This is a genomic window from Streptomyces sp. NPDC056987 (genome assembly GCF_042673865.1).
Classification (GTDB): Bacteria; Actinomycetota; Actinomycetes; order Streptomycetales; family Streptomycetaceae; genus Streptomyces.
This window is the reverse complement of the sequence record NZ_JBHURV010000006.1, coordinates 1-56177: the sequence shown is the minus strand read 5'-3', so window position 1 is coordinate 56177 and position 56177 is coordinate 1. Positions and strand designations below refer to the sequence as shown.

At 71.4% G+C, this 56177-nt stretch carries 51 protein-coding genes and 1 pseudogene (1 of these 52 running past the window's edge); 25 read left to right on the top strand and 27 right to left on the bottom strand.

What is annotated here, in order from left to right:
* The 3 genes from ACFTZC_RS09300 to ACFTZC_RS09290 form a co-directional block, all read right to left on the bottom strand.
* Positions 1 to 514, bottom strand: the 5' portion of a protein-coding gene (locus tag ACFTZC_RS09300; protein WP_382888164.1) for a hypothetical protein. The gene continues 152 nt to the left of window position 1, outside the view; only the first 514 of its 666 coding nucleotides appear in the window; it begins with the start codon at positions 512 to 514; the stop codon falls past the left edge of the window.
* 57 nt (positions 515 to 571) lie between these two features.
* Positions 572 to 2506, bottom strand: coding sequence for a cellulase family glycosylhydrolase (locus ACFTZC_RS09295; protein ID WP_382888163.1), 1935 nt, complete (start codon positions 2504 to 2506; stop codon positions 572 to 574).
* 200 nt (positions 2507 to 2706) lie between these two features.
* Positions 2707 to 3729 carry a LacI family DNA-binding transcriptional regulator gene (locus tag ACFTZC_RS09290; protein ID WP_382888162.1) on the bottom strand — a complete coding sequence of 341 codons (1023 nt, stop codon included), beginning with the start codon at positions 3727 to 3729 and terminating at the stop codon, positions 2707 to 2709.
* Between the two features lie 269 nt (positions 3730 to 3998).
* On the opposite strand from ACFTZC_RS09290, the gene ACFTZC_RS09285 reads away from it, so the two are divergent.
* The 3 genes from ACFTZC_RS09285 to ACFTZC_RS09275 are packed head-to-tail and all read left to right on the top strand — an operon-like array spanning position 3999 to position 7059.
* On the top strand, positions 3999 to 5360 hold the full coding sequence (locus ACFTZC_RS09285) for an ABC transporter substrate-binding protein (RefSeq protein WP_382888161.1): 1362 nt from the start codon (positions 3999 to 4001) through the stop codon (positions 5358 to 5360).
* Positions 5357 to 6229: a carbohydrate ABC transporter permease gene (locus ACFTZC_RS09280; RefSeq protein ID WP_382888159.1), complete on the top strand. Its 873-nt coding sequence runs from the start codon at positions 5357 to 5359 to the stop codon at positions 6227 to 6229. Before ACFTZC_RS09285 ends, ACFTZC_RS09280 begins: the two co-directional genes overlap by 4 nt.
* Positions 6226 to 7059 carry a carbohydrate ABC transporter permease gene (locus ACFTZC_RS09275; protein WP_382888158.1) on the top strand — a complete coding sequence of 278 codons (834 nt, stop codon included), beginning with the start codon at positions 6226 to 6228 and terminating at the stop codon, positions 7057 to 7059. Before ACFTZC_RS09280 ends, ACFTZC_RS09275 begins: the two co-directional genes overlap by 4 nt.
* On the opposite strand, the gene ACFTZC_RS09270 is transcribed toward ACFTZC_RS09275, so the two are convergent.
* A complete protein-coding gene (locus ACFTZC_RS09270; protein ID WP_382888157.1) occupies positions 7037 to 7531 on the bottom strand; it encodes an NUDIX domain-containing protein in 495 nt (164 codons plus the stop codon). The two genes, ACFTZC_RS09275 and ACFTZC_RS09270, sit on opposite strands and share 23 nt — an antisense overlap.
* Before the next feature lie 30 nt (positions 7532 to 7561).
* A complete protein-coding gene (lnt, locus tag ACFTZC_RS09265; protein WP_382888156.1) occupies positions 7562 to 9169 on the bottom strand; it encodes an apolipoprotein N-acyltransferase in 1608 nt (535 codons plus the stop codon).
* Positions 9170 to 9432: 263 nt separating this feature from the next.
* Between lnt and ACFTZC_RS09260 the strand changes: the two genes are divergently transcribed.
* The gene (locus ACFTZC_RS09260; RefSeq protein ID WP_382888155.1) at positions 9433 to 10509 is read left to right on the top strand and encodes an O-antigen ligase family protein; all 1077 of its coding nucleotides are present in this window, start codon (positions 9433 to 9435) and stop codon (positions 10507 to 10509) included.
* Positions 10510 to 10557: 48 nt separating this feature from the next.
* Here ACFTZC_RS09260 and ACFTZC_RS09255 read toward each other — a convergent pair whose 3' ends face one another.
* Together ACFTZC_RS09255 and ACFTZC_RS09250 are read right to left on the bottom strand one after the other, a co-directional pair.
* A complete protein-coding gene (locus ACFTZC_RS09255; RefSeq protein WP_382888154.1) occupies positions 10558 to 11124 on the bottom strand; it encodes a hypothetical protein in 567 nt (188 codons plus the stop codon).
* A 73-nt stretch (positions 11125 to 11197) separates the two neighbouring features.
* Positions 11198 to 11980 (bottom strand): glutamate racemase, encoded by a 783-nt coding sequence (locus ACFTZC_RS09250; protein ID WP_382888153.1) that lies wholly within the window; start codon positions 11978 to 11980, stop codon positions 11198 to 11200.
* Between the two features lie 58 nt (positions 11981 to 12038).
* Here ACFTZC_RS09250 and ACFTZC_RS09245 point away from each other — a divergent pair, with 58 nt between their 5' ends.
* Positions 12039 to 13247, top strand: coding sequence for a glycosyltransferase (locus ACFTZC_RS09245; protein ID WP_382888152.1), 1209 nt, complete (start codon positions 12039 to 12041; stop codon positions 13245 to 13247).
* Positions 13248 to 13278: 31 nt separating this feature from the next.
* Here ACFTZC_RS09245 and ACFTZC_RS09240 read toward each other — a convergent pair whose 3' ends face one another.
* Entirely contained in the window at positions 13279 to 14649 is a 1371-nt protein-coding gene (locus tag ACFTZC_RS09240) for a TerD family protein (protein WP_382888363.1), read from the bottom strand.
* A 277-nt stretch (positions 14650 to 14926) separates the two neighbouring features.
* Here ACFTZC_RS09240 and ACFTZC_RS09235 point away from each other — a divergent pair, with 277 nt between their 5' ends.
* From ACFTZC_RS09235 to ACFTZC_RS09220, 4 genes are all read left to right on the top strand, one after another.
* Positions 14927 to 15421, top strand: a complete 495-nt coding sequence (locus ACFTZC_RS09235) for a DUF6643 family protein (protein WP_382888151.1) — start codon at positions 14927 to 14929, stop codon at positions 15419 to 15421.
* A 156-nt stretch (positions 15422 to 15577) separates the two neighbouring features.
* Positions 15578 to 16441: an MOSC domain-containing protein gene (locus ACFTZC_RS09230; protein ID WP_382888150.1), complete on the top strand. Its 864-nt coding sequence runs from the start codon at positions 15578 to 15580 to the stop codon at positions 16439 to 16441.
* Positions 16442 to 16660: 219 nt separating this feature from the next.
* A complete protein-coding gene (locus ACFTZC_RS09225) occupies positions 16661 to 17260 on the top strand; it encodes a hypothetical protein (RefSeq protein WP_382888362.1) in 600 nt (199 codons plus the stop codon).
* A gap of 298 nt (positions 17261 to 17558) precedes the next feature.
* Entirely contained in the window at positions 17559 to 19991 is a 2433-nt protein-coding gene (locus ACFTZC_RS09220) for a right-handed parallel beta-helix repeat-containing protein (RefSeq protein ID WP_382888149.1), read from the top strand.
* Here ACFTZC_RS09220 and ACFTZC_RS09215 read toward each other — a convergent pair.
* Positions 19943 to 22423 (bottom strand): hypothetical protein, encoded by a 2481-nt coding sequence (locus tag ACFTZC_RS09215; protein ID WP_382888148.1) that lies wholly within the window; start codon positions 22421 to 22423, stop codon positions 19943 to 19945. The genes ACFTZC_RS09220 and ACFTZC_RS09215 overlap by 49 nt on opposite strands.
* Positions 22424 to 22720: 297 nt before the next feature.
* On the opposite strand from ACFTZC_RS09215, the gene ACFTZC_RS09210 reads away from it, so the two are divergent.
* Both ACFTZC_RS09210 and ACFTZC_RS09205 read left to right on the top strand, forming a co-directional pair.
* Positions 22721 to 23572: a DeoR/GlpR family DNA-binding transcription regulator gene (locus tag ACFTZC_RS09210; RefSeq protein ID WP_382888147.1), complete on the top strand. Its 852-nt coding sequence runs from the start codon at positions 22721 to 22723 to the stop codon at positions 23570 to 23572.
* 25 nt (positions 23573 to 23597) lie between these two features.
* Positions 23598 to 24062 carry an SRPBCC family protein gene (locus tag ACFTZC_RS09205; RefSeq protein WP_382888146.1) on the top strand — a complete coding sequence of 155 codons (465 nt, stop codon included), beginning with the start codon at positions 23598 to 23600 and terminating at the stop codon, positions 24060 to 24062.
* An 18-nt stretch (positions 24063 to 24080) separates the two neighbouring features.
* Here the strand turns inward: ACFTZC_RS09205 and ACFTZC_RS09200 are convergent, their stop codons facing one another.
* Positions 24081 to 25178, bottom strand: coding sequence for a PLP-dependent cysteine synthase family protein (locus tag ACFTZC_RS09200; protein ID WP_382888361.1), 1098 nt, complete (start codon positions 25176 to 25178; stop codon positions 24081 to 24083).
* Between the two features lie 315 nt (positions 25179 to 25493).
* Between ACFTZC_RS09200 and ACFTZC_RS09195 the strand changes: the two genes are divergently transcribed.
* Both ACFTZC_RS09195 and ACFTZC_RS09190 read left to right on the top strand, forming a co-directional pair.
* On the top strand, positions 25494 to 25811 hold the full coding sequence (locus tag ACFTZC_RS09195; protein ID WP_382888145.1) for a hypothetical protein: 318 nt from the start codon (positions 25494 to 25496) through the stop codon (positions 25809 to 25811).
* Between the two features lie 200 nt (positions 25812 to 26011).
* Positions 26012 to 26536, top strand: coding sequence for an ATP-binding protein (locus tag ACFTZC_RS09190; RefSeq protein WP_382888144.1), 525 nt, complete (start codon positions 26012 to 26014; stop codon positions 26534 to 26536).
* Between the two features lie 19 nt (positions 26537 to 26555).
* Here ACFTZC_RS09190 and ACFTZC_RS09185 read toward each other — a convergent pair whose 3' ends face one another.
* Both ACFTZC_RS09185 and ACFTZC_RS09180 read right to left on the bottom strand, forming a co-directional pair.
* Positions 26556 to 27773: an ROK family protein gene (locus ACFTZC_RS09185; RefSeq protein WP_382888143.1), complete on the bottom strand. Its 1218-nt coding sequence runs from the start codon at positions 27771 to 27773 to the stop codon at positions 26556 to 26558.
* 147 nt (positions 27774 to 27920) lie between these two features.
* Entirely contained in the window at positions 27921 to 29456 is a 1536-nt protein-coding gene (locus ACFTZC_RS09180) for a GMC family oxidoreductase (protein WP_382888142.1), read from the bottom strand.
* Between the two features lie 162 nt (positions 29457 to 29618).
* Here ACFTZC_RS09180 and ACFTZC_RS09175 point away from each other — a divergent pair, with 162 nt between their 5' ends.
* The 4 genes from ACFTZC_RS09175 (at position 29619) to ACFTZC_RS09160 (ending at position 32713) form a co-directional block, all read left to right on the top strand.
* On the top strand, positions 29619 to 31052 hold the full coding sequence (locus tag ACFTZC_RS09175; protein ID WP_382888141.1) for an MFS transporter: 1434 nt from the start codon (positions 29619 to 29621) through the stop codon (positions 31050 to 31052).
* Positions 31053 to 31133: 81 nt separating this feature from the next.
* Positions 31134 to 31508, top strand: a complete 375-nt coding sequence (locus tag ACFTZC_RS09170; RefSeq protein ID WP_382888140.1) for an SCO4225 family membrane protein — start codon at positions 31134 to 31136, stop codon at positions 31506 to 31508.
* Positions 31509 to 31569: 61 nt separating this feature from the next.
* Positions 31570 to 32370 carry a maleylpyruvate isomerase family mycothiol-dependent enzyme gene (locus ACFTZC_RS09165; protein WP_382888139.1) on the top strand — a complete coding sequence of 267 codons (801 nt, stop codon included), beginning with the start codon at positions 31570 to 31572 and terminating at the stop codon, positions 32368 to 32370.
* Between the two features lie 64 nt (positions 32371 to 32434).
* Positions 32435 to 32713: a DUF6332 family protein gene (locus tag ACFTZC_RS09160; RefSeq protein WP_382888138.1), complete on the top strand. Its 279-nt coding sequence runs from the start codon at positions 32435 to 32437 to the stop codon at positions 32711 to 32713.
* Here ACFTZC_RS09160 and ACFTZC_RS09155 read toward each other — a convergent pair.
* The 3 genes from ACFTZC_RS09155 to ACFTZC_RS09145 form a co-directional block, all read right to left on the bottom strand.
* The gene (locus ACFTZC_RS09155) at positions 32674 to 33339 is read right to left on the bottom strand and encodes a response regulator (RefSeq protein ID WP_382888137.1); all 666 of its coding nucleotides are present in this window, start codon (positions 33337 to 33339) and stop codon (positions 32674 to 32676) included. The two genes, ACFTZC_RS09160 and ACFTZC_RS09155, sit on opposite strands and share 40 nt — an antisense overlap.
* The gene (locus tag ACFTZC_RS09150; RefSeq protein ID WP_382888136.1) at positions 33336 to 34643 is read right to left on the bottom strand and encodes a sensor histidine kinase; all 1308 of its coding nucleotides are present in this window, start codon (positions 34641 to 34643) and stop codon (positions 33336 to 33338) included. Before ACFTZC_RS09150 ends, ACFTZC_RS09155 begins: the two co-directional genes overlap by 4 nt.
* Positions 34644 to 35058: 415 nt before the next feature.
* Positions 35059 to 36366: a geranylgeranyl reductase family protein gene (locus ACFTZC_RS09145; RefSeq protein ID WP_382888135.1), complete on the bottom strand. Its 1308-nt coding sequence runs from the start codon at positions 36364 to 36366 to the stop codon at positions 35059 to 35061.
* Between the two features lie 201 nt (positions 36367 to 36567).
* On the opposite strand from ACFTZC_RS09145, the gene ACFTZC_RS09140 reads away from it, so the two are divergent.
* On the top strand, positions 36568 to 37932 hold the full coding sequence (locus tag ACFTZC_RS09140; RefSeq protein ID WP_382888134.1) for a dipeptidase: 1365 nt from the start codon (positions 36568 to 36570) through the stop codon (positions 37930 to 37932).
* A 41-nt stretch (positions 37933 to 37973) separates the two neighbouring features.
* Here the strand turns inward: ACFTZC_RS09140 and ACFTZC_RS09135 are convergent, their stop codons facing one another.
* Complete coding sequence (locus tag ACFTZC_RS09135; RefSeq protein WP_382888133.1) at positions 37974 to 39011, bottom strand: NUDIX domain-containing protein; 1038 nt, start codon at positions 39009 to 39011, stop codon at positions 37974 to 37976.
* A gap of 199 nt (positions 39012 to 39210) precedes the next feature.
* On the opposite strand from ACFTZC_RS09135, the gene ACFTZC_RS09130 reads away from it, so the two are divergent.
* Together ACFTZC_RS09130 and ACFTZC_RS09125 are read left to right on the top strand one after the other, a co-directional pair.
* Entirely contained in the window at positions 39211 to 39393 is a 183-nt protein-coding gene (locus ACFTZC_RS09130; RefSeq protein WP_382888132.1) for a hypothetical protein, read from the top strand.
* A 185-nt stretch (positions 39394 to 39578) separates the two neighbouring features.
* Positions 39579 to 39950, top strand: coding sequence for a hypothetical protein (locus ACFTZC_RS09125; RefSeq protein ID WP_382888131.1), 372 nt, complete (start codon positions 39579 to 39581; stop codon positions 39948 to 39950).
* Between the two features lie 73 nt (positions 39951 to 40023).
* Here ACFTZC_RS09125 and ACFTZC_RS09120 read toward each other — a convergent pair whose 3' ends face one another.
* Complete coding sequence (locus ACFTZC_RS09120; protein ID WP_382888130.1) at positions 40024 to 40980, bottom strand: ROK family protein; 957 nt, start codon at positions 40978 to 40980, stop codon at positions 40024 to 40026.
* A gap of 188 nt (positions 40981 to 41168) precedes the next feature.
* Between ACFTZC_RS09120 and ACFTZC_RS09115 the strand changes: the two genes are divergently transcribed.
* Positions 41169 to 42212 (top strand): LacI family DNA-binding transcriptional regulator, encoded by a 1044-nt coding sequence (locus tag ACFTZC_RS09115; RefSeq protein WP_382888129.1) that lies wholly within the window; start codon positions 41169 to 41171, stop codon positions 42210 to 42212.
* A 12-nt stretch (positions 42213 to 42224) separates the two neighbouring features.
* Here the strand turns inward: ACFTZC_RS09115 and ACFTZC_RS09110 are convergent, their stop codons facing one another.
* From ACFTZC_RS09110 to ACFTZC_RS09090, 5 genes are all read right to left on the bottom strand, one after another.
* Positions 42225 to 43532, bottom strand: a complete 1308-nt coding sequence (locus ACFTZC_RS09110) for a DUF6986 family protein (RefSeq protein WP_382888128.1) — start codon at positions 43530 to 43532, stop codon at positions 42225 to 42227.
* A gap of 165 nt (positions 43533 to 43697) precedes the next feature.
* Positions 43698 to 44660, bottom strand: coding sequence for an electron transfer flavoprotein subunit alpha/FixB family protein (locus ACFTZC_RS09105; protein WP_382888127.1), 963 nt, complete (start codon positions 44658 to 44660; stop codon positions 43698 to 43700).
* 107 nt (positions 44661 to 44767) lie between these two features.
* A complete protein-coding gene (locus ACFTZC_RS09100; protein ID WP_382888126.1) occupies positions 44768 to 45571 on the bottom strand; it encodes an electron transfer flavoprotein subunit beta/FixA family protein in 804 nt (267 codons plus the stop codon).
* 223 nt (positions 45572 to 45794) lie between these two features.
* Entirely contained in the window at positions 45795 to 46325 is a 531-nt protein-coding gene (locus tag ACFTZC_RS09095) for a flavin reductase family protein (protein ID WP_382888125.1), read from the bottom strand.
* Positions 46326 to 46520: 195 nt separating this feature from the next.
* Complete coding sequence (locus ACFTZC_RS09090; protein WP_382888360.1) at positions 46521 to 46853, bottom strand: TlpA family protein disulfide reductase; 333 nt, start codon at positions 46851 to 46853, stop codon at positions 46521 to 46523.
* Between the two features lie 363 nt (positions 46854 to 47216).
* On the opposite strand from ACFTZC_RS09090, the gene ACFTZC_RS09085 reads away from it, so the two are divergent.
* From ACFTZC_RS09085 to ACFTZC_RS09075, 3 genes are all read left to right on the top strand, one after another.
* Positions 47217 to 47945, top strand: a complete 729-nt coding sequence (locus tag ACFTZC_RS09085) for a lysophospholipid acyltransferase family protein (RefSeq protein ID WP_382888124.1) — start codon at positions 47217 to 47219, stop codon at positions 47943 to 47945.
* A 336-nt stretch (positions 47946 to 48281) separates the two neighbouring features.
* Positions 48282 to 52004 carry an HPC2 multi-domain protein gene (locus ACFTZC_RS09080; RefSeq protein ID WP_382888123.1) on the top strand — a complete coding sequence of 1241 codons (3723 nt, stop codon included), beginning with the start codon at positions 48282 to 48284 and terminating at the stop codon, positions 52002 to 52004.
* Positions 51965 to 53008: a pentapeptide repeat-containing protein gene (locus ACFTZC_RS09075; RefSeq protein WP_382888122.1), complete on the top strand. Its 1044-nt coding sequence runs from the start codon at positions 51965 to 51967 to the stop codon at positions 53006 to 53008. The genes ACFTZC_RS09080 and ACFTZC_RS09075 overlap by 40 nt, the downstream gene beginning before the upstream one ends.
* 83 nt (positions 53009 to 53091) lie before the next feature.
* Here ACFTZC_RS09075 and ACFTZC_RS09070 read toward each other — a convergent pair.
* The 4 genes and pseudogenes from ACFTZC_RS09070 to ACFTZC_RS09055 all read right to left on the bottom strand — a co-directional run.
* Positions 53092 to 53223 (bottom strand): annotated as a pseudogene (locus ACFTZC_RS09070) (DUF6596 domain-containing protein); the annotation flags it as partial.
* Between the two features lie 527 nt (positions 53224 to 53750).
* Positions 53751 to 53993 (bottom strand): DUF397 domain-containing protein, encoded by a 243-nt coding sequence (locus ACFTZC_RS09065; RefSeq protein WP_382888121.1) that lies wholly within the window; start codon positions 53991 to 53993, stop codon positions 53751 to 53753.
* Positions 53994 to 54060: 67 nt separating this feature from the next.
* Positions 54061 to 54570, bottom strand: coding sequence for a DUF5753 domain-containing protein (locus ACFTZC_RS09060; protein WP_382888359.1), 510 nt, complete (start codon positions 54568 to 54570; stop codon positions 54061 to 54063).
* A 15-nt stretch (positions 54571 to 54585) separates the two neighbouring features.
* On the bottom strand, positions 54586 to 54876 hold the full coding sequence (locus ACFTZC_RS09055; protein ID WP_382888120.1) for a helix-turn-helix domain-containing protein: 291 nt from the start codon (positions 54874 to 54876) through the stop codon (positions 54586 to 54588).
* A 129-nt stretch (positions 54877 to 55005) separates the two neighbouring features.
* Here ACFTZC_RS09055 and ACFTZC_RS09050 point away from each other — a divergent pair, with 129 nt between their 5' ends.
* On the top strand, positions 55006 to 55266 hold the full coding sequence (locus tag ACFTZC_RS09050) for a hypothetical protein (protein ID WP_382888119.1): 261 nt from the start codon (positions 55006 to 55008) through the stop codon (positions 55264 to 55266).
* 497 nt (positions 55267 to 55763) lie between these two features.
* On the opposite strand, the gene ACFTZC_RS09045 is transcribed toward ACFTZC_RS09050, so the two are convergent.
* Positions 55764 to 55973: a hypothetical protein gene (locus ACFTZC_RS09045; protein WP_382888118.1), complete on the bottom strand. Its 210-nt coding sequence runs from the start codon at positions 55971 to 55973 to the stop codon at positions 55764 to 55766.
* Between the last annotated feature and the right edge of the window lie 204 nt (positions 55974 to 56177).

The window sequence follows — 56177 nt, the reverse complement described above, 5'->3', positions numbered from 1 at the left end:
TCTTGACCTCGACCGCGCCGATCTCGTCCCAGTCGAACTCGGCCTCCTGGTCGTCCAGCCGGAACCGGACGCCCTCCCGGTCCGCGGTGATCGAACCGCGGCGGTCGCTGACCTCGAAGACGGGGCCGTCCTCAAGGCCGGCCTCGGTACCGTCCTCGGGGCCGTCCTCCGCCGGCTCCTTCTCCGCCGCCGGATCCCGCTCGCCGTCCTCGTCCCGCCCGCCCGGCGCGTCGCGCTCTTCCGGCCCGTCCCGTCCGTCGCGCTTTCCGTGCCCGTCGTGCCCGTCGTGTTCGTCAGGTCGTTGCTCCGCCTCCGGCTGCTCCTCTCCCTTCTCCGCCGTCGCAGGAGCGGCCGCCTCGTCGGCGGCGGCCGGCTCCTCGGTCTCGTCCCCGGCCCGCCCGGGCTCCTTCCCCGCCGGCTTCGGCGGGGCGGGGGCCACGAGACCGGGGATGTACGCCGGGTCTGTCCCCGCGGCGAACTCGGTCTGGATTTTCGGATCTATGCGCTGCTCCACGGCAGGAAGTATGGACGACGAAGCTGTATGAGCCCAGTGAGCCCTCCGCCGCCCCGCTCAGCCTGCCCCGACCAGCCGCAGCACCCGTACCCCGTACGGCTCCAGGGTGACCTCGTCCGCGGCGGAACCGTCCAGCCCTGTCAGCCGCAGTCCGGCCTCGACAACGGGTTTGACCACCAGTTCCTCCCGGCCCTGGCTCACCAGCCAGACATAGCGGCGGCCGTCCTCGTGGTCCAGGAGATCGACCGCCACCCTGAGGTCGGCCACGGTCACCGGACGGCGTACCCCCGCGTACGCGGCGAGCGCGTCGTACAGCCGCACCGTCTGTTCCGGGTTGACGCGCGGTGTGACCGAGGCCATGTGCTCCAGCGGGTAGGTGCACAGCACCACGGCGCCCGCGCCGGTCTCGCGCAGCAGCAGGGCGGGGCGCCCCCGGCCGTCGGTGGCCAGCACCTCGGCTCCGTACGGCTCCACGGGCAGGAAGACCCGGCTGCTCGGCGTGCCGGCGGCGCGGAAGGAGAGGGTGTCGCCCTCGGCGAGGGTGCCGAAGGGGCGGGTGAGGGTGAGTTCGACGGTGTCGTCCTCGATCGGGTCGACCAGGCCGTACTCCAGGGTGTGCCGGACCCCGAAGAGCCGGTCGAGATGGGCGTACCAAGGGCCGCGCTGCTCCTCGTGGGCGCCGGGTGAGTAGGAGACGTAGACGGTCGCGCCGCCCCGGGCCAGTTCCTCCAGCCGGTACCAGCTCGGGGAGAGCAACTGCTTGGTGGAGGGCAGCAGATAGAGCCGGTGGCCGTCCGTGATGCCGTCGCTCTCCCGTACGACGGTGGCGGGGGCGTCGGCCAGCCGGGAGCTGATCCAGGCCTGCCGCCCGGTCCGCTCCACGTACGAGCGGTCCTCCTCCCGGGTGAAGGGGTAGAGGGTGTCCAGGTACGAGGAGACCACCAGCGCGGTGTCGGTGCCGGGCCGGACGCAGTGGCCGAAGTCGATGCGCTCCAGCAGTTCCGCGAACGCCCGGACCTCCTTGAGCTGGGGTTTGGGGGTGCCCGCGCTGTCGGTGAGCCCGAAGTGCATCTCGAAGGCGTGGTGCGAGTAGGGCGGTTGCTCACGCAGGGTGTCGTAGTCGGTGTTGTTCCAGGCGATCCAGCCGGTGGCGCCGGCCAGCAGGCTGTTGTGGAGCGCCTGGCGGTAGTAGCGGGCGGCGTGCGGTCCTGACGCGAAGTCGGAGGTGAGCCCGAACTCCTCCAGGACGACGGGGAGTCCGAAGCCGCCGGTCAGTTCGCACACCCACGCGGCCGCGTAGTGCTGGCGGACCGGGTCGTCCTCCATGCGGTAGACGTGCGGGCCGAGCCAGTCGGTGAGGGCGGCGCAGTCCCGTAGCCGGAAACCGTTGTCGTGGCCGGAGTTCTCCAGGCCCCAGGCGCCGTCACCGAGCGAGACCGGCTGCCGGGCGCCGGAGGCCCGTACGCCGTCCACCACGAGCTGGGCCCAGGCGGCCACCTCCTCCCGCGTGGCGCCCGCCCGCCCGTAGATCGGCATCTCGTTGGAGACCAGCCACCCGGCCACGGCCGGATGGTCCTTGAAGCGGGCCGCCATCTCCCGCGCGAACCACGCCTGCCGGGAGACCAGCCAGACATCGGTGTAGAGGTCCCGGCCGCCGCGCCAGGCCGGGTCCCAGTTCTCGCCGGACATGTGGCCCACGAGGAAGGTGGGGACCGTGGTCATGCCGAGGGCGTGGTGCCGGTCCAGGAAGTCCGCGTAGTGGGCGCAGAGCCGCTCGTCGATCCGGTCGGGCTCCGGCATGAAGTCCGGCCAGTAGAAGAACGACCGGGTCATGTTGAGCCCGTGGTCGCGCAGCACCCGCAGCTCCTCGTCGACCACCTCGCCGCGGTACGAGCGCCACATGAGCGGCCCTCCGGTACGCGACCAGAAATTGGCGCCGATCCAGGTGACGGGGTGCTCGCCGACGGAAATCCGGGCAGCGGGACGCGGCATCTTCGTACTCCCTAGAACGGGGGACTGATGAAATACCTGCGTGTGTCGTCCGTGCGTGTGTCGGTGTGCGCGGGAAGTGCCTCGGGTGCGCGTGGAGATCGTGTGCGGCCCCGGTGCGGACGGGGTCGGTGCCACATCTTTTCCAGTGAATCGCTGTACCGGTTTAGCGTCAACCCCGCACGGCATTACCGTAAACCGGTTTAGGTGTTTGCCGCGGGCGGCGGCGCGACGCTGCCGCGCGGGGTGAGACGGGGCGCCGGGTCCTGGCGGTCCGGTACCGCGAGCCCGCCGGCCGCCTCGCGCAGCATCCGCGCCGCACGCGCGCCGTGGGCCACGATGTCCCTGCTCAGCGCGGTCAGCGGCGGGTCCACCAGCTCGCACAGGGCGGAGTCGTCCCAGGCGACGACGGAGAGGTCGGCGGGCACCCGTACGCCCAGGGAGCGCGCGGCGGTCAGACCCGACACGGCCATCACGTCGTTGTCGTAGAGGATCGCGGTGGGCGGGCGGTCCGCGCCGAGGAGGGCGCGGGTGGCCGCCGCGCCGCCCTCCCCGCTGTAGTCGGCCTCGACGGTCCTGCCGGTGAGCCCCCGGTCCCGTACGGCCGCGTCGAAGGCCGCCGTACGGATCGCCGTGTGGCGCAGCGGAGCCGGGCCGCCGACCCGGGCGAGTCGGCGATGGCCCAGGCCGGCGAGGTGGTCGACGACGGTGGTGACGGCCGCGGCGTCGTCGCTCCACACGGCGGGCAGCCCGCCGGTGCCGATGGGCGCGCCGATCACCACGGCGGGCAGGCCCAGCTCCTCCAGCACGGGGACGCGGGCGTCGTCGACCTTCAGGTCCACCAGGAAGACGCCGTCCACCCGGCGCCGGGCCGACCAGGAGCGGTAGAGCGCGATCTCGGTGGCCCGGTCCTCGGCCATGGTGAAGAGGAGGGGGGTGGCGTCGGCGATCAGTTCGGCCTGGATCCCGGAGATGAGCTGCATGAAGAAGGGTTCGAGGCCGAGGGTGTGCGCCGGGCGGTCGATGACCAGGCCGAACGCCCCCGCCGTGCCCCCGGAGAGCGCCCGCGCCGCGCTGTTGGGCTGCCAGCCCAGTTCCTGGGCGATGGCCCGGATGCGCCGCCGGGTGGGTTCCGAGACGCCGGGGCGGTCGTTGAGGGCGAACGAGACGGCGGCCTTGGTGACGCCGGCCCGATCGGCGATATCGGCCATGGTGGGGCGCTTCACGGTGGGGTTCCTCGCTTTTCTCCGCAGGTACGGACAGCGGCCCGGGACGGGGCCCGGCGATGAATATGGCCGAATCGGTCCGGGAGGAAATCCCGGCCCTCGCACATCGTTCACCGGGGAAGTTGAGAAAAGCAATGCACCGGCATTGACACTCGCTTTCCGGCGCCTTTAATTTCACGGCGCCGGAAGGTGTGCGGACCACCCCCATCGGACCATCCCCCATCGGACCACCCCCACCCACCCTCGTACAGCCGAGCCAAGGGGCCGACATGACCGTACCGACCGTGATCACCGCGCGCGCGGGCCGCAGGACGCCGCCCTCCGTGACCCTGCTCGCCAGCGCCGTCGCCGGCGCGCTGCTGGTGGCCGGCTGCACCGGCGGCGGGGCCGCCTCCCGGGGCGAGGAGGCGAAGGCGGCCGAGGACCCGTCGAAGGTCTCCGGGACCATCACCGTGCTGACCCACCGCACGGACTGGGTGCAGGACGGCACGATGAAGAAGTACGCCGACGCGTTCCGGAAGGTCTACCCCAAGGTGACCGTCGAGTTCGACGGGATCACCGACTACGAGGGGGAGGTCAAGATCCGGATGAACACCGAGAACTACGGCGACGTCCTCATGATCCCGGCCGCGATCAAGCGGAACGACTACCCGAAGTTCTTCGCCTCCCTGGGCAGTCGGACGGAGCGGGAGAAGAAGTACCGGTTCACCGCCTTCACCACGGTGGACGACAAGGTCTACGGGCAGAGCCCGATCGGGGTGGCGCCCGGCTTCCTCTACAACAGGAAGGTGTGGGAACGGGCCGGGGTCACCGAGTGGCCCACGACGCCCGCCGCCTTCCTCGACGGTCTGAAGGCGATCAAGTCACGGACGGACGCGGTGCCGTACTACACCAACTTCAAGGACATGTGGCCGCTCACCTCGTGGACCAACGCACTGGGTTCGGTGAGCTGCGACGCCCAGGCGAACAACCTGCTGGCGACGACCGACCCGTGGGCCGAGGGGTCCGAACTGCGCGCCATCGACACCCTGCTGTACGACATGGTGCGCGGCAAGCTGGTCGAGAAGGACCCGTCGACCACCAACTGGGAAGGTTCGAAGCCCCGGTTGGCGAAAGGTGAGATCGCCACGATGTGGCTGGGTTCCTGGGCCATCAGCCAGTTCCGGGCCGCCGCGGGGCAGGCCGGCACGGACCCCGACGACATCGGCTTCATGCCCTACCCCGCCCAGGTGGACGGCGCGTTCTGCGCGGTCGCGTCGCCGGACTACGCGCAGGCGGTGAACGTCCACTCGCAGCGGAAGGAGGCGGCGCGCGCCTGGATCGACTGGTTCACCGAGAAGTCCGGGTACGCGGCCGACAACCTGGCGCTCTCACCGCTGAAGGGCGACCCGCTGCCGGAGGTGCTGAAGCCGTACACGGACCGGGGCGTGAAGTTCATCGAGCTGGACCAGAAGGACGCGGCGCGGGTCAACGAGATCGACAACGCGGCCGAGGTCGGCCTCCAGAAGCCGGACTACCGCCAGGACCTGGTCGACGTGGCGCGCGGCGCCGCCCGGGGCGATCTCGACGGGTTCCTCGCCGGCCTTTCCCGGCGCTGGACCGAGGCGGAGAAGAGCGCGGGCGCGCGATGACGCGCCGGCTGTGGCGGGAGCTGACGCCCTGGCTCTTCCTGCTCGTACCGCTGGCGCTGCTGGTGGTCTTCACGTACGCCCCGGTCGTCAACATGATCGTGTACAGCTTCACGGACTGGGACGGGGTCAGCCCGGACCTCGCGTTCACCGGGATCGGCAACTACGTGGAGCTGTTCACCCGGCCCGAGCTGTTCCAGGTCTTCTTCGTCAGCGGCTACTACCTGGCGGCGTCGGTGGTGCAGATCGCCGCCGCGCTCTACTTCGCGACGGTGCTGAGCTTCCGCACCCGGTTCCGCAATTTCTTCAAGGGCGTGCTGTTCTTCCCGTATCTGATCAACGGGGTCGCGATCGGCTTCGTCTTCCTCTACTTCTTCCAGGACGGCGGCACGCTCGACTCGGTGCTGCGGCTGTTCGGGGTCGCAGGTGACCACGCCTGGCTCTCCTCCGCCACCTCGGCCAACGTCTCCCTGGCCGGGGTCTCGGTCTGGCGGTTCATGGGGCTGAACTTCGTGCTGTTCCTCGGCGCGATCCAGTCGATCCCCGGTGAGCTGTACGAGGCGTCCGAACTGGACGGGGCGAACCGATGGCAGCAGTTCCGGCACATCATCGCGCCCGGCATCCGGCCGGTGCTGAGCCTCAGTGTGATCCTCGCGGTCTCCGGTTCGCTCTCGGTCTTCGAGATCCCGTACATCATGACCGGCGGGGCCACCGGCACCGAGACCTTCGTGATCCAGACCGTGAAGCTGGCGTTCCAGTTCAACAAGACAGGGCTGGCCTCGGCGGCGGCGGTCGTCCTGCTGCTGATCATTCTGGCGGTGACCTGGGTGCAGCGCCGTCTCGTCCCGGACGACAAGGTGGATCTCGTATGAGCGCCCGCGCCCGGCTGGCCGGCTCGCTGAAGTACCTCTCCCTGGTGGTGGCGGCCGTGGTGGTGCTGCTGCCCCTCACGGTGGTCTTCCTGACCTCGCTGAAGACCGGGAAGGAGATGGCCGACGGCAGCGGCGCGCTGGCGCTGCCGGAGAACCCGCTCAACTTCGGGAACTACGCGACGGCGTTCTCCGACGGCAAAATGCTCGGCGCCTTCGGGAACACCGCGTTCATCCTGCTCTTCGCGATCACCGGGACGGTGGTCATCGGCTCCATGACGGCGTACGCCGTCGACCGCTTCGACTTCCGGTTCCGGCGGCTGGTGGTCGCGCTCTTCCTGGTCGCGACGCTGGTGCCCGGGGTGACGACGCAGGTGGCGACCTTCCAGATCGTCAACAGCTTCGGTCTCTACGACTCGATCTGGGCGCCGATCGTGCTCTACATGGGCACCGACATCGTCTCGATCTACATCTTCCTCCAGTTCATCCGGGGGATCCCGGTCTCGCTCGACGAATCGGCGCGGCTGGACGGCGCGAACTCCCTCACGGTCTTCTGGAGGATCATCTTCCCGCTGCTCAAGCCGGCCGTCGCCACGGTGGTCATCATCAAGGGCATCACGGTCTACAACGACTTCTACATCCCGTTCCTCTACATGCCGTCCGAGGAACTGGGCACCATCTCCACGTCGTTGTTCCGCTTCAAGGGCCCTTTCGGGGCGCACTGGGAGAACATCTCGGCGGGGGCGGTGCTGGTCATCGTGCCGACGCTGGTCGCGTTCCTCTTCCTCCAGCGCTACATCTACAACGGCTTCACGCGGGGTGCGACCCGCTGAGACCGCCGGGGGCGAACCAGGTGGGCGCGTCGTTGAGCGCCTGCTTGATCCGGAAGCGCGCGAACTCGGGCAGCTCCGGCAGGGCGTCCACGGAGAACCACGCGACGTCCAGCGACTCGTCGTCGTTGACCCGCGCCTCGCCCCCGACGGCCCGGCAGCGGAAGGTGATGTCCATGTACTGGCACGTGTCGCCGTTGGGATAGACGACCGGCTTCAGCGTCTGGACGAGCACGACCCGCTCCGCCTCGCACCGTACGGCGGTTTCCTCGTACACCTCGCGCACCGCCGCGACGGCGGGCTGCTCCCCCGGCTCGGGGATGCCGCCGATGACCGACCACCCGCCCGTGTCGGCGCGCCGCCCGAGCAGGACGCGCCCCTCGTCGTCGAAGACGATGGCGCTCACGCCCGGAAGGAAGAGCAGCTGGTGGCCGGCGTCGGCCCGGATCTCACGGATGAAGTCAGGGGTTCCCATGCCACCGACCCTAACCGGCGGCTCCGGTGCTCAAGCCGCCTTCCGCGCACGCCGGTCGCGTGCGGCGCCGACCGCCACCCAGCCCAGTCCGGCCACCGCGACGGCCACCAGCAGCGCCTCGGGCAGCGGGCCGAGCCGGGTCGCGGGCGTCAGCGAGGAGCGCAGCGGGACCTTCGCGACCAGCGCGTCCGGGGTGAACATCCCGCTCCGCTCGGTGATCCGGCCGTCGGGCTGGATGATGGCGCTGACCCCGCTGGTGACCGGGACGACCACGGTCCTGCTGTGCTCGACGGCCCGCACCCGTGACATCGCGAGCTGCTGGTACGTCATCTCGCTGCGGTCGAACGTGGCGTTGTTGCTGGGTACGGAGATGAGCTGGGCGCCGTGCGTGACGGCGTCCCTTACGGTCCAGTCGAACGCCGCCTCGTAGCAGGTGGCGAGGCCGACCTCGGTGCCGGCCATGTCGAAAACACCGGTTCTGTCGCCGCGGCCGAAGTCCCTGCGGACCATCTCCGCGTAGCCGGGGCTGACCCACCGCACCACGGAGCGCAGCGGAAGGTACTCGCCGAACGGCTGGATCTCCCGCTTGTCGTACGTGGCGGTCGGGCCGCGCTCGGGGTCCCAGAGGATCTGCCGGTTGTACAGCGGGCCGCTGTCGGGCGTGACGACGGCACCGACGGAGATCGGGGCGCCGATCGCCTTGGCCGCCTGGTCGATCACGTCGTACGCGTCGGCGTTGCGGTACGGGTCGATGTCGGAGGAGTTCTCCGGCCACAGCACGACGTCGGGCCGCGGCTCCTTGCCCGCCTTCACGTCGGCCGCGAGCTGAAGCGTCCTGCGCACATGGTTGTCGAGGACGGCCCGGCGCTGGGCGTTGAACTCCAGGCCGGCGCGCGGCACGTTGCCCTGGATCGCGGCGACGGTCGCGGTCCCGTCCTGCGCCGAGTCGCTGACGAGCGGCAGTGCGGCGAGCGCCGCGACGACCGGGACGAGGACGGTGGCCGCCGCCGCGGCGACCGCTCCCCGCGGGACCGTGCGGGTCGCGCGGTACGCGAGGACCTGGCGGACGCCCTCGTACAGCCCGAAGCCGCAGAGCACTACGGCGAAGCCGAGCACGGGGGTGCCGCCGACCGCGGCGAGCGGCAGGAAGACGCCGTCCGCCTGGCCGAAGGCGATCTTGCCCCAGGGGAACCCGCCGAACGGCAACCGGGCGCGCGCCGCCTCGCCGAGGATCCAGACCGCCGCGGCCCAGACCGGCCACAGCGGCAGCTTGCTGACGGCGGCGATCCCGAGCCCGGTGAACGCGATGAACACGGCTTCCAGCGCCACGAGACCGAGCCAGGGGCCCGGTCCCACCTCGGTGCCGGTCCAGTACAGCAGCGGCAGCAGGAAGCCGAGCCCCGCGAGATAGCCGAGGCCGAGCGCCGCCCGCGGCCGGCGCCCGTACAGGCTCCAGGCGAGCAGGGCGAAGCCGGGCAGGGCCAGCCACCACAGGGTGCGGGGCGGGAAGCTCGCGTAGAGCAGCAGACCGGCCGCCGCGGCTCCGGCCGGTCGGGCGAACCGCCGGAACAGGGACGGCCCGGGGCCGGTCGGGGCGGCGGGCTGCGGGGGTTCGACGGTGGTCATGGTGGCGCTCACCTGCCGGAGTCTACGGTGACACCGCCGGTGCCGGGAGCGAGACCGGTGCCCTTCCGCCGGCGCCCGCGCCGGGGCGCGGAAGCCGCGGTCCCGGCGGGGGCGTCGGCCGGGACCCGAGGGAATCCTTCTCCGCAATCCCTCCACAAACGCCCGTCCCTGCCGTTAACGTGTGCGCCAGTCCGTGACGTACGGGCTGGATCCGGCCATGCGCGCGGAGAGAGACCCGGCACAGTTCGAGCGACAGGCCCTGGGGGGTCGGCACCATGTCCGCACCGGCGGAACGGACCGCGGCGGGGCGGCGCGGCAGAGCACCCGACGCGGTCGGCGCCGCGCTGCTCGCCGGCTGCGCCGTATGGGCGCTGATCAGCACGGCCGGGCGGGAGGCCAGGCCCGAGGGGGTGCTGCTCGCGGTACTCGCCGTCACCACGGGGTACGTCGTCGGCCGGATCAGCGGATCGCTCGTACCGGTCGCGGCCGCGTCCGCCATGGCGCTCCTCTGGCTCGCCGGAGCGATCGCATCAAGCCAGGAGACGTTCGGCACGGCGGTGAGCGCGGCCGCCCCTCCCGGCGACTCCGGCGCGGTGGCCGCGCTGCTGGTACTGGGCGGCGGGGCCGCCTGCTGCGCCGGTACGGGGGCCCGCCGGGCGTCCGGGCGGCTGGCGCTGCGGCTGCTGGCCCTGGTGATCGCGGGCTGCGCGCTGCTGCTCGGCTCGGTCGTGGGGTTCCTCGCCACCGTCGGCGTGCTGCTGTGTTCGCTGGCCGCGGCCCGGCTGCGCGGGCGCGTCCTGTGGCTCGCGGGGTACGCGCTGATCACGGCACTGATCGTCGGGACGTCCTGGGCGGTGGCGGAGCGCGCGCTCCCCGAGGGGCTCACGGTCTCCCTGGAGGGACAGCTCACCCAGCACCGGGTGGAGCTGTGGCACGACGCCGCCGAGCTGGCGAGGGAGCGTCCGGGGCGCGGGATCGGCCCGGACCGGTTCGGTGATCTCAGCCCGTCGGTGTCCCGCTCGCTGGACGACGACGGCAAGCCGCATTCGGCACCGCTCCAGCAGGCGGCCGAGCAGGGTGTGGTGGGGGTGGTGCTGCTGGGGGCGCTGTTCGGCTGGTTGCTGTACGTACTGGGGCGCTCGCCCTGCTCCACTCCGGTGATTCTGACGGCGGGGGCCACGCTGACGGCGCTGGCCGCGGTGGCGACCGTGGGGAACGCGCTGAGCTTCACGCAGGTGACGGCGGGCGCGGGACTGCTGGCCGGGCTGGCGACGGCCCGGCCGGCGGCGGGCACCGGCGCGCCGCCCGAACCGGCCGCCAGCGCGCGGACCGGGACCCCGGCGGAGGTCTAGGCGCAGGTGTACGGGCATGGCCGCCCGGGAGAACAGCCGCGCGGGGGCTCAGGCGCCTGCCGCGCCGGTGCCGGGCGCGGGCAGCAGGGCCAGCCGGTGGCGGATGATCCGTACCGCCGACTCGGCGTCGTCCACCGTGACCGTGAACGTCCGGCCGTCGCCGAGCTTGAGGACCAGGGCCTCGCCCCGCCGCACCACCACCGCCGTGCCCATCTCGGGGCGCCAGCGGTAGCCCCAGCCGCCCCACTGGCGCGGGGTGACCCGGGGCGCGAAGTCCGCGTCCACCACCTGGGCGAACTCGATGCGTCTGCGGGGCAGGCCCATGTGGCCGCAGCGCACCTCCAGGCACTCCTCGTCGACACTGACAGCCACATGGACGAAGGCGAGCGTGCCGAAGAGGATCAGCAGGCCCGCCGCCACACAGCCGACGACGGACATCAGCAGGGCCACGGGACCGCTGTTCCAGCTGGAGTCGACGGCCAGCTCGACGCCGAGCGCGACGCACGCCGCGCCGACGGCCGCCAGCAGCCACTGCACACGATTGGTGGCCCGGCCGTTCCAGGTCTCCGGCGGGGGCGGGGCCACCGGGCTCTCGGGCCCGGGATGCTCCTTCATGCCATGCAGCGTACTCAGATTCCGCCCCTCGGGGAGCCCCTGTGGACAACCGGCGGGCGCTACGCCGAACGGGTCACTCGGCCCGTACGAGACCCGCGAGCGCCCGCCCCTCCGCGTAGGCCAGCGCGGAGGGCGGCAGCGCGGACTCGCGCCCGCCCAGCAGCACGGTGAGCCGCCCGACGGCACCGCCGGGCCCGGGCCGCCCGCCGGCCCGGCGCAGCGCCTGTGCGGCGACCGCGCCGGCCGAGCCGTACAGCGCGGGGTCCGGCAGGCCGGGCTCGCGGACCGCGGCGAGGATACGCCCGGCGACCAGCTCGTAGTGGGTGCAGCCGAGGACGACGGCCCGTACGCCACGCGGTGTCAGCGCGGCGGCGGCCGCCACCGCGCGGTCGATCGCCTCCTCGTCCGCGTGCTGCACCGCGTCCGCGAGCCCGGGGCACGGCACTTCGGTGACGTCGGCCGCGGCGGCGAAGTCGCGGATCAGGGCGCGCTGGTACGGGCTGCCGGTGGTGGCCGGGGTCGCCCAGATCGCGACGGCGCCGCCACCGGAGGCCGCCGGCTTGATCGCCGGGACGGTGCCGATGACGGGCAGCCGCGGCTCCAGTTCGGCGCGGAGCGCGGGCAGCGCGTGGACCGAGGCGGTGTTGCAGGCGATGATCAGGGCGTCGGGGCGGTGCCCGGCCGCGGCGCGGGCGACGGCGAGGGCGAGCTCGGTGACGTCCTCGGGGGTACGGGGCCCCCAGGGCATCGAGTCGGGGTCCGAGGAGAGGACGAGATCGGCTTCGGGGCACAGCCGCCGTACCGCGTCCGCCGCCGCGAGCAGGCCGATGCCGGAGTCCATGAGCGCGATCTTCACCCGGTCACCATAGTCGACGGCACTTGCGGTCCTCCTCAGGTGGTGCAGACTGCGGCGAATGAGCGCCGTTGTCTGGATCGCCGTGGGTTCGCTGGCCGCGTGGTGCTGGCTGTTGCTGGGTCAGGGGTTCTTCTGGCGTACGGATCAGCGGCTGCCCGCGCACGAGAGGTGCGCGGACGATCCCAAGGGGCACGAGGGGGACGACGGCCGGTCCTGGCCCTCGGTCGCCGTCGTCGTACCGGCGCGGGACGAGGCCGCCGTACTGCCGCAGTCGCTGCCGTCCCTCCTGGCCCAGGTCTATCCGGGCAGCGCGGAGATCTTCCTGATCGACGACGGCAGCCGGGACGGGACGGCCGCCCTGGCGCGGGAGCTCTCGGCGCGCTACGGCGGGCTGCCGCTGACCGTCGCGTCGCCCGGCGAGCCCGAGCCCGGCTGGACCGGCAAGCTGTGGGCGCTGCGGCACGGCATCGCGCTGGCCCGCGCCCGCGATCCCGAGTACCTGCTGCTGACGGACGCGGACATCGCCCATGAGCCGGACAGCCTGCGGGAGCTGGTGGCCTCCGCGAGGCCGGAGGGGTTCGACCTCGTCTCGCAGATGGCGCGGCTGCGGGTCGTCAGCGGCTGGGAGAAGCTCATCGTCCCCGCGTTCGTGTACTTCTTCGCGCAGCTCTATCCGTTCCGCCGGATCAACCGTCCGGGCGCGCGGACCTCGGCCGCCGCGGGCGGCTGCGTCCTGCTGCGTACGGAGGCCGCCGTGCGGGCCCGGGTGCCGGAGTCGATCCGCCAGGCCGTGATCGACGACGTGTCCCTGGCCCGCGCGGTGCGGCGCAGCGGCGGACGGATCTGGCTGGGGCTGGCGGAGCGGGTGGACAGTGTGCGGCCCTATCCGCGGCTGGCCGATCTGTGGCGGATGGTCTCGCGCAGCGCGTACGCCCAGCTGCGGCACAGTCCGCTGCTGCTCCTGGGCACGGTGGCGGGGATGGCGGTGGTCTATCTGGCGCCGCCCGTGGCGTTGTGCGTGGGGGTGTTCGGCGGGAACGGGGCCGCGGGGTGGCTGGGGTTCGCGGCGTGGGCGGTGATGACGGGGACGTACGTCCCGATACTGCGCTACTACCGGCTGTCCCTGTGGCTGGCTCCGCTGCTGCCGTTCACGGCGCTGCTCTATCTGCTGATGACGGTCGATTCCGCGGTGCTGCACCACCGGGGGCGCGGGGCGGCCTGGAAGGGCCGGACGTACACCCGTCCTGAGACCGCCCCCGACCCCTGACGGACGGGGGTGGTCCGGCCGTCGGCGTAGGTCACTTCCTGCCGGGTGTCCAGTTCATGCCCCATCCGTAGGCGTAATCGATGGTGCGCTGCGGGCTGACGCCCCGTTCCGGTACGAGAAAGCGTGCCTCGCGCTGGACGACGAGGTCGGAACCGGTATTGGTGATCAGCGCGAGTGAGCAGACCGTCGAGGCCACCGTGCATTCGCCGAGCGAGAAGTCGATCGCGGCGCCGTGCTGCGGCTGGAGCGTGACCGTCGCGTCGAGATCCGCGAAACTGCGGGCGCCTTCGTAGATGGTCACGAAGATGACGACGCGGCGCAGCCGGTCCTTGTGGTCGAGGTTGATGGTGAGGTTCTCACCGCTGGAGACGGCGCCCGTGCGGTCGTCGCCGTCGAGATGGATGTACGGCGGCTGGTTGAGGGCGCCGAAGGCATTACCGAGGGCCTGGACCACGCCTTTGCGGCCGTCGGTCAGTTCGTAGAGCGCGCACAGGTCGAGATCGAGATCTCCGTGCATGGCGACGGCCCGGCCGAGTTTGGCGCCCCATCCCTTGAACTGTTTACGCACCTGCCAGTTGAGGTTCACGCGCATCGCGCCCGAGGTTCCGCCCTGTTTGGCGAGGGAGACGGAGGGCGCGTCCTTCGTCAGCGTCACCTTGCTGAGCCGTACGGGCGCGGCGGGGCGGGACGGAGCGGACTGCGCCGGGGGCGTCGGGGCTGTCGGGGCTGTCGGGGGCGTCGGGGCCGCCGAGGGAACGGTCGGGCGCGTGGGAGGTACGGACGGCGCGGGCGGTACGGACGGCGCGGTCCGTGCCGGGCGCGCGGGCCGGGCCGGGGCGGGCGGCGTGGTGCGGGACGGCGCCGGGGCCGGGGCCGAGGGGCCCGGGTCGTCGACCGAGATGCCGAAGTCCGTTGCCAGACCGGCGAGTCCGCTGCCGTATCCCTGCCCGACGGCCCGGAACTTCCACTGTCCCTGGCGGCGGTACAGCTCGCCGACGACGAACGCCGTCTCGACGGTCGCGTCCGTGGAGTCGTACCGCGCGAGCTCCGCGCCGGTGGCCGCGTCCAGCACCCGTACGCGCAGTCCCGGAACCCGGCCGAAGGTGCCGCCGTCGGCGGAGGCCGCGAGGACGATCCGCTCGACGGCGGGTTCGACCCCGGCGAGATCCACCGCGAGGGTGTCCGTGACCTCGGCTCCCCCGGGCTTCTTGCCTTCGTGCCGCACCGCCCCCGAGGCGTGCCGCGGCTGGTTGTAGAAGACGAAGTCCGCGTCCGAACGGACCTTTCCGGAGACGAGCAGGAGGGCCGACGCGTCGACGTCCGGCACCCCCGGTCCTGAACGCCATCCCAATTCGACGCGGACGGCGGGCGCCGCCAGCGGAAGATTGGCTCCTTTAAGCATGGACATGCTCGCCCCCATCGCGCATCGCTGAGTCCGAGGATTCGGTCCCGTCAAACCTAATCGAGACGGCGGCGCGGTGAACCCCGCCAACAGCGCGGACACCGCGGGACTCACTGGTAACCCCCCGCGAACTTGCCTTTTACACGATCCCGACGCGTCAGGACGACCGTTTTTCCCACGTTCGCTCGCATTGGGGATGCGAAGACACCCAGAGGTCCCCAAAGAACCCCCAATCCCGACTCCCCAACCGGCGCGTCCTGGGCTTAACTTATGTTCCATGACCTCCCCCCGCGCCACCTACGGCGGCGGTTACTACACCGCCCCGGCGTTCCCGGACACCCCGATCTACGACTCCCTGGTCGCGGAGCGGGGCACGCCTCAGATCGCTCCGATCCGAGTGCCCGCCGCCTACGACACGGGCAACAGCTATCTGCCGGCCCTGCCCGCCGCGCTGCCGGCCCTTCCGGCGGCGCCCTCGCACTCCACCCCGTCCTACGGGGGCGGCTACCCGCAGCAGCAGCCCATGCAGCAGATGCCGCAGCCGATGCCGCTCCAGCAGGCACCGGCTCCGTACATCCCGCAGCAGGCCGCCGCGCCCCGGGGCTACCAGCAGGCTCCCCAGCCCCAGCAGTACGGGCAGCCCCAGCCGCAGCGTCCGATGCCCGGTACCGGGTACGAGGCGATGCGTCCGGCCGCGGCGCGCCCGGCCCCCGCGGCGCCTCAGCAGTACGAGGACCCGTACAACCGGCCCTACCAGGGCCGGGGTTACTGAGACAGCCCGCTCAGGGCCCGGGGCGCCGACGGGAGGCACCGGGACAGGAGGTACCGGACAGCAGGGGCGGCAGGGGGCAGCGGCGACATCCGGCCATGCCCCGGGCCGGGGCAAGGCGGGCCCCGTCGGGCGGCCGGCGGCTGACAGGATGGCTTCATGCCGAAGCCGTTCCACGCCGTTGTGCACGCTCTGGGGGTCCACCCGGTCAAGTCGATGGCCGGGTGCGCGCCCGCGAGCGCCGTGGTGGAGCCCTGGGGGCTCGCCGCGGACCGCCGCTGGGCGCTGATCGACCGTACCGGGAAGGTGGTCACGCAGCGCCAGCGTCCGGGGCTGGCGCTGGTCCACGCGGAGCCGCTGCCCGCGGGCGCCGTCCGGCTGCGCGGGCCCGGACTCGGCCCGGTGGACGTCGCGGTTCCGGAACCCGCGGCCGGGAGCACGACGGGGACGGATCTCGTCGTGATGCACATCTTCGGGACCAAGGTCGAGTCGGTGCCGGCCGGTCCCGGCGCGAGTGAGGTGGACCGCCGGCTGAGCGCGTACCTCGGGGAGGAGGTCCGGCTTGTCCACCTCGACGACCCGGCCACGCGCCGGCCGGTCAACCCGCTCTACGGCCGGCCCGGCGAGACGGTCTCCTTCGCCGACGGCTTTCCGCTGCTCGTCACCTCCATGGCGTCGCTCGACGCCCTCAACGCGCTGATCGCGCAGGGGGACCACCCGGAGGAGGGTCCGTTGCCGATGGACCGGTTCCGGCCGAATCTCGTGGTGGCGGGGACGGCGCCCTGGGCGGAGGACGGCTGGCGGCGTCTCGCCGTCGGCGAGGTCGCCTTCCGGGTCGCCAAGCCGTGCGGGCGCTGTGTCATCACCACCACCGACCAGCGCACGGCGGAGCGCGGCCGGGAGCCGCTGCGGACCCTCGGCCGCCACCGCCGCCTCGACGGGAAGCTCGTCTTCGGGCAGAACCTGGTCCCCGAGTCGACCGGCACGGTGCGGGTGGGAGATCCGGTGACGGTGCTGGAGTGACCCGCGCCACGCGCTCGTACGGCCGAAAAGCCCCCTCTCCGGCGTGACACCGCGGCTCGCGGGAACACGGCGCACGGAGCCGTCCGTTGAGCGGACGGGCACATGTCGGTGCATAGGGCACCGAGGTGAGCTTGCTCTCTCTTCAGGCCGACGGCGCGTGGAACCCACCGTCCCCGGCTAGGACGGACACGGGAAAGGGGGTGCGGACTGGTGCGCACCATGGTGGGACTGTGGCGCTGGCGGCGCAACCCCTTGCGCAGGGGCACCGATGTCGCGGAGGGGTGGGTCGCGCTGACGGCGGTGCTGCTCTTCGCGCTGGCGGCACCGGCCGCAGGCTGGCTCTGCGGCGACCGGGTCGACGCGTCGCTGCGGGAGACCGTGCGGCTCCAGGAGGAGCAGCGGCACACGACCTCCGCCACGGTCGTCTCCCGCACGCGGGAGCGGCCGTTCCTGGCGTACGACACGGAGTCGGCCACGGAGCAGGACACGGGCAGCCGAGTGGTCGCGACCTGGCGGGCGCCGGACGGCACGGCCCGCACGGGCACGGTCTCCACGCCGCTGCGCACCCCGCACGCGGGCGACACCTTCACCATCTGGGCCGACGGGGAGGGACGGCACGTACGGCCTCCGATGACCATTGAGGCGGCGCGGGCCCACGCCGTCCTGGCGGGGTTCGGCCTCGCGGCCCTGACCGTCGGAGTGGTCGAGGGCGTCAGACGGCTGATCGTATGGCGGCTCGTACAACGGCGGTACGAGCGGCTCGACCGTGCCTGGGCCAAGGCCGGTCCTGACTGGGGGCGTACCGGGGCGGGGAGTTAGGGTCGGTCGGACCCGGCCCGGCCTGACCTGACCGGAACGGAACGGTCGGCGGGAGGCCCGGCCCCGATCGGGCCGGTTCCTGTCGCGGGACACGCCCCGGTGGCACGGGCGGGAAGTTGTCCGCCATGTCCGGGGCGCGGCGGAAAGCGGCCGCCCGGAGCCGCTGCTCGCGTCAACTCCGCGGCGCCGCGCGCGCTACGGTGGTGCCGCCCGGTACGCCGCACTGACCGGGGGCCGGGGCCGGCACCCGGGACGGCATGACACGGGCACACGCACGAGGTGGGGACAGAACAACACCATGGCACAGGGCACGGTCCAGGTGACCAACACCGGAACATCGCGCTGGCGGCGGCGCACGGGCGAGTACGCCTCCCTCGCCGCCGCGCTGGAGGCCGCCGGGGACGGCGACATCCTCACCGTCGCCCCCGGGACGTACCGGGAGAACCTCGTGGTCACGCGGGCGGTCACGCTGCGCGGCGCGGAGGGCTCCCTCGGTTCCGTACGGATCGCGCCGCTCGACGGCGTGCCGCTGACCGTGCGTGCCTCCGCCACCGTCCAGGACCTCCATGTGGAGGGCCAGGACGCCACGGCGCCCGCGCTGCTGGTGGAGGACGGCACGCCGGATCTGACGGATCTGCGGATCGTGACCCGCTCCGCGGCGGGACTGGAGGTCCGCGGCGCGGCCCGCCCCACGGTGCGGCGGTGCACGGTCGACAATCCGGCCGGGGTCGGCATAGCCGTACTCGACGGTGCCGGCGGGGTGTTCGAGGAGTGCGAGATCGTCGCGGCGGGCCAGGCGGGCATCTCGGTGCACGGCGGCGCGCATCCCCGTCTGGAGCGCTGCCGGATCCACCACGCCTCGGGCTCCGGGCTGGCCGTCACCGGCGAGGGCAGCGGTCTGGAGGCGATCGGCTGCGAGGTGTACGAGATCAAGGGCACCGGCGTGCAGATCGCGTCCCGCGCGGCGGTCCATCTGACCGACTCGTCCGTGCACCGCACCTCGGCGGACGGCATAACCCTGGACACCGACGCCGTCCTCACGCTCTCCGACTGCGACATCCACGACATCCCGGAGAACGCGGTCGACCTGCGCTCCCGTTCGGTCCTGACACTGACCCGTTCCACCGTGCGCCGCTTCGGCCGCAACGGGCTCTCCGTGTGGGATCCGGGCACCCGCGTCGACGCCAACCAGTGCGAGATCCACGACAGTACGGGCGATTACCCGGCGGTCTGGGTCAGTGACGGCGCGACCGTCGTGCTCGACTCCTGCCGGCTGCACGACGTGCCCGACGCGCTCTTCGTGCTCGACCGGGGCTCGCGCGCGGACGTCGTCGACAGCGACATCTCCCAGGTGCGCAACACGGCCGTGTCGGTGAGCGACGGGGCGACCGCCCAGCTCGACGACTGCCGGATCAGGGAGGCCTCCACGGGCGCCTGGTTCCGCGACCACGGCAGCGGCGGCACCCTCGCCTCCTGCACCATCGACGCCGTCCAGACGGGCGTCATCGTCACCAAGGGCGCCGATCCGGTCATCGAGCGCTGCACGGTCACCTCGCCCGCCGAGGCCGGCTTCTACGTCTCCGCCGAGGGCCGCGGCACCTTCCACAACTGCCGGGTGACGGGCAGCGGCGGTTACGGCTTCCACGTCATGGACGGCTGCCGTACGACGCTCACCCGCTGCCGTACGGAGCGCTGCGCGCGCGGCGGGTACGACTTCGCGGAGGACGGGCCGACCGTCGAGGACTGCACCAGCGACGAGAGCGGGGTGCTGGCCCCGCCGTCGCCGGCCGCGGAACCGACGGCGAAGCTGACGGCCACCCAGTCCCCCGGTCTGCTCGGGGCGGTGCCCGCACAGACCGCCCCCGCCACGCCGCCCGGCGTCACCGCCACCGCCGAGCCCGCGCGCGGCTCCGAGGAGGTGCTCGGGGAACTGGACTCGCTGGTCGGCCTGGACAGCGTCAAGCGCGAGGTGCGGGCTCTCACCGACATGATCGAGGTCGGCCGCCGCCGCAAGGAGGCGGGCCTCAAGGCGGCCTCCGTCCGCCGCCATCTCGTCTTCACCGGCTCCCCCGGCACCGGCAAGACGACCGTGGCCCGGCTGTACGGCGAGATCCTGCACTCCCTCGGGGTGCTGGAGCGCGGCCATCTCGTCGAGGTCTCCCGGGTGGACCTGGTCGGCGAGCACATCGGCTCGACCGCGATCCGTACGCAGGAGGCCTTCGACCGGGCGCGCGGCGGGGTGCTGTTCATCGACGAGGCGTACGCGCTCTCCCCCGAGGACTCGGGCCGTGACTTCGGCAAGGAGGCCATCGACACCCTGGTGAAGCTGATGGAGGACCACCGGGACGCGGTGGTGGTGATCGTCGCCGGGTACACCGCGGAGATGGAGCGGTTCCTCACCGTCAACCCCGGTGTGGCATCGCGTTTCTCCCGGACCATCACCTTCAGCGACTACGCTCCCGAGGAGCTGCTGCGGATCGTCCGGCAGCAGTCCGAGGAGCAGGAGTACCGGCTGGGCGAGGGCACGGCCGAGGCCCTGCTGTCGTACTTCACGGACCTGCCGAAGGGGCCCGCCTTCGGCAACGGCCGTACCGCGCGCCAGACGTTCGAGTCGATGGTGGAGCGGCACGCGGGCCGGGTCGCCCAGCTTCCGGAGACCAGCACGGACGACCTGACCCTGCTCTACGCCGACGACCTCCCGGAACTGCCCGCGCTGCCCGAACTGCCCTGAGCCGCACCGGCGTCGGGCAGCGGCGGGAGCACGGTCGGCCGGCGTCCGTCGGTGCGCTGCGGCGGCAGTTGCGGCGGCAGCCGGTCGAGCAGCTCGGCGCGTTCCTCGGCGAAGACGGGGTCGGCCTGGTAGTCGGAGTGGCCGAGGATCGGCTCGGGCAGCGGGTGGAGCACCGTACGGCCGTAGGCGAGCGGGTCCTTCAGCGGGCCCCGGTCGACGTCGGCCCCGTCGCCGTCGGCGGGCACCCGGACCGGCCCGCCGATCGGGTCGGTGTCGCGCCACAGATTGCGCCAGCAGTGCAACTCCTTGCTCAGGTCGCCGAGTTGCCCCGCGCCGAAGTACGCGGGGAACCAGCGTCCGTAGAGCCGCTCCAGCGGTGAGCCGTACGTCAGCAGCGCGACCCGGTGACGGGTGGCGGACGAGAGCTGCCAGACGGCGGCGGCGGCGAGCACACTGCCCTGGGAATGGCCGGAGAGGACCAGCCGGCCGCCCGAGCGCTCGGTCCAGGTGGCGATGCGCCAGGTGAGGTCGGGGACGGCACGCTCGGCGTAGCAGGGCGGCGCGAACGGGTGGGCGGCGCGCGGCCAGAACGTACCGACGTCCCACAGGATGCCGATGGTGCGGCGGGCGGACGGGTCGCGGTAGGCGCGCCGCCCCCAGGTGACCAGCAGTATGAAGCCGAGGCCCACGAACCAGGAGCCCAGCGCCTGCGCGGTCTGCGCCACGGACTCCAGGAACGGGGAGGTGCCCCGCATCGCCTTGCCCGGCACCTGGCCGCTGAGCCACGATCCGGCGACCGCGGCGGCGCCGAGGAACAGGGCGGCGCCGGAGACCAGCCCGACGATCCGGGGCGCGGAGTCGGTGAGCGCGGCGCGGGCGCGGGCGCCCGCGATCTGCCGGGTGCGCGGGGAGTCGGCGGCGATGTCGCCGTACTCCTTCTCGACGGCGGGTGCCAGGGCACGGGTGGCGCGTACGGTACGGACGCACAGGACGGCGAGGGGGATCAGCAGCAGCACGAGCAGTACCGGGATGACCGACGCCTGCCAGCTCAGCAGCGCCGGGGGGCCGATGATCGCGCCGCCGCCCATGCCGGGGGTGGCGTCGCCGTCCAGCCAGTCGGCGACGCGCTGGGCGACCCCGCCGGTCATCACCCCGGCCAGGGCGCAGGCGAGCATCGCGACGGCGGGCCCGGCGAGTCCGCGCAGCGCGGTGCGCGGCTGGGCGGCGCGGCGGTGGAGCACGTGCGCGGTGACGGCGAGGGCGATGATCAGGGCGACCTGGGCGAGCGAGAGGACCCGGAAGGAGAGATTGCCGGGCAGCCCGCCGGAGGAGGCCCAGCCGGGTCTGGACCACCCGGCGTACACCACGGCCAGCGCGAGCACCGCGACGGAGCCGGCGGGCAGTCTGCTGATCACCATCCGGTCGAGGGAGCCGTCGCGGCGGCGTTCGCTGCGGCCCCTGCTGCACACGACGTACAGCACCGCGCCGAGGCCGGCGACGAGCGCCGCCTGGAGCAGCAGGCCGAGGAGTTCGAGCGGCCCGTCGCCGGCCCGCCGGTCGTGGTCGGCGCCCGCCGCGACGAGGGCGGCGGCGATGGTGAGGAAACCGGCGGCGGTGTGCGCGGCGCGCAGCCGGGCGACGAGGCGGCGGCCGTACCAGAAGCCGGGCCGGCCGAGTGCGGGGCGCACCCGGGCCTGCCCCTCGTCGCCGTCGTCACCGTCGTCGCCGGGGGCGCCGGGGGCGGTCGCGGGATCCGGAACGGCTGCCCCCGAAGGGGACGGCCCCGCGGGGCGGTCGCCGGTGAGGGGCGGGCGCTGTGCCTCGTACGCGCTCCATGTCCGGTTGGAGAGGAACCACAACAGCGTGACCAGCGCCACCGGCACCACGGCGGCCAGGGCGAGGCGGCGGCCCGGCTGGGACCACCAGCCGTGGGACTCCGGCGAGAGGAAGCCGATCCAGGAGCGCTGTTCGACACACTGCGCCGAGCCGGCACACTGCCACGCCGTCAGGTCGAGCGCGACCTCGCAGGCGGCGGCGGTGAGCAGCACGGTGAGGGTGAGGGCGACCAGCCGTACCAACAGGCCGTACAGCCGCTGGGACCTGCCGAGTCCTTTGGTGGCCGGGCGCATCCAGTGGGCGAGGTTGACCACCATGAAGGGCAGGAGCAGCAGCCACAGGGCGCGGGAGCCGTTGCCCGAGGTGAGGTTGGACCAGCAGTACGCCTCGGGGATCGGCCGGTCCCGGTAGCGCTCCGGGTGCTGCTCGGCGTCGGCGTCGTCGGCTCTCCGGTAGACCGCGGCCGTCTTGTCTCCGGTGACTCTGACCGTGCGCGGGTCGTCGAGCATCTCCTGCGGGGTGGCCCCGCCGACGCCGTGGACCAGCAGTTCGAGTGCGGCTCCGCCAGGGTGCGGATCCGCTGTTGGTGAGGACACTTCGTAGCTCGCTCTCTCGTGGCGGACCGGGAACGGTGGGGGAGGAACGATGAGGAGAAGTGAGAAGGGACGGGCGGGGGCGGGACGGCGGGGAGGGAACTGTGTGGGTACCAGAGTCCCGGATGGTGGTGGTTCGGCGCCGGTCCGTCACCGAATCTCCTCGTCACTCTCCTCCAGCGGGCACCGGGGCGGCTGTCCGACCCCCGTGGCAGGATGGGGCGCACAGCGGACAGGGCGGGGGCGTGCGATGCCGGTGCACGGCCGCGTTCCACGACGAGACGGAAGGCCGGCGCGGTGGTGAGCGACAACCAGAACCTGCTGGCGGAGCAGCGCCGCGCGCTGATCCTGGACGAGGTGCGCCGGCGGGGCGGGGTCAGGGTCAACGAGCTGACGCGCAGGCTCAATGTCTCCGACATGACGGTGCGCCGGGATCTCGACGCGCTGTCCCGGCAGGGCGTCGTGGCGAAGGTGCACGGCGGCGCGGTGCCGGTGGCCGAGGCGAGCACGCACGAGCCGGGGTTCGAGGCGAAGTCGGCGCTGGAGCTGACGGCCAAGCAGGACATCGCGCGGGCGGCGGCGGCGATGGTGGTGCCCGGCAGCGCCATCGCGCTCTCGGGCGGGACGACGACGTACGCGCTGGCGCACCTGCTGCTGGACGTGCCGGATCTGACGGTGGTGACGAACTCGATGCGGGTCGCCGATGTGTTCCACGCCGCCCGGCAGACGGAGCCGGGTGGCGCCGGCCGTCCCGGGGCGGCGATGGTGGTGCTCACGGGCGGTGTGCGGACGCCGTCGGACTCGCTGGTGGGCCCCGTCGCCGACCAGGCGATCCGCTCGCTCCACTTCGATGTGCTCTTCCTCGGGGTGCACGGCATCTCGGTGGAGGCCGGGCTCTCCACCCCCAACCTGGGCGAGGCGGAGACGAACCGGCGGCTGATGAGGTCGGCACGCCGGGTGGTGGTCGTCGCCGACCACACCAAGTGGGGCACGGTGGGCCTGAGTTCCTTCGCGACGCTGGACGAGGTCGACACACTGGTGACCGACGCGGGACTGTCGGCGCAGGCCCGCGCGGAGATCGAGGAGCGGCTGCCGGGGCTGGTGGTGGCGGGCGACCGGGACGAAGCCGCGGAGGGTCCGGGCGACGACTGACACCGCCCCGGCCTACGATCACCGGATGAGCGTCTTCCGTATCGACCGGACCACCCCGCTCTCCGCCGAGGACGCCTGGGGCCGGCTCACCGACTGGCCCGCGCACGCCGCTCAGGTGCCCCTGACCCGGATCACCGTTCTGACGCCGGGCCCGACCCGTACCGGAACGGTCTTCGTCGCCCGCACCGGGCTCGGCCGCGCCGCGTTCGACGACCCCATGGAGGTCGTCCGCTGGCAGCCGCCCGCGCCGGGCAGCCCCGGCCACTGCCGGCTGGAGAAGCGCGGGACCGCGGTCACGGGCTGGGCCGAGATCCATGTGCGCCCGGAGGCCGGGGCCGGGGAAGCCGCGTACGGGGGTCCCACCCGGGTGCGCTGGGAGGAGGAGCTGCGTGTCGGCCCGCTCCCCCGCCTCCTCGCCCCGCTCACCGCGCGCGCCGGCCGCCTGGTGTTCGGCCGGGCCGTCGACCGGCTGCTGCGCGGGCAGGGGTGACGCCCTCGCGAACGCCGGTCAGTCCGGCCAGACGCCGGACTCCAGGAAGCGGTCGAGGGTCCGCGCGTACGGGGCGATGTCCAGGCCCTGTCCGGCGAGCCAGGCGTCGGAGTAGTACTTGTCGAGATAGCGGTCGCCCGGGTCGCAGAGCAGGGTCACCACACTGCCGGTGCTCCCCCGCTCGACCATCTCCGCCACGATCCGCAGCGCGCTCCACAGTCCGGTGCCGGTGGAGCCGCCCGCCTTGCGTCCGATGGCCCCCTCCAGCGCCCGTACCGCGGCGACGCTCGCGGCGTCCGGGACCTTCATCATCCGGTCGATCGCGCCGGGCACGAAGCTCGGCTCCATCCGGGGGCGGCCGATCCCCTCGATCCGGGAGCCCCGGGCGCTGCGTGCCCGGTCGTCGTGGCGCGTCCAGCCGTCGAAGAAACAGGAGTTCTCGGGGTCGGGCACACAGATCCGGGTGTCGTACTGCATGTAGTGGACATAGCGCGCGATGGTCGCGGAGGTGCCTCCGGTACCCGCCGTGGCGACGATCCACGTGGGCTCCGGGTAGCGCTCCAGCCTGAGCTGCTGATAGATCGACTCGGCGATGTTGTTGTTGCCGCGCCAGTCGGTGGCGCGCTCCGCGTAGGTGAACTGGTCCATGTAATGGCCGCCGGTCCGCTCGGCGAGCCCCGCGGACTCCTCGTAGATCGTGCCCGCGTCGTCCACGAAGTGGCAGCGTCCGCCGTGGAATTCGATGAGCCGGCACTTCTCCGCGCTGGTGGTGCGCGGCATGACCGCGATGAACGGCACGCCGATCAGCTTGGCGAAGTACGCCTCCGAGACGGCCGTCGAACCGCTGGACGCCTCGATGACCGGCTTGCCGGGTCTGATCCAGCCGTTGCACAGGCCGTACAGGAACAGCGAGCGGGCGAGCCGGTGTTTGAGGCTTCCGGTCGGGTGCGTCGACTCGTCCTTGAGATAGAGGTCGATGCCCCACTGCTCGGGCAGCGGGAAACGCAGCAGGTGCGTGTCCGCGGAGCGGTTGGCGTCGGCCTGCACCTTGCGCACGGCGTCCTTGAGCCAGGCCCGGTACCCGGCGTCGCTGCGGTCCACGTCGACCGTCGGCATGGCCCGTCCGCCGCCCGGTTCGGGGACGGGCTCCGGGACGGCTCCGTCCGCCGGCGCCGTCGTCCCTGTCGGCCGTCCGCTCGTCTCTCGCCCAGTCATACGTCCCGTTCCTCTCCGTCTCCGCTGTCTCCGTTGCGTCCGCAGCGGTCCCCAGCGGCACCGTACCTCTACCACCTGCACAAACGCTTGCTTTGGTGACCTATAGGAATCGCTGGTGACGTGTGCGCCCCACGCGCTCTGGTGCCGGGCGGCATACTTGTGCAAACTGCCTTGAGGGGACGTACGGGGAACGGGTACGGAGGGGGCTGGAACGCCATGGCGGAACCGGAGTTCGACGCGCGCGGTGTGCGGATCGAGCGGTGGCCACGCTCGCTCACCAGGGCCGGCCAGGTGCTGGTCCAGGACGGCAGGCTGGCGCTGCTGACCAGTTACGGCCGGGTGATCGACAGCGCGCCGCTGCGCGCGGTCCGGGCGGCGCGGCCGTGGTTCGCCGGAAGCGGCAGCATGGTCGCGACCGTGAACGGGACCCGCTACCGGCTGACCATGGGCCAGCGGGGGCGCAGGCCGGACGCGACGGCCCTGGCCGGGCGGCTCATGGAGGCGGTCAGCAGGGCGAGCCACCCGGGGCCCTGAAGCGGTCCGGCGCAGGGGGACGCGTAGGTCTGCCGCGAGTTGCGAAGCCGGGGCCGCTGGTTCACTCTGATCTCACATCACTCAGAGTTTCCCGGCGGTGACGCTGCGATCCAGCCCCGCCGGACGGGAACGGCGGCGAGCCGGTCGCCGATTCCGGCCCCCTTCGTGTTCTTCCGGACCTCATTCGGGGAGTCGCGGCCGTGATCAGTCAGCCCAGCAGGCACTGCACGGTGGAGCTCCAGGCCCTGCCGTCGCGGATCGGTCAGATACGCAGAATAATCTCCGCGCAATTGCGCTACTGGCACCTCGACCTTCTCATCGACCCAGCGGCTCTCGGGGTGACCGAGCTGCTGACCAACGTCCACCGGCACGCACACCCGGACAAGAGATGCACCGTCGATGTCGAGCTGCTGCTCGAACGGCTCATGGTCTCGGTCAGCGACCACGATCCGCGCCTGCCGACGGTGCACCACGCCACGCTGTCGGACACCGGCGGCCGCGGCCTCGCGCTGATCGCGGCGGTGAGCGAGAGCTGGGGCATCCATTCCCGGGGCGACACCGGGAAGAGCATATGGTTCACGCTCCCCGCACCGCCGGTCGCCCTGGCGCTGCCGCTGCGACCTGTGTACGGCGCGATCACCGACGGCCCTTTCCCCGCAACGGGGTTCGGCGCCGCGGCGGGGACGCACGGACCGAACCGGGCCCGGTCGGCCATGTTCGGCTGACCCCGGGCGGCGCGGGACGTCAGCGTCCGAGCGCGCCGAGCGGGTCGTCGAGCACCGGCTGCCACGCCAACTCTGCGGCTCCCACGAGGCTGTTGTGGTCCAGGGTGCACGGCAGGATGGGTACGCCGCCGCTGCGGCCCCACAGACTGCGGTCGGCGACGACCGCGCGCAGCCGGTCCGGGTCGGCGTCGAGCAGTTCGCGGTGGAGCCCGCCGAGGATGATCCGGTCCGGGTTGAGGATGTTGACCAGTCCGGCGAGCCCCAGGCCGAGCCGGTCGATCAGCTCCGCGGCGGCGCCCCGTACGGCCGGGTCGGTGTACTCCGTACGGAGCAGATCGCGCGACTGCTGGAGCAGCGAGCTCTCGGGGCCCGGGGTGCGGCCCGCCGCGGTGAGGAAGGCGAGCGGGTCGGCCTCGACGTCGAGACAGCCCTTGCTGCCGCAGTAGCAGGAACGCCCCTCGGGGTTGACCGTCAGATGGCCGACCTCCAGGGCGAGGCCCGAACTGCCGGTGTGCAGACGTCCGTCGAGGACGAGCGCGCCCCCGACACCCCGGTGGCCGGTGGCGACGCAGAGGAGGTGCTGGGCGCCGCGCCCCGCGCCGTGCCGGTGCTCGGCGAGCGCGGCCAGATTGACGTCGTTGCCGGTGAAGGCGGGGCCCTCGATGCCCGCGGCACGGACCCGCTCGGCGAAGATCTCCCGTACCCGCGAGCCCACCGGCCAGGCGATGTGCAGCGGGTTGAGCGCGGTGCCCTCCGGTTCGGCGACCGCGGAGGGCACGGCGAGGCCCGCGCCCACGCACCGCCGCCCCGCGGCGCGCAGCAGTCCGGCGCCCGTCTCGACGACCGCGCCGAGGACCTGCGCGGGGTCGGCCGAGGCCGTACCGCGGCCGGGAGCGGTCGCGACGATCCGGCCGCCGAGCCCGACCAGCGCGGCCCGGAAGCCGTCGGCGTGGACCTGGGCGGCGAGCACGACGGGGCCCGCCTCGTCGACCGAGAGCCGGTGCGAGGGCCGGCCCTGGGAACCTGCGGCGGCGCCGGGCCGGGAGTCCACCCGGATCAGGCCGAGCGCCTCCAGCTCGGCGGCGACCGCGCCGGCCGTGGCGCGGGTGACGCCCAGCTCCGCCGTGAGGACGGCGCGGGTGGGCGCGCGGCCCGTGTGAACCAGTTCCAGTGCCGGGCCGAGCGCGCCGCGGCCCCTCTCCAACCGTGTCCTGGCCGGGGTCCCCTTGCCGTTCATGGAGGCGAGTCTCCCATGATCCGAAGGGGTGGCGGACTTCCGGCCGGAAAGGGCGGCGGGGCCCTCGGCCGGCGCCGCCGCTGACACGCCTCGGGCGGATCCTTCCGTCCGGGCCGCGTGGTGGACGTACACACGGCTCCGGTGGCATCAGGACCGAATGAGCTCAGTGGCCCGTTCTGCGACAGCCAGGACAGCAGCGTTGGTATTCGCTGCGGGGAGTGACGGCATTATTGATGCGTCCACCACCCTGATTCCCTGGACACCGTGCACCTTCAGGTCCGAGTCGACCACGGCCTGCGATCCCGTTCCCATCGCACACGTGCCGGCCAAGTGGAAATAACTCCCCGTTGCGAGCTTGACGTAATCCTGCATGTCACTCACGGTTTCCAGCGGGTGGCCGAAGGCTTCCTCGCCCTGGCGCAATGAGGCCAGGGAATCGGCGCGGCCGATGGCCAGAGCGGCGCGGAGGCCGGCGACCATGCCGTCCAGATCACGGGATGCGGTGTAGAGCCCCAGGTCGATCAGCGGAGCCGTGGCCGGGTCCCGGTCCGCCAGGCGCACCGAACCACGGCTCTCGGGCCGCATGAACGAGAAGGCGATGGAGAAGCCGTGCGTATCGGAGGAGGTCCACGCGTCACTGCCCCAGGGTTCGAATTTCGCGGCGGCGTCCCGGACCGGCAGAAGCAGCGGCACAACGACGAGTTGGAGATCAGGCTCGGCCGTCGCCGAACTGCGGGTGAGAATGTAGGGCGTGTACGGACTGGTGGCCGGGACAGGGGCCGACGTGGCGAATCCGACATGCGCATAGGTGTGGTCCTGGAGATTGCCTCCGACGCCCGGCAGATCGTGAACGACCTCGACCCCCGCTTCGCGGAGATGGGCAGCCGGACCGATCCCCGACAGCTGCAGGATGTGAGGTGACCCGACCGCCCCGGCGCACAGAACGACTTCGCGGTCAGCTCCCGCCCGGACGCTCCGGCCGTCGGCAACGTACTCGACACCGACGCAACGGCGGTCTTCCATCAGCAGCCGATGGACCGTGGCGTCCGTTGTCACGGTCAGGTTGGGCCGGTGCTGGACAGGCCGCAGATACGCGTCCGCCGCACTCTGGCGTTTCCCTTGCACCAGGTTGATCTCTGTCGGTGCCACTCCCTCCGATTCGGCACCGTTCCCGTCGACGAGGCTCTTGTGCCCGGCTTCTTCTGCCGCGGTCAGGACCGCGCCGTAAAAGGCGTCGCGAGAAAGCGGGGTCGGAGGTTCGATCACCATGGGGCCATCGGTTCCGCGCCAGCGGGTATCCATTCCCGTGGTCCGTTCGCTCCGGCGGAAGGAGGCCAGCAGAGCCTCGAAATCCCACCCTTGAACCCCGAATTCTGCCCAGGCATCATAACTTGAGCGGTGACCACGCACATGATATAAGCCATTGATGGAACTGGAACCGCCCAGTATCCGTCCGCGTGGAATGGGCACCGTCACATCGTCCAGATTCTCCTGCGGCACGCTGGTAAAGGCCCAGTCGAACCGGCTGCCCCACAGATCGACAACGCCCTTTTCGTCGCCCGGCCGGTCACTCGACCCTGCTTCCAAGAGCAGGACGCTCACCGTGGGATCTTCGCTCAGCCTGGCCGCCATGACGGACCCGGCCGTGCCCGCTCCGACCACTATGTAGCTGTATTTCTCCACAGCAACCTCCCTGCTCAGTGACACCAGGCGGCCCTCTGCCCGTCACCCGACGCGCGCTGCGTGGACTATAACTCGCCCCTCCCGCACCACAGCTGGACTTCCCTGGCCTCCCGCAGCCCATGGCGCCTTGTAGGGACGGCCCCTGGCCCCTATCCTCACTTTGTGCCGCTTCTGAACAAAATAAGGGTGGTCCTCTCCGGCGGTGACACGGGTCCGCCCCGCACCCGCTCCCCGCTGACCCGCCTCCGCACCGTCCTGACCGTGATCTTCGCCCTCGACGGCTTCCTGTTCGCCGGGTGGGTGGTCCGTATCCCGGAAATCAAGCAGCAGACCGGGGCGTCGGCGAGCGATCTCGGCCTCGCCCTGCTCGGTGTCTCCGCGGGCGCGGTGGCGACCATGGCGTTCACCGGCGGACTCTGCCGCCGGTTCGGCAGCCACCCGGTGACGGTGGTCTGCGCGGTGCTGCTCTCGCTGAGCGTCCTGCTGCCGCCGCAGACCCACTCGGCGCTCACCCTCGGCCTGGTGCTGCTGCCGTTCGGCGCGGCCTACGGCAGTCTGAACGTGGCGATGAACAGCGCCGCGGTCAATCTCGTCGCCGCCCTGCGGCGCCCGGTGATCTCCAGTTTCCACGCCGCGTTCAGCCTGGGCGGCATGGTCGGGGCGGGGCTCGGCGGACTGCTCGCGGGCGGCCTGTCACCCGCCGTCCATCTGGCTCTGCTGTCGGCCGTCGGCCTGCTGGTCACCGCCACCGCCGGCCGGACCCTGCTGCGGATCCCCGCGCCGGTGGCGGAGCGCCCGGGGACCACGAACCGTACGGATGAGGACCGTACGGACGCGGACCGTACAGGTGCGGACGGTACGAGTTCGGACGGTACGAGTGCGGACGGTACGAGTGCGGACGGTACGAGTTCGGACGGTACGAGTTCGGACGGTACGGGTGCGGGCGGTTCGGGTACGGACGGTTCGGGTACGGACGGTTCGGGTACGGAGAAGCGTGGCCGGGGCGGCGGCGGGCCGGACCGGCGGGTCCGCGGGCTCGTCGTCCTTTTCGGGCTGATCGCGCTGTGCACGGCGTACGGCGAGGGGGCGATGGCCGACTGGAGCGCGCTCCACCTCAGCCAGGACCTCGACGCCACCCCCGGGGTGGCCGCGGCCGGTTACTCGCTCTTCGCCCTGGCCATGACGGCGGGCCGGCTCTCGGGCACGGCTCTGCTGGAACGGCTCGGCCAGACCCGCTCCCTGGTGCTGGGCGGGGTGACGGCCGCCCTCGGCATGCTGCTCGGCGCCCTCGCGCCCACCGCCTGGCTCGCCCTGGCGGGGTTCGCCGTGGCCGGACTCGGCCTCGCCAACATCTTCCCCGTGGCCATCGGCCGGGCCGGCGCACTGGCGGGGCCCTCCGGGGTCGCCGCCGCGTCCACGCTCGGGTACGGCGGGATGCTGCTCGGCCCGCCCGCGATCGGCTTCCTCGCCGACTGGTTCTCGCTGCCGCTCGCCCTGACCACGGTGGCGCTGCTCGCCGGCGCGGCGGCCCTCCTCGCCCACGCGGCCCGCGGCGCCTCGGCGAACGGCCCGGCGGGGCGCACCCACGAAGGATGAGTAGGAGTACTCAGGCACAGCCGTTCGAGTTCCCGCACCCTGGAAACAGACCCCAGGGCACCCCACTTCGCGGGAGGAGCCATGAACTCCAGGGAGAACACGATGGTTTCGGAACGGCTGACCGGACTCGCGCGGCTCGTCTACGGCAACCGCGCCTCGCAGGTCTACCTCGCCCTCGTCGCCGCGGCGGCCGTGTTCGTCACGGTCGACACGCTCTTCGTGCACCACGACGACGCGTCGTTCGCCGGGACGTGGCTGTTCTTCCTCGCGGCTCCGGCCGTCTTCGTCTTCCTCATCGGCGGCGGGATGATCGGGGAGGGCCTCGTCGCCTCCTCCGGCTTCCTCTACCCGGCGCTGGTCCTCTCCGTACTGATCCAGTCGATCGCCATCGGCGCCTTCGTACGGCTGCTGCTCCGCCCGTCCTCCACCGGCACCGCCCACGCCCGCGAGGCGTGACGCCCCGGGACGCCCGACGCCCGCGGAACACTCCCGCACGCGCCCTGGCACAATGCCCCGCGTGAAGACTTCGGAGCACATTCGGGGGCTGGCCCATGAGGGACATGCCCTCGCCGCCGCGGCCGTCGGGGCGGGCCCCGGCGCGGAGGTGCCTGTCTGCCCCGGCTGGCGGGTCCGCGACGTTCTGCGGCACACGGGCAGTGTGCACCGCTGGGCGACGGCCTACGTCACGGAGGGCGGCGCCGCCCGGGTCCCCCTCCCCACTCCGCCGGAACTCGACGGGGACGCGCTCGTCGACTGGTTCCGGGAGGGCCACGACCGGCTGGTCGGCGCTCTCGACACGGCACCCGCCGATCTGGACTGCTGGTCCTTCCTGCCCGCGCCGAGCCCGCTCGCGTTCTGGGCGCGGCGCCAGGCGCACGAGACGGCGATCCACCGCGTGGACGCCGAGTCCGCGCTCGGCAACGGGTTCTCCCCGGTGGACGCCGCCTTCGCGGCGGACGGCATCGACGAGTTGCTCCGGCACTTCCACGCCCGCGACCGCAGCCGGGTACGGTCGGACGTGCCGCGGGTGCTGCGCGTGCGGACCACCGACACCGGAGACGTCTGGACGGTACGGATCACCTCCAATCCGGTGCGTACCGACCATACGAAGGCCCCCGGCCCGGGCGCGGACGACGACGGGAGCGACGGCAGCAGCAACGACATGGGCACGGGCGAACAGGCCACTGCGGAATGCGAGTTGAGCGGCCCCGCCGAGAAGCTCTACCTGACCGTGTGGAACCGGCTCCCCCTGGACGCCGTGACCGTCACCGGCGACGCGGCCCTGGCCCGGATGTGGCGCGAGACCTCTGCCGTCTGACAGCGCCACCGGTGCGGCGGGGGCGCTCCTTGCCCCGGGGTCCCGCCTCGGTCAGACTCGGGTCATGGGGACAAGGAGCGGGGACCGACGGGACGCCGTCACCGTCGAGATCGCCTTCGCGGTGGTGACGGGGGCCTTCGCGGCGGCGCTGGTGTTCGGGGTGGCCGCCGCCGCGGTGCGGGGTCTGGAACTGCCGGGGGTCGCGCTGCGGATCGGTGGCGGCGCCGCGGGCCTCGCCTTCGTGGCGCGTGTCGTCCAGGTCCTGTGGCACTTCTCCCCCGGTGTCCCGGGGGAGGCCGTCCCTCAGCCGAGCCAGCCCGGCCGTACCAGCCCCGACTCGTAGGCGAGCACGACCAGTTGGGCCCGGTCGCGGGCGCCGAGTTTCACCATCGTCCGGCTCACATGTGTCTTGGCCGTGAGGGGGCTGACCACCAGCCGCCGGGCGATCTCCTCGTTGGAGAGGCCGATCCCGACGAGGGCCATCACCTCCCTTTCCCGGTCGGTGAGTTCACCCAGTCGGGCCGCCTCCGTGGGCGCCTTGGAGCGGGAGGCGAACTCGGCGATCAGCCGGCGGGTCACCCCCGGGGAGAGCAGCGCGTCACCGCCGACCACGGCCTTGACCGCGCGCACCAGTTCCTCCGGTTCGGTGTCCTTGACCAGAAAGCCCGAGGCTCCCGAGCGGATCGCCTCGAAGACGTACTCGTCGAGTTCGAAGGTGGTGAGCATGACCACCTTCACCTGGTCGCACCGGGGGTCCTCGGTGATCCGACGGGTCGCGGCGAGGCCGTCGAGCCGGGGCATCCGGATGTCCATCAGCACGACGTCGGGGGCGAGTTCGCGCACCCGGCTCAGTGCCTCCTCGCCGTCCGCGGCCTCGCCCGCCACCTCGATGTCCGGCTGGGCGTCGAGCAGCGCGCGGAAGCCCGCCCGTACCAGCGACTGGTCGTCGGCGAGCAGAACCCGGATCATGATGTCTCCTCGGTCGTCAGGGGAGCCGTCGGGGGAGCCGTCAGGGGAAGTGTGGCCCGCACCCGGAATCCGCCGTCCCGGCGCGGCCCGGCCTCGACGGTGCCGCCGAGCGCGGCGGCCCGCTCCCCCATCCCGACCAGCCCGTTGCCGCTGCCGCCCGCGTCCCCGCCGGTCGCCGGGCCCGGGTCGTCGATCCGCAGGTCGAGCAGGCCGGCCCCGTAACCGAGCCGTACCGTCGCCGTGCGCGCCCCGGAGTGGCGCACCACGTTGGTCAGGGCCTCCTGGACGATCCGGAACGCGGCCAGATCGGCGCCGGGCGGCAGCGCGACCGGGGTGCCCTCCCGCCGCACCTCGACGGTGAGCCCGGCGGAGGCGGCCTGTTCGGCCAGTTCGGGCAGCCGGTCCAGGCCGGGCGCGGGCGTACGGGGCGCGTCGCCGGGCGTTCTGAGGGTGTCGAGCACCTGCCGCACCTCGCCGAGCGCCTCCTTGCTGGCCGCCTTGACGGTGGTGAGCGCCGACCGCGCCTGTTCCGGGTCGGTGTCGAGCAGCGCCAGGCCCATGCCCGCCTGGACGTGGATGACGGAGAGGGAGTGGGCGAGTACGTCGTGCAGCTCGCGGGCGATCCGCAGCCGCTCCTCGTTCTTTCTGCGCTGCTCGGCGGCGGCGCGCTCGGCGCCCTGTCTCGCCCACTGTTCCCGGCGTACGCGGGCGAGTTCGGCGGCGGCGCAGAGGGCGACCACGAAGGCGGCGATGACCAGCTCCTGGCCCCAGGGCGCCGCGCGGTCGCCGGGCGGCGGCAGCAGCCGGTAGAGCCAGTGCGCGATCAGCACGTGGCCCACCCAGAGCGAGCCGAGCGCCCACCAGGCCGCCCGCCGGTGTCCCGCCGCGATCGCGGCGAAACCGGCGACCGCGACGACGAGGAAGACCGGCCCGTACGGATAGCCCCCGGCGAAGTAGGCCAGCACGGTCGCCGAGACACCGAAGACGCAGAGGACGGGGTGGCGGGTGCGCAGCAGCAGCAGAGCGGCACTCACGAGCAGCAGGGCCCGCCCGAGGGCGTCGAGCGCGGTCCGGTCGGGCTGCTGGCGCGCCGCGTACGCGGTGCCCACGAGGACGAACACGGCGAGCAGCACGGTCGAGACCCACGGCAGCCGCCCGCTCGCCGGCCCGCCGCCGGGGAAGCGGGGCAGCCGGTGCGGCGGCCCGCCCCACCCGCGCGGGCGCCCGTCCGCCCAGGGGGGACCGGACCGCCCCCGGAGGTGTCCGCCCCAGGGCCGGCCGGGGCGCGTGTGCTGCTCTTCCATACCGGTCACGCTAGACCGGCGGGCGCGCCCCGGGCGTCAGCCGGGCGTCGCGGTCACCCGTACTCCCCGGGGAGTACGCGGCGGCCCAGGGCCTCTCGTTCGGATCCCGTTCGGATCCCGCCGGGCTCGCGTGCCCGCGGTGACATCAGCCGCTGCCGCGGCGGGCCGCGCCTCGCGGCATGGTCGTCACCCGACGACGCGAGACCTGACGACGCGAGCGTCCGCGCACCGTCGCCGGCACACCTGCGCCCATGTACCGGCGCCCGTGCACCGGACGTCCGTGTACCGACGCCCGCACACCGGCGTCCGCGTACCGACGACCGCGTCCTGGGCAGCACCCCGCGGGCCGGACATCGGGCGGGGCCGTTCCCCCGCCCCGCCCGGCCCGCGCCCGCCGGTCATGCGCGGGCGCCCGTCACTCCCGCGCGCCGGCCTCCGGCACACCCGTCGGGTCGCTCTGGGCCGGAGCGCCCTCCTCCCCCGCGGCCGTCACCGGGCGGCCGTCCGCCGACCGGCGGTCCAGCACGTCCAGCGCGCGCCGGGCCAGCGGCCGCGTCCGTACGAGACCCGCCAGGGTCGTCGAACCGCGGGTGATGTCCGCGAACGCGTTCCACGCCGGGCGCAGGCCCGTGATCGCCGCGTGCAGCACCCCCGGCCGGCGCTCGAAGATCGCGAGCATCCGCCGCCCGACCCCCATCTCCACGCCGAGGCCCGCCTTGATGGCGAAGGCGTAGTTCAGCGCCTGGCGGCGGGCGTCCACGGCGTCGTGCGCCTCGGAGATCCGTACCGCCCACTCCCCCGCCAGCCGTCCGGAGCGCAGGGCGAAGGAGATGCCCTCCCTCGTCCACGGCTCCAGCAGCCCCGCCGCGTCGCCGCAGACCAGTACCCGGCCCCGGGAGAGCGGGGAGTCCTCGCTGCGGCAGCGGGTGAGATGGCCGGAGGAGACCGACGGCTCGAACCCGGCGAGCCCGAGCCGGGCGATGAAGTCCTCCAGATAGCGCTTGGTCGCCGAGCCCTCGCCGCGCGCCGAGATCACGCCGACGGTGAGGGTGTCGCCCTTGGGGAAGACCCAACCGTAACTTCCGGGCAGCGGGCCCCAGTCGATGAGCACCCGCCCCGCCCAGTCCTCCGCGACCGTCGGCGGCACCGGGATCTCCGCCTCCAGGCCCAGGTCCACCTGGTCCATCCTCACGCCGACGTGGGCGCCTATCCGGCTGGCACTGCCGTCGGCACCGACCACGGACCGCGCCAGCACCGTCTCGCCGTCCCCGAGGACGACCGCGACCGTACGGCGGTCGGGCACGGCCGGGCCGTGCTGCTCGACACGGGAGACCGCCGTCCCCGTACGGAGGACCGCCCCCGCCTTCTGCGCGTGCTCGACCAGACTCGCGTCGAACTCCGGGCGGTTGATCAGCCCGAAAAGCATGCGCTTGGAGCGCCGGGTGCGGGTCAGCTTCCCGTTCAGGGAGAACGTCACCGCGTGCACGCGGTCCTTGAACGGCAACTCGAAGCCCGGCGGCAGCGCGTCGCGCGAGGGCCCGATGATCCCGCCCCCGCAGGTCTTGTAGCGCGGCAACTCGGCCTTCTCCAGCAGCAGCACCCGGCGGCCCGCGACCGCCGCCGCGTACGCCGCGGAGGCTCCCGCAGGTCCTGCGCCGACCACGACGACATCCCACACCGGCTCGTCGTGCACACTTCCGGCGTCTGCGTTCTCGCTGCTCACGATGTGCTTCTGCTCCTGATCCGACCGGTGGCCCCTGCTGTCGAACGGCATCCTACGGCGCTGCGCGCCCGAGCCGTTGTGGGAGTATCGACAAGGCCCCGCCGAGGGCGCCGGACCATCGACACACCATCGCCATCGCCCCGGCGCAACACCCGCCGTACACCCGACTGTGACAACGATGTACCCACCAGGAGCGTGCCCATGACCGCGAATCCGTTTTCCGGGACCGTGGCGTCCCTCATGCCCCGCGCCCGTACGGAGCTCGCGGAGCTGGTGGCCTTCCGTTCGGTGGCGGACCCCGCGGTCGCTCCGAGGAGCGAGTGCGAGGGCGCCGCGCGGTGGGTGGCCGACGCGCTGCGCGCCGAGGGGTTCCAGGATGTCGCGGTCCTCGACACCCCCGACGGGACCCAGTCCGTGTACGGTCTGCTGCCCGGCCCCGAGGACGCCCCGACGGTGCTGCTCTACGCGCACTACGACGTCCAGCCGATCGGCGACGAGGACGCCTGGCTGACCCCGCCGTTCGAGCTGACCGAGCGGGACGGACGCTGGTACGGGCGCGGCGCGGCCGACTGCAAGGGCGGCGTCCTGATGCATCTGCTCGCCCTGCGCGCGCTGCGGGCGAACGGCGGTGTGCCGGTGAACGTCAAGGTGATCGTGGAGGGTTCGGAGGAGCAGGGCACCGGCGGTCTGGAGCGGTACGCGGAGGAGCACCCCGAACTGCTGGCCGCCGACGCCGTCGTCATCGGCGACGCCGGGAACTTCCGGGTCGGCCTGCCCACGGTCACGGCCACGCTGCGCGGCATGACCATGCTGCGGGTGCGGGTCGACACGCTCGAAGGCAATCTGCACTCGGGGCAGTTCGGTGGTGCGGCGCCCGACGCGCTCGCCGCCCTCATCAGGGTGCTGGACTCGCTGCGCGCCGAGGACGGCTCCACCACGGTGGACGGGCTGGCCGCCGACGCGGTCTGGGAGGGGCTGGAGTACCCGGAGGCTGACTTCCGTAAGGACGCGAAGGTGCTCGACGGGGTCGGGCTGATCGGGCACGGCTCGGTCGCCGACCGGATCTGGGCGCGCCCCGCCGTGACCGTCCTCGGCATCGACTGCCCGCCCGTCGTCGGCGCCACGCCGTCCGTCCAGGCGAACGCGCGGGCCACGGTCAGCCTGCGCGTACCGCCGGGGCAGGACGCCGCGACGGCCACCGAGCTGCTGACGGCTCACCTGGAGGCCCACACCCCCTGGGGCGCGCGGGTCGCGGTGGAACAGGTGGGCCAGGGGCAGGCGTTCCGCGCGGACACCTCCAGCCCCGCGTACACGGCGATGGCCGACGCCCTGCGGGTCGCGTATCCGGGCCAGGAGATGCAAACGGCGGGCCAGGGCGGGTCCATCCCGCTCTGCAACACCCTGGCCGCGCTCTACCCGGAGGCGGAGATCCTGCTGATCGGGCTGAGCGAGCCGGAGGCGCAGATCCACGCGGTGAACGAGAGTGTCTCCCCGGAGGAGCTGGAGCGTCTCGCCGTGGCCGAGGCGCACTTCCTGGTCAACTACGCCGCTTCCCGGGGCGCCTGAGGCGTCCCCTGGACACACCGGGGGCGGGGAGGCGGCGCGGGTCAGCCGACCGGGGCTCCGTCCTCCAGGTTGAGCACCGCGCCGCGCTCCCGCGCGCGCAGGGCCCAGCGCAGCCGCGCGCGGCGGACCGGCGGCAGCAGCCTGGCCGCCTCCTCCTCGTCGACGAAGCGCCAGCCCCGCAGTTCGGGGCCGGGCAGCAGCAGCCGTCGGGCCTCCTCGGCGGTCAGCCTGCCGCCGTCGAAGAGCAGCCGCAGCCCTCCGTACCCCGGAGGGCGCGGCGGCTCCCAGTCGACCACCAACAGCTTCGGCACCTCGGTGAGTTCGATCCCTATCTCCTCGGCGACCTCCCGTATCCCGGCGCGGGCGGGGGCCTCGCCCTGCTCGACCACGCCGCCGGGGAACTCCCAGCCCGGCTTGTAGGTGGGGTCGACGAGGAGCACCCGGTCCTGCTCGTCGAAGAGGAGCACCCCGGCCGCGACGGTCTCGGCGGCCGGTTCGGGCGTCTGGACGATCTCGCAGACCCCGGCCACGCCGTCCCGTACCGCCTCGGCCAGTGCCTCGGCCGTCTCCCGCGCGGTCAGCACGGTGTTGTCGATGACGTGGGCGTCTCCCGTCAGCCAGTCCAGGGCCGTACGGTAGGGCTCGATGTGCTCGTAACACCAGCGGCGGTTGCGCTCGTTCACCTCGGGATCGTCGGCGACGTCCTCACGAGCGGCGATACGTCCGCGAAGTATCGTTTCATCTGTTGACAACAGCACATGGCGTACGGCGATACGGCGCGCGGCGAGACCGCCGAAGATCTCGTCCCGGTACTCCTGGCGCAGCAGGGTCATGGGGACGACGAGCGCCCCGCCGACCTCGGCCAGCAGCGCCGCCGCCGTGTCGACCACCAGCCGCCGCCAGATCGGCAGGTCCTGGAAGTCGCTCACCTCGGCGAGCTTCTTCTGCGGCAGCAGCCGCGTCAGTTCCCCGGCGATCGGCTCGGGATCGTAGAGCGTGCAGTTCGGGATCAGGTCGATCAGTTCACGCGCGGTGCTGGTCTTGCCCACTCCGAACGCGCCGTTGATCCAGACGATCACGGTTCCCCCTCTTCCGTAGGGCCCAGGTCGCGAGAGCCCCCAGTGGACTGCCCGCAACACCCTGCCACGGAAACCCCGTGCGGGATCAGAGCGCCGCTCCGGCCAACCGGCCGTGACCAACCCGTGCCGGGGCCGTAACACAAACCCGTGGCACGTCGTTGGAATGCTCGATGTCGTCAAGGGGCAAGGGGGGTACGCGATGCGCCGCACGGTGCTGGAGGAGTTTCCCGCGGGCGGGCCGCGCGGAAGCCGGCCCGCGGAGGAGTTCGCGCGGGCGCGGCGGGACGAGGGCACACCCGCCGAGGTCGTGATGGACCTCGACTCGGACGTCTTCCTGGTCGTCGTACCGCACCAGGCGACCGATCCCGACTCCTGCTCCTGAGACCGCCGGATGCTTCTGAGACCGCCGGACCGGGCCCGCGCGAACGAGTTCGCGACGCCTTCCGGGTCCGAAGTCCCACGGCGGGTCCGAAGTTCCCGGCGGGTCCGAAGTCCCACGACGGGCCCGAAGTCCCCGGCGGGTCCGGGGAGTTCGGGACCGCGAACCGTACGAGTGGAGAGCCCGAGATGCCCAGAACACCGGCCGCCCTGGCGTTGTGCCTCGCCCTGGCGGCGGTCGCCGTCCCGCTGAGCGCCGCCCCCGCCGCCGCGGACAGCAGCGCCTGCACCCATCACTTCTCCGGGCCGCAGATCTGCATCCGGCTGGAGGGGCGCGGCGCCAGGAACTCCGTCACGGGGATCTGGACCAACCCCCCGGAGGAGGTCGCCTCCCGCCCGGTGTCGCTGCTGCGGAACGGACAGCACGTCGGCACGGCCACGGCGGTCCGCTCCGGCAAGGCGCTGACGCACACCTGGCCGTCCGGGGACACCGGCAGCGGTACGGAGCTGTGTGTACGGTTCCGGGGCAGCCAGCGGCTGGCCTGCCAGACCACCCGCTGACCGTCGGCCGGTTCCGGGGAGGGGCGGGGCTTCGCAGGGCCCCGCCGCCGGGCCGCACCGCCACCGGGGGCCGTCAGCCGACCATCGGCGCCGCGGTGTCCCGCCGCGTGAGCAGGGCTGCCGCCGCCGCGCCCACCAGCCCGGCGTCCGTGCCGGTCAGCGCCGGGGCCACCGTGAGCCGCCGGACGAACGAGAGCGTCGCGTACTCCCGCAGCGAGCGACGCAGCGGTGCGAACAGGACCTCGCCGGCGCCCGCGACACCACCGCCGATGACCGCGATGCGGATCTCGGTGAGCGTGGCCGTCGCGGCGATCCCGGCGGCCAGCGCACGCGCGGCCCGGTCGAAGGAGGCGATGGCGACCGGGTGCCCGGCCCGCGCGGCGGCGGCCACGGCGGCGGCCGAGGTGTCGCCGTCGGGGCCCGGCAGCCAGCCGCCCTCCAGCGCCCTGCGGGCGATGTTGGGGCCGCTCGCGATCCGCTCGACACAGCCCCGGGCGCCGCACGGACAGAGGTCGCCGTCGAGTTCCACGCTGATGTGCCCGATGTGGCCCGCGTTGCCGGTGGGGCCCGGGTGAAGCTTTCCGCCGAGCACCAGCCCACCGCCGACACCGGTGGAGACCACCATGCACAGCGCGTCGTCGTAACCGCGGGCCGCGCCCTGCCAGTGTTCCGCCGCGGCGATCGCGACGCCGTCCCCGACCAGGGTCACCGGCAGCCCGCCCGTGGCCGCCCGTACCCGCTCCACCAGGGGGAACGCCCGCCAGCCCGCCACGTTGACCGGGCTGACCGTGCCCGCCGAGGCGTCCACGGGGCCGGCGCTGCCGATGCCCATCGCCGTGGCCGTCGGCCACAGCGGCGAGGCGGCCAGCTCGGCCAGGACCTCTTCGACGGCGCGCATCACCGTCTCGCCGTCCTCGCGCGCCGGGGTCGGGCGCTGCGCCCGTACGAGGATTCTGCCGCCGCCGTCCACCAACGCCCCGGCGATCTTGGTGCCGCCGATGTCGAGTGCGGCAACGGAGTCGGTATGCATCGGTGTGGCATCTCCTGGAGATGAGGCGCATTCAAGGGAACCGCGCGGGTAGAGGTGACAGGTTTCGATGAACAGTTTCCATTCCCCTGACAACGTTGTCCAGGGCCTATGCTCGACCGCACGCCCCGGACGGCGCACGTCGCGCCCCCGGACGACCCGACGACCGAACGACGACAGGACAGCGCACTGTGGCCGATACCGCCCGACGCCCCGAACCCCGCTACGGCAACCGGCCCACGATGAAGGACGTGGCCGCCCGGGCCGGGGTCGGGCTCAAGACCGTCTCCCGTGTGGTCAACAGCGAGCCGGGGGTCACGGCGGACACCGAGCGGCGGGTGCAGGAGGCCATCGACGCGCTGGGGTTCCGCCGCAACGATTCGGCACGGGTGCTGCGCAAGGGCCGTACGGCGAGCATCGGGCTGGTCCTGGAGGATCTGGCGGACCCGTTCTACGGTCCGCTGAACCGCGCCGTGGAGGAGGTGGCCCGCGCCCACGGCGCGCTGCTCATCAACGGCTCCAGCGCCGAGGACCCGGACCGCGAGCAGGAGTTGGTGCTGGCGCTCTGCGCGCGCCGGGTGGACGGGCTGATCGTGATCCCCGCCGGGCAGGACCACCGCTATCTGGAGCCCGAGATAAAGGCCGGCGTGGCGACCGTCTTCGTGGACCGGCCGGCCGGCCGCATCGAGGCCGACGCGGTGCTCTCCGACAGCTTCGGCGGGTCCCGTTCGGGCACCGCTCACCTCATCGCGCACGGCCATCGCCGGATCGGCTTCATCGGCGACCAGCCCGGCATCCACACGGCGGGCGAGCGGCTGCGCGGCTACCGCACCGCGATGGCGGACGCCGGTCTGACGATCGACGAGGACTGGGTCTCACTCGGCACGACGGCGCCGGGCCGGGTCCAGGAGGCGGTCGTCGCGATGCTCGGCGGCCCCGAGCCGGTCACGGCGATCTTCACCGGCAACAACCGGGTCACGGTGACGGTGGTACGGGTCCTGGCGGCCCACCACCGGCCGGTCGCGCTGGTCGGCTTCGACGACATCGAGCTGGCCGATCTGCTCGACCCGGGGCTCACGGTCGTCGCGCAGGACGCGGCGGCCCTGGGCCGCGCGGCGGCGCAGCGGCTCTTCCACCGGCTGGACGGCGCGGCCGAGGCGCCGTCCCAGGTGGTGCTGGCGACGCGGCTGATCACCCGCGGCTCGGGGGAGATCCCGCCGCCGGCGGACGGATGAACCGGCGCCGGGTCACCGGCCGCCCGGCCCGGCATCCTGGGCGCGCGGGAGGGTGAAGCCCTCCAGATCGGCGCGGGTGAGGCCGGTGAGGCGGGTGACCTCGTCGTGGTCGAGGGCGCCGCAGTCGAGCCCGCGCAGCAGGTGGCCGCTGAGCGCCCTGGCGGTGGCGGGCTCGTCCATGACGGCGCCGCCCGCCCTGGCGACATAGGCGGCCAGCCGGGCGGCGGCCGGTGCCAGGCCCTCGCGGTAGAAGGCGTACACGGCGGCGTAACGGGTCGGCAGATGGCCCGGGTGCATGTCCCAGCCCTGGTAGTAGGCGCGGGCGAGGGCCCGCCGGGTGAGGCCGTAGTGCAGCCGCCACGCCTCGTGCACCTGCGAGGTCGGCCCGACCGGGAGGACATTGGTGGAGCCGTCGCTGACCCGGACCCCGGTGCCGGCCGCGGCGACCTGCATGACGGCCTTGGCGTGGTCGGCGGCCGGGTGGTCGCTCGCCTGGTACGCGGCGCTGACGCCGACGCAGGCGCTGTAGTCGAAGGTGCCGTAGTGCAGCCCGGTGGCCCGGCCGTCCGCCGCGCCGATCATCCGGGCCACGGTCGCGGTGCCGTCGGCGGCGAGGATGGCCTGGCTGGTCTCGATCTGGATCTCGAAGCCGATCCGGCCGGGCTCCAGTCCGTACGCCTTCTCGAACTCCCCGGCCAGCCGGGCCATCGCGGCGACCTGCTCGGCGTACGTCACCTTGGGCAGCGTCAGGACCAGCCCGTCCGGGAGTCCGCCCGCCGCCATCAGCCCGCTGAGGAAGATGTCCAGGGTCCGGACGGAGCGCTCGCGCACGGCCGCCTCCAGGCACTTCACACGGATGCCCGTGTACGGCGCCGAGGTGCCGGGGGCGCCGGCGGCGTACGCCTCGTGGACGAGCCGGGCGGCGCGGGCGGCGGCCTCGTCCTCCTCGTCGTCCGGCCGGGGCCCGTAGCCGTCCTCGAAGTCGATCCGCAGGTCCTCGACGGGCTCCCGGACCAGCTTGTCCCGTACGCGCTCGTACACCGGCCCGGCCAGTTCGTCGGAGAGGCCGAGGACGCGGGCCAGCGAGGCGGCGTCCGGGGCGTGTTCGTCGAGCGCGGCGAGCGCCTGGTCGCCCCAGGAGCGGACGGTGCCCGCGCCGTAGGCGTCGGCGGGTACGTAGACGGTGTGGACGGGCTGGCGGGTACCGGGGTCGCCCGGGTAGCGGCGGGCCAGCTCGGCGTCGACCCCTGCGAGGGAGGCACCGACGGCCTCGGTGACCGCCGCCGGGAGGCTCGTGGCGATCTTCTCGTGCTGCCCCATTCCGGCACCCTTCTTCTTTCCGCCTTGCGGAATCAGTAATCCGTTACCGAAGTTAAGCCGCAGGTCCGAGCCGCGTCAACGGCGACCCGGCCCCGGCCCGGAAACGGCGCGGGGCCGCGCGGTGGAGTCCACCGCGCGGCCCCGGGGCGTACCGGAGGGGTCCGTTCAGCCCTTGCGCACCTTGATCTCCTCGGTGAGCTGCGGGACGACCTCGAAGAGGTCGCCGACCACGCCGTAGTCCACGAGGTCGAAGATCGGAGCCTCGGCGTCCTTGTTGACGGCCACGATGGTCTTGGACGTCTGCATCCCGGCCCGGTGCTGGATCGCGCCGGAGATGCCCGAGGCGATGTAGAGCTGCGGCGAGACCGACTTGCCGGTCTGGCCGACCTGGTTGGAGTGCGGGTACCAGCCGGCGTCCACGGCGGCGCGCGAGGCGCCGACGGCCGCGCCGAGGGAGTCGGCGAGCGCCTCGATGACCGCGAAGTTCTCGGCGCCGTTGACACCGCGTCCGCCGGAGACCACGATCGCGGCCTCGGTCAGCTCGGGGCGGCCCGTGGACTCGCGCGGGGTACGGGAGACGATCTTCGTCCCGGTGGCCGCGGCGCCGAAGCTCACGGCGAGCGGTTCGACGGCGCCCGCGGCCGGGGCGGCCTCCACGGCGGCCGAGTTGGGCTTCACCGTGATGACCGGCGTGCCCTTGGAGACCCGGGACTTGGTGGAGTACGCGGCGGCGAACACCGACTGCGTGGCGACCGGGCCCTGGTCGTCGGCGGTCAGGTCGACGGCGTCGGTGATGAGACCGGAGCCGATACGGACCGCGAGACGCGCCGCGATCTCCTTGGCCTCGGCGGAGGACGGGAAGAGCACGGCGGCCGGCGCGACGGCGTCGTACGCGGCCTGCAGCGCGTCGACCTTCGGCACGACGAGGTAGTCGGCGAACTCGGCGGCGTCCGCGGTGAGGACCTTCACCGCGCCGTGCTCGGCGAGCGCGGGCGCGGTGGCCTCGGCGCCGGTGCCGAGCGCGACGGCGACCGGCTCACCGATGCGGCGGGCGAGCGTCAGCAGCTCCAGGGTGGGCTTGCGGACGGCGCCGTCCACGTGGTCGACATAGACGAGAACTTCAGCCATGGGATTGCACTCCTGCGGATGCGAGGGTCATGAGGATCTGGTGCCCGCGGGGCACCGAAGGCGGTGTGACGGAGCACGGACCGACCGGCACGTGGGGGGGGCCGGTCTCAGATGAACTTCTGCTCCGCGAGGAAGGCGGCGAGCTGCTTGCCGCCCTCCCCCTCGTCCTTGACGATCGTGCCCGCCGTACGGGCCGGGCGCTCGTCCGCCGAGTCGACGGCGGTCCAGGCGCCCCCGAGGCCGACCTCGTCGGCGTCGATCTCCAGATCCTCCAGGTCCCAGGAGGTGACCGGCTTCTTCTTGGCGGCCATGATGCCCTTGAACGAGGGGTAACGCGCCTCGCCCGACTGGTCCGTCACCGAGACGACGGCCGGCAGCGACGCCTCCAGCGTCTCGCTCGCGGTGTCGCCGTCGCGGCGGCCCCTGACCGTGCCGTCCGCGCCGCCCTCGACCGAGACCTCGGAGAGGAGGGTGACCTGCGGGACGCCGAGCCGCTCGGCGAGGATCGCGGGGAGCACGCCCATGGTGCCGTCCGTGGAGGCCATGCCGCAGATGACGAGGTCGTAGCCGGTCTTCTCGACGGCCTTGGCGAGCACCAGGGACGTACCGAGGGCGTCGGTGCCGTGCAGGTCGTCGTCCTCGACGTGGACGGCCTTGTCGGCGCCCATGGAGAGCGCCTTGCGCAGCGCGTCCTTGGCGTCCTCGGGGCCGACCGTCAGGACGGTGATCTCCGCGTCGCCGTCACCGTCGTAGTCCCCGGCGATCTGGAGGGCCTGCTCGACCGCGTACTCGTCCAGCTCCGACAGCAGGCCGTCCACATCGTCCCGGTCGACGGTCAGGTCATCGGCGAAGTGCCGGTCACCGGTGGCGTCGGGCACGTACTTCACACAGACAACGATCCTCAGGCTCACGCCGGCTCTCCTACCGCATCGTCATTTCTGGCTGCCTTGTTGCACGCAGCATAGGCGCCCTGCCGGGCTCTTTCCGGTCGGAGGGACCGGAGCCACGGAGTTGATATTACTCACCAGTACATCCAGAGCATGCCCACTGAGCAAGCGCTTGGAACTGTGACGTTACCAACGCCCGCAAGGGGCCCCGCCAGGGAACTCCCGCCGCGAGGAAGCCGGAGACCGCTCAGTCGCGCAGGGCGTTGAAGCGCCCCTGGTGGTAGAGGAGCGGGCGGCCGGGCCCCGAGGGCTCCGGGCGGCCGGCCCCCGAGGGGTCGCCGACGACGGCCTGGGCGACGACCAGCCGGTGGTCGGCGGCCGGGACCCGGGCGACGACCCGGCAGACCAGCCAGGCCAGCACCCCGTCGAGCAGCGGCACGCCCTCGGGGCCGGTCCGCCACGCGGTGGGCGGCGCGAAGCGGTCCGCGCCGCTGCGCGCGAACCGCGCGGCCAGCTCGGCCTGGTGCTCCCCGAGTATGTGGACGCCGACGTACGCGGACTCGGCGACGACCGGCCAGCTGGACGAGGAGACGCCGATACCGAAGGAGACCAACGGCGGCTCCGCGGCGACGGAGTTGAGCGAGGTGGCGGTGAAGCCGACGGGGCGTTCACCGCGGGCGGTGATGACCGCGACGCCCGCGGCATGCTGCCGGAAGACGGAGCGGAGCAGGTCGGGGGAGGCAAGCCGGTGGGTGCCGAGGTCGGGGGTCGCCGTCATGGCAAGGTCCTTCTACGAGGTGTGTCGAACGGGTCCGTGGCTGCTCAGAGAGCCGGACAGCGCGCGCTCGCGTTACGGGCCAGGTCCACATGAACCCGCCCGAAGAGAAGGAGATCCTGGGGCACTTCGCCAGGGTGACGATGGGTGGCATGCACAGTCAAGTACGTAGGTCACAGCGCCGCGCACCGTCCCGGGTCACACCGCCGCGCCCAGCGCGGCGATCACATCGACGGTACGGGGCTGCCCGGCGGCCCGGCGGACGATCCGTCCGCCGGCGTCCAGGACCAGCGTCGTCGGCGTCGTGACGATGCCCAGGTCCCGCACGAGCGCGAGCCGTTCCTCGGCGTCCACCTCCACGTGGGCGACCCCGTCGACCATCTTCGCCACCTCGGAGAGGGTGCGCCAGGTCGCCCGGCAGGGCTGACAGAACGCGGTGGAGAACTGGACGAGCGTGGCCCGCTCCCCCAACTCGGCACCGAGCTCCACCCGATCGAGCCGCCGCGCACCACCACCGCTGCCGCTGTCCACCCGGCCGTCCGCCCGCGCTCCGCCGTCGGTCCGCGTCCCGTCGCCCGTCCGCACGTACGGCCTCCCGTCGTCGCGGCGCCGCGCCCTGCCGCTCGCCGCCACCCTCCCGGGCAGCGTCCGCGCGACCGGAAAATATTCCGCGACCGGGGCAACACCACCGCGCGCCCGCGCGTTCTCCCTGGCAGGCCCGGCTGCCCGGGTTTCCGGAGATACTCCCGGCGACGTGACGAGAATCTCGCTCCGCGCGTACACCAGGACTGGCCACAGCGCGTCTGATACGGCAACATCGGCGCAATGCCGAAAACCTACGGCTGCGTAACTTCCGCCGGGAGAACCTCCCCGGAACAGAAGGGTCCTCCCCAGATGGCAGAGCTCGTCTATCGGCCGGTCATCGGCGCCGCTCACACCATGTTCAAGGCGCTGGACCTGAAGATCGACACGCAGGGCACCGAGCACATTCCGCGCACCGGCGGTGCCGTGCTCGTGAGCAATCACATCAGCTATCTGGATTTCGTCTTCGCGGGACTCGCGGCGCTCCCCCAGAAGCGGCTGGTGCGCTTCATGGCCAAGGACGCCGTGTTCAAGCACAAGATCTCGGGCCCGCTCATGCGCGGCATGAAGCACATCCCGGTGGACCGCAAGCAAGGGGAGCACGCGTACGCCCACGCCCTCGCCTCGCTGCGCGCCGGTGAGATCGTCGGAGTCTTCCCCGAGGCGACGATCTCGCAGTCCTTCACGCTGAAGAGCTTCAAGTCGGGCGCCGCCCGGATGGCACAGGAGGCGGGCGTTCCGCTGATCCCGGTGGCCCTGTGGGGCACCCAGCGGGTGTGGACCAAGGGCAGGCCGCGCAACTTCAGGCGCAGCCACATCCCGGTGACGATCCGGGTCGGCGAGCAGGTCGAGGCGCCGGCGGACCAGTACGCGGGCGCGATCACCCGACGGCTGCGCGAGCGGGTGCAGGAGCTGCTGGAGGCGGCGCAGCGGGCCTATCCCGTACGCCCCAAGGACGCGAACGACACCTGGTGGGTACCGGCGCACCTGGGCGGTACGGCGCCCACCCCGGCCGAGGCGCGCGAGGCCGAGGCCCGCTGAGCGGAACGGGCGGGGAGGAAACGTCTCTTCGCCGCGCAGGAGCCACCCATCGTCCCGGCCCCGACCAGCTACGACCGGTCGGGGCCGAGGTGTGTCGTGCGGGGACGTACGGGCCTCTGTGCGCGGGCCCGGACATAGGTGGACGCGAGGGTGACGCCGAGGTGACGTCGGGGTCGCGGAGCCCTGACGCGCCGGATGGCATCGTGTTCGAGTCCCGATCGTAGGTACGTCACCTGCTCGGGAGCGCGTCCTGCCCCGCCTGCCGAGCAGAGGACCCGTCGGATGCCTCCGCCAGCGAGAACCCCCAGGCCGCCGTTGTCCGCGCCGGCTCTGGCGATGGCGCAACCGGCGACGGACACACAGCGGCCGGACGAGGCGAACACCTGGCGCGGCGGCGAACGGCCCTCCCTTCCGGGAACGGCCGGCGGGGGGATGGCGCTGCCCCTGGTGGGGAACGCGGCCACGACGGCTGCCTTGACCAACCTGCCACCGGGCCTACCGGCGTTACCGGGCCAGGGCCTGCCGGCCCTGCGGGGCCTGGCCGGTCAGGCAACGGTGGGAAACGCGGCGGTAGCCAGCAGTGCCGTCGCCGCACCTCGTGGGCCGGTAGCACCCGGCGCGAGGCCGACAACAACGGCGACACCCCGACCGGCCGGACCACGACCGCCTTCGGCCAAGGCGAAGACTCCACTCGCGGCTCCCCGGGACGTACAGGAGCAGGGCCGAGCCGATACCTCCACCGGGCGGCCCGAGAAGACCAAGGGCAAGCCGGAGACTGCCGGTCGCCGGTCGCCGGGGACCGATCCCAAGTTCCAAACGCTCAAGAAGGATGTGGCCACCAAGAAACGGGTGGTGGGCACCACTCATCCGCCCGCCCCCACGGAGGCAGCGGCGGCGCAGGCAGCGGCAGTACCGCCCACGGATGACCAGGAGGCGCGGGGCAAGGCGGCGCACGCCGAGGACATGGATGCCACCCAGCCCAAGGAGTTCGACAAGAACGCCTTCGTCGCCGCGGTGGAGAAGGCCATCGCGGACCGCGCGCCCAAGAACCTCGACCAGGCCGACAAGTTCGGCACGTCGGACAAGGCCGAGGAAGTCAAACAGGAAGTCCAGGGCAAGGTCGGCGAAGGCAAGGAGACCGCCGCGCAGGAGATCGCCGACACCACCGCGCAACCGCCACAGCCCGCGCCGGACGCCAAGACCGTGGTCCCCCTGGTGGCGGACCGGCCACCGGGCAGACCCGCCGGGCCCAACGCGAACCAGGCAGTGCCCGACGCACTGCCCGCCTCGGCCACCGACATGTCCGCCGGCCCCGAACAGGTCAAGCGGCAGATGTCCGACGCGAAGGTCACCGAAAAGCAGCTGGCCCGCTCCAACGAACCCACCTTCAAAGCAGCGCTGGCCAGCAAGAAGACGATGGACAAGCACGCGGCCACAGCCCCCCGCGCGTTGCGCGGCGCCGAGGCCGAGGAAATCAAATCGGTCAAGAACAACGCGGCGGCGATCGGACCGGCCGCCATGACCTCCATGGCCGGCACCCGAATCGCGGCCGGGCAACAGGTCGCCGCGGGCAAGACCCGCGCCAAGGGCAGCGACGAGGAAAAGCGGACCACGGTCACCGCGCTGCTGCAGAAGGTGTTCGACAAGACCAAGACCGACGTCGAGAAGATCCTCACCGATCTGGACGCGACGATCGACACCGACTTCACCCGCGAAGAGAAACGCGCCCGCGACCAGTTCACCCGTGAACACACCCAGGGAATGGAGGACTACAAGGACCGGCGCTACTCCGGGCCCACCGGCTGGGCTCGCTGGGTCAAGGACCGGTTCGCCGACCTGCCCGAGGAAGCCAACCGGATCTGCGAGCAGGCCAAGGCCAACTACCTCACCGCGATGCGGCAGGTGGTCAGCGACATCGCCGGCACCGTGGAGCGCGAACTGCGCCGGGCCAAGGACCGTATCGCGGGCGGCCGCAAAGAACTCAAGGCGGCGGTGGACAAGCTGCCCCAAGATCTCCAGGCCATCGGCCGGCAGGCCGCGGGCGAGTTCGCCGACAAGTTCGACGAGCTGCGCGACACCGTCAACGACAAGGGCACCGAACTCGTCGACACCCTCGCCACCCGCTACACCGACGCGGTCAAGGAGGTCGACAAGGAGATCGCAGCGGAGAAGGAGAAGAACAAGGGGCTGGTCAGCAAGGCCAAGGACGCGATCGCCGGCGCCGTCCAGGCCATCAAGGAGCTGAAAAACCTCCTGATGGGCGTGTTGCGCAAAGCAGTTCAGGCGATCGGCATGATCCTGGCCGACCCGATCGGCTTTCTCGGCAAACTCGTCACCGCCGTGGGCGGTGGACTGAAACTGTTCATGAAGAATATCGGCCGGCACATGCAGCAGGGCGTGCTGTCCTGGCTGCTGGGAGTCGGCTCCTCCGCGGGCGTACAGATCCCCGCCACGTTCGACATCCGCGGCATCCTGCTGATGATCGCCTCACTGCTCGGCATCAGCTGGCAGAACATCCGCTCACGCATCACCCGCAAGGTCCCCGAACAGGCCGTGACCGCGGCAGAAACCGCGGTGCCGCTGGTCGCCGCAGTCAAACGTCAAGGCGTGGCCGGCGCCTGGGACGACCTCAAGTCCCGCGTAGGCGACCTCAAGAAAGACCTCATCGACCGACTGATCAAATACCTCACCCCCACCATCGTCATCGCGGGCATCACCTGGATCCTCTCCCTCCTCAACCCCGCCTCCGCGTTCGTCCGCGCGGTGAAGATGATCATCGACATCGTCCGCTTCATCGTCACCCAGGCCCGCCAGATCATCGACTTCGTCAACTCGGTACTCGACGCGGTCATAGCCATAGCCCGCGGTGGCAGCGGCGGAGTCCCCGCCATGGTCGAACGAGCCCTGGCCCGCTCCATCCCGGTCCTGATCGGCGTCCTAGCGGCGATCCTGGGCATCGGCGGCATCGCAGGCAAAGTCCGCCAGATCTTCCAGCAGTTGGCCCGCCCGGTGAACCGAGCCATCGACTGGGCCATCGACAAGATCGTCGGCCTGGTCAAGAAGCTCTGGCCCAAAATTAAACCCAAGTCCGACAAGAAGCGCGAGGAGCCCAAGCGCGGGCCGGGCCGGAAGCAGTCCGACAGGCCTCGCCTGGACACCCCGCAAGCAAAACATAAGCGTCTTACAAGGGGGCTGCGGGCCGCAGTCCGAGCGGTCAACGCTTTAGAGGGAAGCAGGCTACCTAAAACCGCACTAACGCCCGTTCTGGCCCTGATAAAAGCCAGGTACAAGCTGACCGAACTCAGCACCCATTTGAAGAATAATGTCTGGGTCATAAAAGCTGTCGTCAATCCCGTCGCATATGAGCAGACAGAAAAGGGCGGGCAGGTGGGCCATAAGGTACACGACGAGCAGGGGAAAGACAAGGCAGGAAAGCAGAAGAAGCGAAGCAAGAAACAAGAGGAGGCCATTGAGGAGAAATATTGGTCCAAAAGGATCCGGGAGAAATTGGTCGAATGCACCAAGAAGGCGGTGGATACTTATATCGACGAGGGCATCACAGACGAGCAGTTTGCGGCCCTACAGGGGAAGATAGAAGACTGGGACAGGCTCGATGACGATATAAAGGGAGCTGAATACTGGAAGATCCGCATGCTATTTTTCGCCCAGCGAGGCAGTCGCATAGACAAGTACTTCAAGGACGAAGTGGCACAAGATCCCGACCTGGCCCACCTTCGACTTTCCGAAAATTTCGTGCGCGAACCAGACTTCTATCCAAAAGAAGGCACGAAAGAGCACGGAAAGTGGTGGGGCGACGTCACAACGGAGGGCAAGTGGCGGGATCATTTAAAATACACAGGAAATCCAGATTACATATCAGAGAAAGAAAAGAAGAAGATTGAGAAGAGTGGCCAACCGATGCCCAACTTCGGGGGAAAGGCGCTGGCCATCCTGTACAAGATACCCAGCGATCCCCACGCATACGAGGCACTGAAGGATCTCAATGAGAAGTACCATGCATGGATACGCGACAGAGAATCCTCAGAGAAGGGGGAGTGATGATGGCGGTGGCCAATCAAAAGTTGAGTGAGCGATGGAAGACGCCCGCAGGGGTGGAGCTCACCCAACGGGTGATCAAAGAGTTGCTCGACCCTGCCGGCGATCTCGCCTCCTTGCCGCTCGAGCGCCACGAGGATCGCGTGGACCTCCGAGGAATCCGCATGGGAAGCGAGTTGCCCCTGCCCTCAGGGATAACTGCAGGCGGGTATATGGTCGAGGAAATCACCACTCCCCTCGATGCGCACGGTGTGGAATTTAGCGCAATTGACTTCACGGGAAGTTCACTGAATTCGCTTCGTTTCAAGGACTGCAGAATCGTTAACTGCCTTTTCGATGAAGCGGATTGCCGGGACTGGCGGACTTGGGGCTTGGAGGTGGTGGACAGCAACTTTAGCAACACCGCCATGCGGGCGTGCCACCTCGGGACTTGGAACGAAGGAGATCGCAGCACCTACGTGCGAGTCGATTTCAGCGGTGCAGATCTGAAGAGTTCATTCTTCAGTTATGCCGACTTTCGGGATTGCGACTTTTCTTATGCCGATGTAGATCAACTGGATTTTCGATCTGCATGTTTCAGGGGCTGCCGATTCGCTGGGCACCTGCGAGGAACCGTGTTCTGGTCCCTACCGCCAAACAGCGAGGCAACCGACCACAACCTCATGGCGCGAGTCGATTTCCGTGATGCCACATTGCGATTTGTGGAATTCCGAGGTTTGGATTTGAGAGACGTTACACTCCCCCACAGCAATCAGTACATCAAGGTCGCGCAATATCCATGCGTTATGAGACTGGCTCCGGACCGGCTGCGGGGTCTACCCGGACGGAACGGAAACAGGGCGGCCAGACTTCTTGAGAGGCAAACTCGCTGGATCAACTCGAAGCGTGATGTCGGCATCTGGCACGAAGAGGATCTGGCGAGTTCGAAGGAGGAATGCGAGCTAGTCAGAGAAGTCCTCCACTCCTGCGAAAGGGAATGCGATACGAATCATGCGACGGATCGATAGAGTTGCGCAAACCACAAATCCGCACATCATTAAGATCGTACCGCTCAATACAACAGCCCCAGATACGGGCCGAACGTGTCGTGGATCTGCTCGGTGGCGCCATCCTGTTCCCACGGGCCGCAGTCCTGCTCGGCGAGCGGCACCAGGCTGCCGTCGGGCGCGGTCCGGGCGACAAGCCGGGCGTGGTGGGGCAGGATGAGGGCGAGCAGCCCCGCACGCGACCGGTCGCCACTGCCACCGGCCCGCCGCGCTGGTGGTGATCGTGTCACCGAAGCTGGAGGCCCCTAGTAAGTGAGGCCGAAGGGCGAGCCTATGCAATGGCCTCAGCTTGCCCCTTGGCCCTCGTGCCACGCGGCGTCGCTCAGTCGGTGCTGGCCGAGGCAATCACGACGAACCCGTCTCCAGCACATTGCGGAAGCCTGCCACCACTGCAGCTCGGGGCGTCGCGGAGACGGCGGGGGTGACCTTGCGGACACAGATGCTCAAGGCCTCGTGCGGTTGCGGTGTTCCATCATACTTTCCCAGTCCCGGTGGCCAATTGTTACTCGACGGCGTCGCCCACAGGCGGCGAAGCCGGTCCAGTAGACAGGCCGGACGATCGACTCGGTCACCGCAGAACTCGGAGCGAGCCGAGAGACCCTGCGGACCTGGGCTAGTCGTCGGTAGGCTGTGTTCTGTGCTCAGAAGAATCGTCCTGTCTGGCGCTCAGGAGGGATGAACCGGGTTCGGACCGGTCCGAGGCTCACCTGCAATGGTGACCCGGTCTTGTCGGCACCATTCTCGACAAACGTCCGTTCCACGCTACCGATATGAACACTCGCCAGGCCGCTGAGGGGAATGTGAGCGCCGGGCCCTCGGGCGCCTTGCTGTCCCGCACGCGGACAGCACCGGAGACGCTATCGGCGATTTCGACACAGGCTCCTTCGTGTCCGCTGTAGCTGGACTTACGCCATGACCGGATGTGCGGATCCTGGTCGACACTCATGTCATTCAGCCCTCTCATGTGTACTGCTCGGCAATCTCTTGCACCATGTCGATCGATTCGTCTGGGCTCAGCGCGAGGGCACAAGGTGTTCGAAAGCTACTGTGTGCGCTTCGATCTCCTGGGCCGCTTCGAGGTAAGACGCGCCAGCGTGGTGCTGTGCGTAGACCACCGCCGGATCGGTCGGCCACGGGAAGCCGAGGATCTGGAACGGGCCTGCTGCCATTCTGGGGTGGGCTCCGCGCGTGAAGGGCATGACCTGAATGGTGACCTTCGGGTTGCGAGCCATGTCCGTCAAGTGGACAAGCTGGTCTCTCATGGTAGTTGGGTTTCCAACGACCCGTCGTAGCACGGCCTCGCTCAGGACGGTCCACAGTCGAAGCGGGCCGGCTTCTCGACTCAACACGGACTGCCGGGTCATGCGCAGCTCCACGCGGCAATCAACGTGGGCATCCAACTGCTCAGCTGTACCCCGGCGGGTGATCGCGTCTGTGTATGCCTTGGTTTGCAGCAGCCCAGGCACGGCCTCGCTCTCGTACGCGCGGATCTGCGAAGCACCTTGTTCCAGGCCGACAAACAGCGAGAACCAGCCCGGCTACGGATCCTCACCGTAGCTTTCCCACCACCCCTTCTTCCGGGCATCTGTGGCCGCGCGAAGGTACAACGGCCAACGCTCCTGCGGCACGTTGTACAGCGGGAGCAGCACCTCGTCCAGGTCCCGCACCACTACGGGACGCTCTGCCGTCTCGTAGTACGAGACCTTGCCCACCGTGCGCCGCAGGGCCTTGGCCACGTCCTTCTGGTCCAGGGCCGCTTCCTTCCGTAGCCGGGCCAGCTCGAACGCCAGCCAGCGCCGCCACACTGTGGGGCTGGACGCCTCGGTCATTCCCACTTCTCCTCACATGTCGTCAGCACCTGCTTGCCGCACTTGGGCGTTGCTTCGCAAGCCCGACGAGGGAGTTCATTCGATTGGGCGACTAGCAGGAGCGACATCAACTCAAGCTTGGAGGCGTAGATGACCAAGGAGTTCAGCAAGATCATGGAGGAGATCGTGGCCGACACCGCACCGCGGCTGTTCGCAGTGTTCCACGAAGAGGGACAGGAAGATGACGGCTGGGTCGCCGCCTGGGTACTTGCCTTCGATGACCGCGCCGAAGTTGTCACCCCCGGCGGGGCGCTTCGTCTCACTACTTCGTCGCCCGAACAGGCGGTCCGTCACTTCTCCCGTGGCGAGGGAGTGACCGCCCATCTCGTATGGGTTGCCTCTGTCAACTGACGGACTCCAAGCCCGAGGAGAGATGAGATCGCGCTCGACCGGGGACCCTGCGGGCGAGCGCAGCCTCGTAGCGGAGGAACGCTGCCTCCCTGCGGGATCCCAGCCGTGGGCGGGTGACCTCCACGCATCCGGTGAGCAGTTCGGTGCCGGCCGACAGAGCCTTGCCCGTGGCCGCGGTGCACGCTGGGCGTGCCGCGCTTCTTCCGTACTCCTGACCTCTCGCAGCGAAGGTTGAGCAGTCTCAGCGAAGCTTGAGTGATGTGAGTCGGTCTCGCGCGATCTCCTGGTGTCCCGTATCAGTCGATTAGGCCATGTATCAGATGATCTAATCCGATTTCGCAGGGCGTCTCGGGTATTTTGGTCCGTTGGCCCATTTCTCGGTGAAGCCGCACCGGGCCGACTTCACCCACCCACGCCTCCGGCCGACGGGCGCACCGCGGTGTCCTCGGGATGGGAAGAGACACTCCTCAACCTACGTTTGCCGCAGAGCACGGCAATCATCTGGCGATCCAACGCCGCAGCCTCCAGCAGACGGCAAATGGACTCACGAGCATGGCGATCAGCCACAGGCTCACCGAAGCCGGAGAGATCAGGTAGTGCTCCCACCGCGCCGGCAACAGCGCGGGAAAGGCGATCATCGCGCACAGAAGCAGCCAAGTGCCCGCGACTGCGAGCACGACCTTTGACATGATCACAACGAGACGCACGGGCCATCCCCCCCTTGGTGCCATGGCCCCAGATGCTCGTGACGTCATTGTCAACAACAGGTATCCGGGCGCCTGTGTTGGAAAGCGCCGGGCCGAACCAGATCAACTGAGTGGACGTTAAGTCCGATATTTCTCGTTTCCTGATCGCTCGATTGTGTGACTGATCGCCACGCGGGACGGGCGCTGGGCATGGACATGCTGGGA

Excerpts from the sequence above, each read along its gene's own strand:
- ACFTZC_RS09245 (WP_382888152.1), top strand. The coding sequence starts at position 12,039 with ATGAGCGCCGTTGTCTGGATCGCCGTGGGTTCGCTGGCCGCGTGGTGC.
- ACFTZC_RS09150 (WP_382888136.1), bottom strand. The coding sequence starts at position 34,643 with ATGGAAGAGCAGCACACGCGCCCCGGCCGGCCCTGGGGCGGACACCTC.
- ACFTZC_RS09080 (WP_382888123.1), top strand. The coding sequence starts at position 48,282 with ATGGCGCAACCGGCGACGGACACACAGCGGCCGGACGAGGCGAACACC.
- ACFTZC_RS09065 (WP_382888121.1), bottom strand. The coding sequence starts at position 53,993 with ATGAGTGTCGACCAGGATCCGCACATCCGGTCATGGCGTAAGTCCAGC.
- ACFTZC_RS09240 (WP_382888363.1), bottom strand. The coding sequence starts at position 14,649 with ATGCTTAAAGGAGCCAATCTTCCGCTGGCGGCGCCCGCCGTCCGCGTC.
- ACFTZC_RS09085 (WP_382888124.1), top strand. The coding sequence starts at position 47,217 with ATGGCAGAGCTCGTCTATCGGCCGGTCATCGGCGCCGCTCACACCATG.
- ACFTZC_RS09170 (WP_382888140.1), top strand. The coding sequence starts at position 31,134 with ATGAACTCCAGGGAGAACACGATGGTTTCGGAACGGCTGACCGGACTC.
- ACFTZC_RS09295 (WP_382888163.1), bottom strand. The coding sequence starts at position 2,506 with ATGCCGCGTCCCGCTGCCCGGATTTCCGTCGGCGAGCACCCCGTCACC.
- ACFTZC_RS09075 (WP_382888122.1), top strand. The coding sequence starts at position 51,965 with ATGGATACGCGACAGAGAATCCTCAGAGAAGGGGGAGTGATGATGGCG.
- ACFTZC_RS09270 (WP_382888157.1), bottom strand. The coding sequence starts at position 7,531 with ATGGGAACCCCTGACTTCATCCGTGAGATCCGGGCCGACGCCGGCCAC.
- ACFTZC_RS09185 (WP_382888143.1), bottom strand. The coding sequence starts at position 27,773 with ATGAACGGCAAGGGGACCCCGGCCAGGACACGGTTGGAGAGGGGCCGC.
- ACFTZC_RS09255 (WP_382888154.1), bottom strand. The coding sequence starts at position 11,124 with ATGAAGGAGCATCCCGGGCCCGAGAGCCCGGTGGCCCCGCCCCCGCCG.
- ACFTZC_RS09205 (WP_382888146.1), top strand. The coding sequence starts at position 23,598 with ATGAGCGTCTTCCGTATCGACCGGACCACCCCGCTCTCCGCCGAGGAC.
- ACFTZC_RS09105 (WP_382888127.1), bottom strand. The coding sequence starts at position 44,660 with ATGGCTGAAGTTCTCGTCTATGTCGACCACGTGGACGGCGCCGTCCGC.
- ACFTZC_RS09275 (WP_382888158.1), top strand. The coding sequence starts at position 6,226 with ATGAGCGCCCGCGCCCGGCTGGCCGGCTCGCTGAAGTACCTCTCCCTG.
- ACFTZC_RS09055 (WP_382888120.1), bottom strand. The coding sequence starts at position 54,876 with ATGACCGAGGCGTCCAGCCCCACAGTGTGGCGGCGCTGGCTGGCGTTC.
- ACFTZC_RS09110 (WP_382888128.1), bottom strand. The coding sequence starts at position 43,532 with ATGGGGCAGCACGAGAAGATCGCCACGAGCCTCCCGGCGGCGGTCACC.
- ACFTZC_RS09230 (WP_382888150.1), top strand. The coding sequence starts at position 15,578 with ATGCCGAAGCCGTTCCACGCCGTTGTGCACGCTCTGGGGGTCCACCCG.
- ACFTZC_RS09200 (WP_382888361.1), bottom strand. The coding sequence starts at position 25,178 with ATGCCGACGGTCGACGTGGACCGCAGCGACGCCGGGTACCGGGCCTGG.
- ACFTZC_RS09195 (WP_382888145.1), top strand. The coding sequence starts at position 25,494 with ATGGCGGAACCGGAGTTCGACGCGCGCGGTGTGCGGATCGAGCGGTGG.
- ACFTZC_RS09050 (WP_382888119.1), top strand. The coding sequence starts at position 55,006 with ATGACCAAGGAGTTCAGCAAGATCATGGAGGAGATCGTGGCCGACACC.
- ACFTZC_RS09225 (WP_382888362.1), top strand. The coding sequence starts at position 16,661 with ATGGTGGGACTGTGGCGCTGGCGGCGCAACCCCTTGCGCAGGGGCACC.
- ACFTZC_RS09260 (WP_382888155.1), top strand. The coding sequence starts at position 9,433 with ATGTCCGCACCGGCGGAACGGACCGCGGCGGGGCGGCGCGGCAGAGCA.
- ACFTZC_RS09125 (WP_382888131.1), top strand. The coding sequence starts at position 39,579 with ATGCCCAGAACACCGGCCGCCCTGGCGTTGTGCCTCGCCCTGGCGGCG.
- ACFTZC_RS09160 (WP_382888138.1), top strand. The coding sequence starts at position 32,435 with ATGGGGACAAGGAGCGGGGACCGACGGGACGCCGTCACCGTCGAGATC.
- ACFTZC_RS09130 (WP_382888132.1), top strand. The coding sequence starts at position 39,211 with ATGCGCCGCACGGTGCTGGAGGAGTTTCCCGCGGGCGGGCCGCGCGGA.
- ACFTZC_RS09285 (WP_382888161.1), top strand. The coding sequence starts at position 3,999 with ATGACCGTACCGACCGTGATCACCGCGCGCGCGGGCCGCAGGACGCCG.
- ACFTZC_RS09155 (WP_382888137.1), bottom strand. The coding sequence starts at position 33,339 with ATGATCCGGGTTCTGCTCGCCGACGACCAGTCGCTGGTACGGGCGGGC.
- ACFTZC_RS09095 (WP_382888125.1), bottom strand. The coding sequence starts at position 46,325 with ATGACGGCGACCCCCGACCTCGGCACCCACCGGCTTGCCTCCCCCGAC.
- ACFTZC_RS09140 (WP_382888134.1), top strand. The coding sequence starts at position 36,568 with ATGACCGCGAATCCGTTTTCCGGGACCGTGGCGTCCCTCATGCCCCGC.
- ACFTZC_RS09280 (WP_382888159.1), top strand. The coding sequence starts at position 5,357 with ATGACGCGCCGGCTGTGGCGGGAGCTGACGCCCTGGCTCTTCCTGCTC.
- ACFTZC_RS09235 (WP_382888151.1), top strand. The coding sequence starts at position 14,927 with ATGACCTCCCCCCGCGCCACCTACGGCGGCGGTTACTACACCGCCCCG.
- ACFTZC_RS09220 (WP_382888149.1), top strand. The coding sequence starts at position 17,559 with ATGGCACAGGGCACGGTCCAGGTGACCAACACCGGAACATCGCGCTGG.
- ACFTZC_RS09120 (WP_382888130.1), bottom strand. The coding sequence starts at position 40,980 with ATGCATACCGACTCCGTTGCCGCACTCGACATCGGCGGCACCAAGATC.